This is a genomic window from Microbacterium oleivorans NBRC 103075 (assembly GCF_001552475.1).
GTDB classification, from domain to species: domain Bacteria; phylum Actinomycetota; class Actinomycetes; order Actinomycetales; family Microbacteriaceae; genus Microbacterium; species Microbacterium oleivorans.
In genome coordinates, this window is the sequence record NZ_BCRG01000002.1 from 224,244 (window position 1) to 280,038 (window position 55,795).

The following is a 55,795-nucleotide window of genomic DNA, read 5'->3' on the forward strand; positions in this document are numbered from 1 at the left end:
GGGTTCGCGAGCGCCCAGGTCCGGGCTTGTTCGTACGCGTCGACGACGACCTGAGCGACGTCCTTGTGGTCGGTGAGGAATTCTTCGGTCGCGTTGAGGAACCCGTAGGAGTTGAAGTCGACGTTGCGATAGATCAGCTTGTCGCCGGATTCGACCTCGGCGGCCGCCATGATCGGGTCGAGGCCCGCCCAGGCGTCGACCGATCCCCCGTCGAGCGCTGACCGGCCGTCGGCGTGCTGCAGGTTCTGCACGTCGACGTCCTTCACGCTGAGTCCTGCGGTCTCCAGCGCCTGGAGGAGGAAGAAGTACGGGTCGGTGCCACTGGTGGCGGCGACCTTCTTGCCCTTCAGATCGGCGACGGAGGTGATGTCGCTGTCGGGTCCGACCACGATGGCCGACCACTCGGGCTGCGAGAAGACGTCGACGACCTTGATGGGCGAGCCGTTGGCGCGGGCGAGCAGTGCCGCCGAGCCTGCGGTCGATCCGACATCGAGCGCTCCGGCGCGCAGCAGCTCGTTCGCCTTGTTCGATCCCGCGGACTGCGTCCACTCGACGTCGACCTCGTCGCCCAGCGCCTTCTCGATGAGGCCCTGGTCCTTCACGACGAGGCTGAGGGGGTTGTAGGTGGCGAAGTCGATCGACAGCGTGTCGGTCGACCATGTGCCGGCCTCACCTGACGTCGAGCTCGCGTTCTCGCCGGCGAGGCATCCCGTCGCCATGAGCATCACCACGGCACCCACGGCGAGGGCGGGAACGGTGCGGCGGGTGAGGGTGCTCATCGGGTCTCCTGAGGGGTTGAGCGGTGGGTGTCCACGCCGAGTCCATCGAGAAGCTCGGCGCGAAGGTTCGTGAAATCGCGATCGGCGCGGTCACGGGGACGGATGCCGGGAACGTCGATCACGCGTGCGATCGAGGAGTCCTCGGAGTCGGCGTCGATGGCGCGCAGCTGGAGCACGCGATCGGCCAGATACAGCGCCTCTTCGACATCGTGCGTGACGAGCACGACGGTCGTGGGCTCGGCGGAATGGATATCGAGGAGGAGGTCCTGCATACGCAGGCGGGTCAGGGCGTCGAGGGCACCGAAAGGCTCGTCGAGCAGGAGCACCTCCGGACCGCGGGCGAGCGCCCGGGCGAGCGACGCGCGCTGCGCCATCCCTCCGGAGACCTCCCGGGGGCGGAGCGCCGCAGCGCCCGTCAGACCGACCAGTTCGAGGAGTTCCGCGACGCGGGAGGAGACCTCGCCGCGCGAGGTGCCGCGCGGCATCCCGAGGTGAACGTTCTGGGCGATGGAGCGCCACGGAAGCAGGCGCGGCTCCTGGAAAGCGACGGCAGTGCGGTCATCCGTGTCGCGCAACGGCGTGCCGTCGACGGTCACGGACCCGCCGGTCGGGGCATCGAGGCCCGCGAGCAGGCGCAGGAGCGTCGACTTGCCGCAGCCCGACGGTCCGACGACGGCGATGATCTCCCCCGGCCGGAAAGCGAGATCGACGTCGCGGAGGACGGGGACCGGTCCGCTCGCACCCGCGAAGGTCCGGCTGACGCCCGACAGCGAGACGGCGCCACGCGGAGCGGGCGTGCTCCGGGCAGCGTCGGAGACGGTGAGGACGGCGGACATGAGTCCAGCCTTCCGGACCGTGCCGCCTCGCCCACATCGAACGTAACGCGGTGAAATGAAGCGGCGTCACCTGCCGTACCCGGAGGTCAGCGCGCGAGTCGAGCGATCTCCGAGGCAGCCCGCGCGACGTCGTCGTTCACGACGCGGTAGTCGAACTCCCCCTGCGACGCGAGCTCGACACGAGCGGTCTTCAGGCGACGCGCGCGCTCCTCCTCGCCCTCGGTCCCGCGGCCGATCAGGCGGTTCACGAGCTCATCCCAGGTGGGCGGAAGGAGGAAGACGAGCGTCGCGTCGGGCGCGGCGGCACGCACCTGCCGGGCGCCCTGGAGGTCGATCTCGAGAAGGACCGTTCGCCCTTCGGCAAGCGCGGCGTCGATCGGCCGGCGAGGCGTGCCATAGCGGAAGGCGTTGTGCACCGTCGCGTATTCGAGAAGCTCGCCGTCGGCGACCAGGCGGTCGAACTCCGCGTCGTCGACGAAGAAATAGTGCTCTCCCTCGACCTCCCCCGGGCGCGGCGGGCGCGTCGTCGCCGACACGGAGAGCAGGATCTCCGGGTGGTGGTCCTTGATGTGCGCCGCGACGGTGCCCTTGCCCACGGCGGTGGGACCTGCGAGCACGATCAGGCGGCTCCGCGCCTCGCGAGCGCGGGGCTCGGGGAGGCGTCGATCGAGGTAATCCTGCAGGACGGTCCGCTGCCGGATGCCGAGCCCGCCGATCTTCTTCACGGGGGCGATCTGCAGGTCGGCGAGGATGCGGTCGCGCTTGCCCTCCCCGATCGCGGGGATGGCGGTGAGGAACTCGGTCACCCGCATCGCGGCAGCCGCGGACTGCGGCTCGGCCCACGCCCGGCGGAGGAGGTCCTGCGGGCTGATCACCCGGGTCGACACATCGCGCTTCAGGGCGGCGCGCTCGCGGCGAGCGGCGACCGCGCGGCGGGAGGCGGCGGCGCGATCGACCTCGGGAGGGGTACGGGAGTCAGGCATGTCGGGCGTCCTGGAGTTCTGAATTGTGGGTGTCGATGGCGGCGGCGATCCCGTCGGGACCGGCGCCGAGGATGCTGCGGCTCGCGCTGGCGAGCACCTGCGGCGCCAGGGGGCCGAATCGCTCGGAGATGTCGGAGAGGCGCGCTCCCTGTGCTCCGAACCCGGGGGCGAGGAGAGACGCACGCTGCAGCGACGCATCGGTCAGACCGAGGTCGGCGCGCTCCACTGTAGCCCCGATGACGAAGCCCACCGGACCGAAACGGTCGTCGCCGACGACGGCGGACGAGTTGGCGGAGCCCGCGCGCTGGGCGACCCAGTCCGCGACCGTCTGGCCGCGCTCCGCGTCGACAGTCGTGAGCTCGGCGGATTGCAGTCCCGCGGCTTCGGGGTTGCTCGTCGCCGCCAGGACGTAGACGCCCTTGCCCTCGCGGACGGCGGTCGCGATCGTTCCGCGGAGAGAGTCGGGGCCGAGGTACGGGCTGACCGTGACGGCATCCGATTCGAGAGGCGACCCGGCCGAGAGCCACGCCTCTGCGTACCCGTCCATCGTCGTTCCGATGTCGCCGCGCTTGGCGTCGGCGATCACGATCAATCCGGCGGCGCGGGCTGTGCCGATGACCTCCTCGAGGGCGGCGTACCCCGCGGATCCGTAACGTTCGAAGAACGCGACCTGCGGCTTGACGACGCCGACCCGGGTGCGGGCGGCATCCACCACTCGCAATCCGAAGTCACGGACGCCCGCCGCGGACGCCGGGAGCCCCCACGCCTCCAGAAGGGACGCGTGGGGGTCGATCCCGACGCACAGCGGACCGCGAGCGTCGACCGCCCCGGCCAGCCGTGAACCGAATGAGGTCACACCGACGCCTTCCGGTCGGCGGCGTACTCCTGCAGACTCCGGACGGCGAAGCCCTCGCGGAGCACCGGCATCGCCGACACGGCAGCGCCGAGAACCGCCATCGTCGTGAACAGCGCCTTGTCGGCGGCCACGGCGGCGGCGCGGATCTCGTATCCGTCAGCCCGGGCGATCCCGCCCGAGGGGGTGTTCACGACGATGTCGATCTCCCCCGCGTTGATGAGGTCGACGACGTTCTGCTCGCCGGAGGCCTGCGTCTCGGAGTATTTCGAGACCACTTTGACCGTGATGCCGTTACGGGCCAGGATCTCCGCCGTCCCCTCCGTCGCGATGAGCGTGTAGCCAAGCTCCTGGAGCCGGTGGGCGGGCAGGATGACGGCGCGCTTGTCGTCATCCGCGACCGAGAGGAACACGGTGCCCGAGGTGGGCATCCCGCCGTAGGCCGCGGCCTGGCTCTTCGCGAAGGCCGTCGGGAAGTCGCGGTCGATGCCCATGACCTCGCCGGTGGAGCGCATCTCGGGTCCGAGGACGGAGTCGACGGTGCGACCGTCCGCGGTCCGGAACCGCTTGAACGGCAGGACGGCCTCCTTGACGGCGACGGGCGCGTCGAGCGGCACCCGCGAACCGTCCTGCTCGGGAAGGAGCCCCTCCGCGATCAGCTCGGCGATCGACGAGCCCGCCATGATGCGGCTCGCCGCCTTCGCCATCGGGATGCCGAGGGCCTTCGACACGAACGGCACCGTGCGGGAGGCTCGAGGGTTCGCCTCGATGACGTACAGCACGCCGGCCGAGACCGCGAACTGGACGTTCAGCAGGCCGCGGACGCCGACGCCCTCGGCGATCGCGTGCGTCGCGATGCGAACGCGGTCGATCTCGCCGCGGCCCAGCGACATCGGTGGCAGGGTGCACGACGAGTCACCGGAGTGGATGCCGGCTTCTTCGAGGTGCTCCATGACGCCACCGATGTAGAGCTGCTCGCCGTCGAAGAGCGCGTCGACGTCGATCTCCACCGCGTCGTCGAGGAAGCGATCGACGAGAAGCGGAGCGTCGTCGCGGATGATCGCCTGATCGGCGATGCGCACGAAGTAGTCACGCAGGCTCGCAGTGTCGTAGACGATCTCCATGCCCCGACCGCCGAGCACGAAGCTCGGACGGACGAGCACGGGGTAGCCGATCTCCTCGGCGATCGTGATCGCGCCGGCTTCGTCGGTCGCCGTGCCGTGCCGCGGCGCCGTGAGTCCGGCGCGGTCGAGCAGCTGCGAGAACTGCTCGCGCTCCTCCGCGATGTCGATCGCGGCGGGCTTCGTGCCGAGGATCGTGTATCCGGCCGCTTCGATGCCCTTCGCGAGACCCAACGGCGTCTGACCGCCGAGCTGGCAGATGACGCCCACGATCTCACCGGACTGCGCCTCGGCGTGCAGCACCTCGAGGACGTCCTCGAGGGTCAGCGGCTCGAAGTACAGGCGGTCGCTCGTGTCGTAGTCGGTCGAGACCGTCTCGGGGTTGCAATTGACCATGATCGTCTCGTAACCGGCATCCGACAGGGCAAAGGATGCGTGGACGCACGAGTAGTCGAACTCGACACCCTGGCCGATGCGGTTCGGGCCCGAACCGATGATGACCACCTTCCGGCCCTCGCTCGGCATCACCTCGGTCTCGCGGTCGTACGAGGAGTAGTGGTACGGCGTGAGCGCCGGGAACTCCCCCGCGCACGTGTCGACGGTCTTGTAAACGGGACGCATTCCGAAGCCGTGACGGATGCCGCGCACCTCCGCTTCCCCGAGGCCGCGGAGCTCCGCGATCTGGGCGTCGCTGAAACCGTGGTCTTTGGCGATGCGCAGGACGTCCTCCGTGAGGGCGTCGGCCTCGCCGATGTACTCGGCGACCTCATTGATGAGGATCATCTGGTCGAGGAACCAGGGGTCGATGGCGGTCGCCTCGAACGCCTGCTCCAGCGTCGCGCCCTTGCGGAGCGCCTGCTGGAGCACGACGATGCGGCCGTCGGTCGGCGTCTTCGCGATCTCGAGGAGCTCCTCCGCCGAGCGCTCCTCCGGTCCCCAGTGGAAGCTGGATCCGCGCTTCTCGAGGGAACGGAGCGCCTTCTGCAGCGCCGTCGCGTAGTTGCGCCCGATCGCCATGGCCTCGCCGACCGACTTCATGGTCGTCGTGAGCGTCGTGTCGGCGGCGGGGAACTTCTCGAAGTTGAACCGCGGCACCTTGACGACGACGTAGTCGAGCGTCGGTTCGAAGCTCGCCGGGGTCGCCTTCGTGATGTCGTTCTGCACTTCGTCGAGGCGGTAGCCGATCGCGAGCTTCGCGGCGAGCTTGGCGATCGGGAAGCCCGTCGCCTTGGACGCAAGGGCCGACGAGCGCGAGACGCGCGGGTTCATCTCGATCACGATGATGCGACCGGATGCCGGGTCAACCGCGAACTGGATGTTGCACCCGCCGGTGTCGACGCCGACGGCGCGGATGATGTCGATTCCGATGTCGCGGAGCTTCTGGTACTCGCGGTCGGTGAGCGTGAGTGCGGGAGCGACCGTGATCGAGTCGCCTGTGTGCACGCCGACAGGGTCCACGTTCTCGATCGAGCAGACCACGACGACGTTGTCCGCGTTGTCGCGCATGACCTCGAGCTCGTACTCCTTCCACCCGAGGATCGACTCCTCCAGGAGCACTTCGTGCGTCGGCGAGTCCCGGAGTCCTGCGCCGGCGATGCGACGCAGATCCTGCTCGTCGTAGGCGAAGCCGGATCCGAGCCCGCCCATGGTGAACGAGGGGCGGACGACCAGCGGGTAGCCGAGCTCCGCGGCGCCCGCCAAGACCTCGTCCATCGAGGTGCAGATCCGGCTGTCGGCGACGTCGGCGCCGCAGTCGAGCACGAGCTGCTTGAAGATCTGACGGTCTTCGCCCTTGTTGATCGCCTCGAGATTCGCACCGATCAGTTCGACGTCGTACTTCTCCAGAACGCCGTGCTCGTCGAGCTGGATGGCGGCGTTCAGCGCCGTCTGTCCACCGAGGGTCGGGAGGATCGCGTCGGGCCGTTCCTTGGCGATGATCGTCTCGAGGACCTGCCACGTGATCGGCTCGACGTAGGTCGCGTCGGCGAAGTCGGGGTCGGTCATGATCGTGGCCGGGTTCGAGTTCACGAGGATGACGCGGACGCCCTCCTCGCGGAGCACGCGGCACGCCTGGGTGCCGGAGTAGTCGAATTCGCAGGCCTGACCGATGACGATCGGGCCGGATCCGATGACGAGGACGCTCTGGATGTCGTCGCGCTTAGGCATTCTTCTTGCTCTCCTGGGTGGCGATCACGAGGTCGCGGAAGCGGTCGAACAGGTAGTTGGCGTCGTGCGGGCCGGCAGCGGCCTCGGGGTGGTACTGCACGCTGAACGCCGGGAGGTCGAGGGCGCGCAGGCCCTCGACGACGTTGTCGTTGAGGCCGACGTGGCTGACCTCGACGCGGCCGTAACCGCTCGGGCTGTCGATGACGCCTTCGATCGGTGCGTCCACGGCGAACCCGTGATTGTGCGCGGTGATCTCGACGCGACCGGTGGTCTTGTCGAGCACCGGCTGGTTGATGCCACGGTGTCCGAACGGGAGCTTGTAGGTGTCGAACCCGAGCGCGCGGCCGAACAGCTGGTTCCCGAAGCAGATGCCGAAGAAGGGCAGCCCGGCATCCAGGACTTCGCGCAGCAACGCGACGTGTCGATCGGATGCTGCTGGGTCACCGGGCCCGTTCGAGTAGAAGACCGCGGCCGGGTCGATCGCCTGGATATCGACGAACGAGATGCTCTGCGGGAGGACGTGCACCTCGAAGCCGCGCGCCGCGAGGTTGTTCACCGTCGCCTGCTTGACGCCGAGGTCGAGGATCGCGAGGTTGCCGATCTTGTCGCCGACTGCGGGCGTGACTTCGGCACCGGAGACCGAGACATCCGCGGAAAGATTCTGGCCGCTCATCTCCGGCGCTTCGCGAACGATGCGCAGCTGCTCGTCCTCCGCCAGAGTCGCGGCATCCCCCGAGAAGACGCCGCCGCGCATCGAGCCTGCCGACCGCAGCACGCGGGTCACTGCACGCGTGTCGATGCCGCTGATGCCGACGATGCCGTCGCGGACGAGCGCGTCCTCGAGCGAGTGATCTGCTCGCCAGTTCGACACGATCCGCGAAGGGTCGCGGACGACATAGCCCGACACCCAGATCCGTCGGGACTCGGGGTCCTCGGCGTTCATGCCGGTGTTGCCGATGTGGGGCGCCGTCTGGAGGACGATCTGACCCGCGTAGGACGGGTCGGTGATCGTCTCCTGGTAGCCGGTCATGGCCGTCGCGAAGACGACCTCGCCGAGCGTGGTACCGCGCGCACCGTAGGCGTGACCGGGGTGGCGGGAACCGTCTTCGAGAACGAGGACGGCGGGTTCGGGAGCTTGGAATCTCTGAATACTCATGCGTCGCTTCCGGGAATCTGCTGGGGGGCGGGAGAGGTGGGAGTGGCGGGGACGACCGGGCTGATCGCGTCGGCGAGGGAGCGGGCCGAGGCATCCTGCGGTCGGAGGTAGCTGTCGACGATCGTGCCCTCGGGTGTCGTCCAGGCGAGCCGGACGAGACCGTCGCGTTCGACGACCCGGTCGATCGCGACCGTGGCCTGGCCGACCGAGACGAGGGAGCCCGCCGTGAGGAAGATCCGCGGCTGACCCGTGAGGTCGAGGGCGACCCCGCGGTCGGTCACGGTGACGTCGACCCGGGAGCGGAAGGCGAGCCCGCGGATGGCGAGACGCTCGAGGGCATCGTCGTGACGTGTCGTCGCGACGTACAGCCCCTCGGAGCGCATCAGCGTCGTGGCGCCGTCCGGGGCATCGCCCACGGGGACGCTCAGGCCCGCATCCCGCTTCGATCGTCGTCGCCAGGCGACGAGGCCGATCACGATGAGCAGGGCCGCGACCGCGGCCATCACGAGGACGGCGGCCTCGCGGCTCACGAGGTGACCTCGTCGACGACCACGCCGTCCACGACGGTCTGCCGTCCGCGGAAGAAGGTCGCTCGGACCTCGCCCGGCAGGTCGCGGCCGAGGTAGGGCGAGTTGACGCTCCGTCCTCGAAGGTCGTCCGTGCTGAAGGTGCGGACCGGTGCGGCGTCGTAGAGCGCGAGGGATGCCGGAGCTCCGACGGCGATCGGGGTGCCGGCATCCGCCAGTCGGCCGATGCGTGCGGGGGCAGCGGACATGACGCGGGCGATGTCGGACCAGTCGAGCAGGCCGGTCTCGACCATCGCGGCGTGGACGACCCGGAGGGCGGATTCGAGCCCGACCATCCCGTTCGCGGCGGCCTGCCACTCGCACGTCTTGGCCTCCGCGGGGTGCGGTGCATGATCGGTCGCGACGATGTCGATCGTGCCGTCGGCGAGGCCCTCGCGGACGGCACGCACGTCTTCGTCGCGGCGGAGCGGCGGATTCACCTTGAAGCGCGGGTCGTAGCCTCGGACCAGGTCCTCGGTGAGCAGCAGGTGGTGCGGGGTGACCTCGGCGGTGACGTTGATGCCGCGCTTCTTCGCCCACCGGATGAGGTCCACCGAGCCGGCGGTCGACAGGTGGCAGACGTGCAGCCGCGACCCGACGTGCTCGGCGAGCAGCACGTCGCGGGCGATGATCGACTCCTCCGCGACAGCGGGCCAGCCCGAGAGGCCGAGTTCCGCCGAGACGGTGCCCTCGTTCATCTGCGCGCCTTCGGTCAGGCGCGGGTCCTGCGCGTGCTGCGCGACCACGCCGTCGAAGGACTTCACGTACTCGAGAGCACGCCGCATGATGAGCGGGTCGAAGACGCAGAAGCCGTCGTCGCTGAACACGCGGACGCGGGCACGCGACGAGGCCATCGCGCCGAGTTCGGCGAGCCGCTCGCCTTTCTGGCCGACGGTGACGGCGCCGATCGGCTGCACGTGGGCGTAGCCGGCGGCTTCACCCAGCGCGAGCTCCTGCTCGACGACGCCCGCCGTGTCCGCCACGGGCGACGTGTTCGGCATGGCGAAGACGGTGGTGAACCCTCCGGCCGCGGCGGCGCGCGAGCCGGTGAGGATCGTCTCGGATGCCTCGTAACCGGGCTCGCGGAGGTGGGTGTGCAGGTCGACGAGACCCGGCAGCGCGATCAGGCCGTCGGCATTCACCGTGCGGGCGCCGGAGGCGCTCAGCCCCGAGCCGAGTCCGGTGATGACACCGTTCTCGATCAGGATGTCGGCGGCGTCGCCGCCCTGGATCCGCGCTCCGCGGATGAGGATGCTCTCGCTCATCGGGCCTCCTCCTGTGCGTGGTTCGTGGGTCGCTCCCCCGCCAGGAGCAGGTACAGCGCCGCCATGCGGACCGAGACGCCGTTCGCGACCTGTTCGAGCACGGTCGAGCGTGGCGAATCGGCGGCGTCGGCGGAGATCTCCAGACCCCGGTTCATGGGTCCGGGGTGCATGACAATGCTAGCGCTCGGAAGAGCGGCCACTCGCGCGGCATCCAATCCCCAGCGGCGCGAATACTCCCGTTCAGTGGGGAAATAGGCCGCGTTCATCCGCTCCAGCTGGATACGGAGCATCATGACGGCGTCCGGGGCCGTCGCGATCGCCTCGTCGAGGTCGTAGGCGATGGTCACCGGCCATGCCGACACGTCCTGGGGCACGAGTGTGGGCGGGGCCACGAGGGTGACCGTCGCACCGAGCGTCGTCAGCAGCCACACGTTCGAGCGGGCGACACGCGAGTGCAGGATGTCGCCGACGATCGCGACGTGGAGGCCCGCGAGGTCGCGACCCCGACTGTCCTCGCCGAAGAAGCGCTTGCGGATCGTAAAGGCGTCCAGGAGCGCTTGCGTCGGGTGCTCGTGGGTGCCGTCGCCGGCGTTCAGGACCCCTGCGGAGATCCAGCCACTCGTGGCGAGCGTGTGCGGAGCGCCGGAAGCGCCGTGGCGGATGACGACCGCGTCGGCGCCCATGGCCTGCAAGGTCTGCGCGGTGTCCTGCAACGACTCGCCCTTCGAGACCGACGAGCCCTTCGCGGAGAAGTTGATGACGTCAGCGGAGAGACGCTTCGCGGCTGCCTCGAACGAGATGCGGGTGCGGGTCGAATCCTCGAAGAAGAGGTTGACGACCGTCTTGCCTCGGAGCGTGGGCAGCTTCTTGATCTCGCGGGACTGCGTGTCCCGCATGTCCTCGGCTACGTCGAGGATGCGGAGGGCGTCCTCTCGGGCGAGGGTGCGGGTGTCGAGGAGGTGCCTCATGACTCGATCGTCACCTCCTCGGTGCCGTCGACGTCGGCGAGGCGCACGTTGACGCGTTCCTCCCGGGCGCTCGGCAGGTTCTTGCCGACGAAGTCGGGGCGGATCGGCAGCTCGCGATGGCCGCGGTCGACGAGGATCGCGAGTCGCACGACGGCGGGGCGGCCGATGTCCTGCAGCGCGTCGAGTGCCGCGCGGATCGAGCGTCCGGAGAAGAGCACGTCATCGACGAGGACGACGGCCTTGCCGTCGATCCCGCCGGCCGGGATCTCGGTCGGGCGCGGCGTTCGCGTCGGGTTCCGGTGCAGATCGTCGCGGTACATCGTCACATCGAGAGAACCGACCGGGACGTCGGCTCCGGTGAACGACGCGATCAGAGCGCCGATGCGTTCCGCGAGGGTGACACCACGGGTGGGGATCCCGAGGAGCACGAGCCCGTCGGGGCCCTTGTTCGACTCGAGGATCTCGTGAGAGATGCGCGTGAGTGCGCGGGCGATGTCAGCGTCGTGCAAGACGATGCGCGAAGTCATCCGCCGCTCCCTTCTCCGCCTCACAGGACGGTGTTAAAGGTTGCTTGTGTCCGCCCAGTCTAGCGGGGCGAGGCTGTCGGCTGCGGCATCCGTCCGCGCTCGCCCCCGCGCCCGACCTGTCCGTTCCGACGAGAAACGGCATCCCGGTCGAGAATCGACGCGAAGCCGCGTGTCACGGTCGGGATGCCGTTTGTCGGTGCGGGTGCCGGGGTCGCCGCCCCTCGGGTCAGGAGCGCGCGATGCGGCCGAGCACGCCGTGGACGAACGAGCCGGAGTCGTCCGTCGAGAACTCCTTGGCGAGTTCTACGGCCTCGTCGATCGCGACCGCGGTGGGCACCTGATCGTTATGCAGGATCTCCCAGACGCCGATACGGAGGATCGCCCGGTCGAGGGCCGGCATCCGCTCGAGCTTCCAATCGCGGGCATGCGTGACGATCTGCTCGTCGATCTCGCTCTGCGCGTCGATGACGCCGTCCACGATCTCGCGAGCGTACAACCACGACGCCTCGCGGGCCGGTTCGCTCGCCGCCCGCTTCGCCTCGGCGGCGAGCGTCACGGCGAGGTCATCGCCGCGGATGTCGGACTGGTACAGGATGTCGAGGGCGCGCTTGCGCGCCTTGCTCCGTGCGCTCATCGACGAGTCAGCTCACGCGGCCGAGGTAGTCCCCGGTGCGCGTGTCGACCTTGACCTTTGTGCCCTGCTCGACGAACAGCGGGACCTGGATCTCGTGTCCGGTCTCGAGAGTCGCGGGCTTGGTGCCGGCCGACGAGCGATCGCCCTGCAGGCCCGGCTCGGTGTACGTGATCTCGAGGACGACGGAGGCAGGCAGATCGATGTAGAGGGGGTTGCCGTTGTTCAGCGCGATCTGGACCTGCTGGTTTTCGAGCAGGTAGTGCGCGGCATCGCCGACGACGGTGGCGGAGACGTTCAGCTGGTCGTAGTCCGCGATGTCCATGAAGACGAAGTTCTCGCCGTCGTTGTAGAGGTAGGTGAAGTCGCGGCGGTCGACGTTCTCGATCTCGATCTTCGCGCCTGCGTTGTACGTACGGTCGACGGTCTTGCCGGAGACGACGTTCTTCAGCTTCGTGCGGACGAAGGCGCCACCCTTGCCGGGCTTCACGTGCTGGAACTCGATGACGTTCCAGAGCTGTCCGTCGATCGACAGGACGACGCCGTTCTTGATGTCTGCAGTGGATGCCATGAGAGTGCGGTTTTCCGTTCGGTGGAGGCGTGGCCAGAGCGGCCGACGATCGATTCTACGGGATGCCGCGGCATCCGCCCCGGAAACGGTCAGCCCGTGAGCGTCGCGATGAGCTCGCGGGTCGCCTCCGCGTAGCCGGCGACGCCGCGACCGACGACGTGGACGACGGCGACATCGGCGACGTAGGAGTGGTGGCGGAAGGGCTCGCGAGCCATCACATCCGAGATGTGGACCTCGGCGACCGGGAGGGCGACTCCCGACAGCGCGTCACGCAGGGCGACCGACGTGTGTGTCAGGCCGCCGGGATTGATGACGATTCCGGCGCAGTCCGTGCGGGCCGCGTGGATGGCGTCGATGAGGACGCCTTCGTGGTTGCTTTGCACGGGACGCACCTCGTAGCCGGCGGCGGCGGCGGTCCGTGAGACGAGTTCCTCGACATCGCCGAGCGTCTCTCGCCCGTAAACGTCGGGTTCGCGGATGCCGAGAAGGTTCAGGTTCGGCCCGTTGACGAGCAGCAGGCGGCGGGGTGTCGACACGAGAGCACCCTATCCCGGGCGGTGCATCTGGATCTCGCGGCCCACCTCGGTGTCGAGCGCGAGCCCGGTGGCCGAGAATCCGAGCCGACGGTACGCCGCCTGGGCACGGGCGTTGTCGATGTGAACGTCGAGGGTGAGCCCGTTCGCACCCACCGCTTCGGCCCACGCGGATGCCTCGGCCACGAGCGCATCGAGGACGCCCTGCCCGCGGTGGTCGGCGTCGACGAACACGCCCACGAGCTCCGCCCGCGGTGCCGGGACCTCGCGGCCGAAGACGTCGGTCGTCCCGGGCTCGCGGACGAGTACCGTCGCGGAACCGACCCACTGCTCCCCCGCGATCGCGACGAACTGCGCCGCGTTCAGCCCCAGGGCGGAATCCGCCGTGCGGGACTGCCAGTGCGCGTCGTCTCGGGCGAGCTCCTGCTCCCGGGTGGTCAAGAACGCGATCGCGGCCGCGGGATCGCCGACCGCACGGATGCGGAGGTCCCGGACCTCGCGCCACTCGTGCAGGCGTACGCGGCGGACCGCGGCACCCGTCACCCGGCGATCTCCTGGTACGCGGCGAACATCAGCGACTCGTCGGGCGCCTGCATGACAGTGGGCTTGCCGATCGCGTCGAGGACGATGAAGCGGAGCATCCCGGCGCGGGACTTCTTGTCACGCTGCATGACACCGAGCAGGTGCTGCCACCCGTCCATCCGGTACGTCGTCGGAAGGCCCAGGAGGTCCAGGATGCGGCGGTGGCGGGCGACATCCTCATCGGAGAGCCGGCCCGCGAGGCGCGAGAGTTCCGCGACGTACATCATGCCGATCGAGATCGCGGCGCCGTGACGCCAGCGGTACCGCTCCGCATGCTCGATCGCGTGGCCGAGGGTGTGTCCGTAGTTCAGGTATTCGCGGACGCCCGCCTCGCGGAAGTCCTCGCTCACGACGCGCGCCTTCATCTCGATGGCGAGCTCGATGCAGCGGCGGAACTCGTCACTGGTCGGATCTGTCGCCGCCTCGGGGTCGCGCTCGACGATGTCGAGGATCTCGGGGAACCAGATGAATCCGGCCTTCACGACCTCGGCGAAACCGGCCACGATCTCGTTGCGCGGGAGCGTGTCGAGCACATCCAGGTCGCAGATCACCGACCTGGGTGCCCAAAAGGCACCCACGAGGTTCTTGCCCTCGGCGGTGTTGAGCCCGGTCTTGCCGCCGACAGCGGCATCCACCATCCCCAGGACGGTCGTCGGAATCTGCACGATCTGCACGCCACGGAGCCAGGATGCTGCGACGAATCCGGCGAGATCCGTCACCGCTCCCCCGCCGAAACCGATGACGGCGTCGGTGCGGGTGAAGTCGGCCTGTCCCATGACCTGCCAGCAGAAGGCCGCGACCTCGATGCGCTTGGCGTCCTCGGCATCCGGCACCTCGGCGATGAGCACCTCGAGCGAACCGTCCGCGACGAGCAGGTCCCGGAGGTCGGAGGCCTTCGCGCCGAGGCGCGGCGTGTGCACGATGAGCACCTTCTTGACGGTGGGCGCGAGGTGGTCGCGGACGCCCGCCAACACGCCTCTGCCCACGTGGATGTCGTAGGGGGTGGCGCCGGTGACGTTGATGGTGGTGCGGGTCATGAGGTGACTCCCGAGGGGTCGGCGGCGGGCTCGGCCCAGTCCGCGATGGCGGTCACGATGTTCTCGAGCGGGCCCGACGACGTGTCGAAGGTCGCATCGGCGACGGACTCGTAGACGGGGCGCCGTTCGGCGTAGATGCGTTCCCAGCGCTGGATCGGCGTCTCGTCGTCCCCCGCGAGGAGCGGGCGGGATGCCGCTTCGCCGAGTCGACGTGCGACGACCCGCGGTGCAACGGTGAGGAGCGCAACCTGGTGGTTGCGGAGACGCCGCTGCGTCGTCTCGTCGAGGACGGCGCCGCCGCCGAGTGAGACGACGCCGCCGCTGCGGAGAGCCTCGGCGACCGCATCCCGCTCGAGGGATCGAAAGTGAGCCTCGCCGTGCAGAGCGAAGAGGTCGGCGATGGGTCCGTGCTCGCGCACGATCATGGCGTCGGTGTCGCGAAAGGGGCGTCCGATCCGCTTCGCGACGCGCTTGCCGACGCTCGTCTTCCCGGCCCCCATGGGGCCGATGAGCACGATCGCCCGCGGCTCAGGCGAGGTCATGCGCCAGGAGGGCCGCCTCCGACGCAGGAGTCGTCTTCAGCGTCTCGGGGATCGCCGCGAGGAAAGTCTCGACGTTGCGACGGGTCTCGCGGATGCTGTCGCCGCCGAACTTCTCCAGCACGGCGTCGGCCAGCACGATCGCGACCATCGCCTCTGCGACGACACCCGCAGCGGGAACGGCGCAGACGTCGGAGCGCTGATGATGCGCTGCCGCGGTCTCACCGGTCGCGACGTCGACGGTGCGCAACGCGTGCGGGATCGTGGCGATCGGTTTCATGCCGGCACGGACCCGGAGGACCGTTCCGGTGGACATCCCCCCTTCGGTGCCACCCGCGCGGTCGGAGGCGCGGGTGATGCCGTCCGTCGTCACGAAGAGCTCGTCATGGGCGGCGGACCCGCGCCGGCGCGTCGTCTCGAACCCGTCGCCGACCTCGACACCCTTGATCGCCTGGATGCTCATGAGCGCCTGCGCGAGCTTGCCGTCGAGGCGGCGATCCCAGTGGACGTGCGAGCCGAGCCCCGGAGGCAAGCCGTAGGCGAGGACCTCGACGATGCCACCGAGCGTGTCACCGTCCTTCTTCGCCGCGTCGACCTCGGCGACCATCCGCTCGGACGTCGCCGCGTCGAAGCACCGGAGCGGGTCGGCGTCGAGCGCGTCGACGTCGTCGGGGCCGGGAAGCTCGGAACCCTCCGGCACCTGGACAGGTCCGATGGAGAGCGTGTGGCTCACGAGGCGGATGCCGAGCTCGGAGAGGAAGCCCCGCGCAATGGCCCCCAGGGCGACGCGTGCTGCCGTTTCGCGGGCGCTCGCGCGCTCGAGGATCGGACGGGCCTCGTCGAAGTCGTACTTCTGCATGCCGACGAGATCGGCGTGGCCCGGCCGCGGACGCGTGAGGGCGGCGCCTCGACCGCGGGAGCGCTCGCTCAGCTCGGTCGGCTCGGGGTTCATGACCTCGATCCACTTCGGCCACTCGGTGTTGCCGATCCGCAGGGCGATCGGGCTGCCGAGCGAGAGGCCGTGGCGGACACCGCCCGAGAGGTTCAGCTCGTCCTCCTCGAACTTCATCCGCGAGCCGCGGCCGTAGCCGAGCTTGCGGCGGGCCAGGTCGGCGCGGATCGCGTCGAGCGAGACGGGGACGCCGGAGGGCAGGCCCTCCATGATGGCGACGAGTTCGGGGCCGTGGGATTCGCCGGCGGTCAGCACGCGGAGCATTGGTCTAGTCTCCCACGAGCGCACGGCGCATGACCGCCACGACCTCGTCCTCCCGTGGAAGCGGGTCCTCGACGTCGCCTGTCGCGAACGCCCGGATCTGCAGGACAGCCTGATGCAAGAGCATGCCCTCGCCTCCGCGCGCCGACTGACCCACCCGCTCCCAGGCACGCGCGAGGTCGGTCGGCCAATGGCCGTAGACGACGTCCATGAGGACACCGCCGGTTTCCGCGAGTGCATCGGCGGTCCGGGGATCGACCGAGACGCCGCCGGGAAGCGTGGCGATCGTGACATCCACCGTTCGTGGACGATCACCGCTCAGCGGCACCGCGGCGACCCGAACGCCGATGCGCTCGCCCAGCAGGACGAGACCTGCGGCAGCATCCGGTCGCCGAGCAGCCACCTCCACCTCGCGGACGCCGAGCTCCGACAGTGCCACGAGGGCAGCGGATGCCGTCGCCCCCGCGCCGACGATGCGCGCGCGTCCCGCGTCCGCGACGCCCTGCTCGCGGAGCGCGGCGACGATGCCCCCGGCATCCGTGTGGAAGGCCCGCCAACCCGACCCCGATCGGATGAGAGTGTTCGCCGCTCCCGTCACCGTCGCGCGAGCGTCTCGCTCGGAGGCGACGTCGAACGCCGCGTGCTTCAGGGGCATGGTCAGGGAGAGGCCGCGGTGACGCGGGTCCAGCGACGCCAACTCCGTGGCGAAGGTGCTCTCATCGACCCGGCGTCGACCGTACGTCCAATCCCAGCCCAGAAACGCATAGGCCGCCGAGTGCATGGCGGGCGACAGGCTGTGTGCGATCGGGTCGCCCCAGACCTCCAGGGCGGCCGACGCCATCAGCAGCCGCCGTCAGGATTGTCTCGGCACCACTTCTGATACTGCGAGACAGCCTTCTCGTGCTCGGCCAACGTGGCCGAAAAGACGGTCTCGCCGGTGTCGAGGTTGACCGTGACGAAGTACTGCCACGGTCCCTCCGCGGGATTGAGGGCTGCCTTCATGGCAAGCTCGCCGGGGTTGGCGATCGGGGTGATCGGCAATCCCGTCTTCTTGTACGTGTTCCAGCCGTTCTCGTCGGCGAGCTCCTCGGCGCGCGAGCTGGTACCGCCCTCACGGTCGGCGAAGGGGTACTGAGCCGTCGAGTCCATCTGCAGCAGCCCGTTGGTGTCGCTGATCTTCGGGTCCAGGCGGTTCTGGATGACGCGAGACACCTTGTAGAAGTCGTCCTCGCTCCGGGCTTCCTTCTCGATGATCGACGCGATCGTCAGGATCTTCTCGCGCTGATCGACGGGAACCTCGGCCTCGTTGAGCGCCTTCACGGTCCGGTCGACCATGGTCTGGATGACCTGCTTCGCCGTCACGTCAGGGTCGAAGGTGTACGTCGCCGGGAACAGCCAGCCCTCGAGGCTCTGCGCCTTCACGCCGTAGACGCTGGGGTCCTCGACCGCCGCCTCGACGTCCTTCAGCGGCAGCCCGATTCCCTCGGCGATCCGCGGCACCGACTGTGCGACCGTCAGCCCCTCGCGCAGCTGAGCGGTGAACTCCTGCCGGTTCGCAGGGTCGAGGAGCGCCGAAAGCGCCGCCTCGGAAGTCATCTTCTTCTGGAGCGAATAGACGCCGGGCTTGAGGGCATTGGGGTCTTCACCGCTCTCCACGAGATACGAGTAGAACGCGTCGCTGGTCTTCGTGACGCCGGCGTCGAACAGCACACGGGAGATGTCCGCGCCGGTCTGCCCGGACAGGACTGTGACGCTCGTCTCGCCCTCCGCGAGCCCCGCCTCGTAATCCTTGGGTTCCTCCCACCCGAGGACCTTCCGGATCTGGTCCTCGTACGTGTGGAAGACGACGAAGCCTCCGCCGACGAGGCCACCGATGATCGCGATGATGATGACGAAGACACCCCAGGCGGCGACTCGGCTCTTGCGGCGGTCGCGATCGTGCCGACTCGCCGTCGACGGCGCCTTGAGTCCCTTCTCCTCGAAGAGTGCATCGATGGGCGCGGTCGTCGAGGCGACGGTGCGCTCGGGAATCCGAGGCGGCTCCGGCGGGACGGACGCGGCGTCCATCTTCGGCGGCGAGGTCCCCGCCGACTCGGTGTCGCCTGCGGGGCTCGCGGGGCTCTGACGCTGCGCCTCGCGCGCCGCACGACGGGACGAGGGTGCGTCGTTCTCGACGGGAGCGGACGGCTCACCAGAAGAGGCGCCGGGGCGGTCGTCGCGCGACGGGGTCTCGGACATCGGTGGACTCCTGCGTCTCCTACAGCGCCACACCGGACGGGTTGCCGGTGCTCTTCTCGACATCGATCGCCTGCTGGAGGAGAACGACCGCGGCGATCTGGTCGACAATCCTACGAGATGACTTCTGCGAACGCCCGTTCTGACGGAGCACGGCGTTCGCCGACACCGTACTCAGCCGCTCGTCGACCAGGCGGACAGGCACCTCGAGGGCCGCATCGAGCTCCACCGCGAACTCCCGGGCGTCCGCAGTGGAGGCCGTCTCGGAGCCGCCGAGACTGATCGGCAACCCGACGAGTACCTCGATCGCGTCGTACTCACGAGCGATCTCGACGATTCGCGCGACCGAGGTCTCGGCGCGGGGAACGGTCTCGACCGGCACCGCCAGCATCCCGTCCGGATCGCACCGCGCAACACCCACTCGCGCACGCCCGACGTCGATGCCGAGGCGCACCCCGCGGCGGAAGCCCGTCACGCGGTCGCACCCTCCAGCGCCGAGACGATACTCGTCAGCGCCGTCGGCAGAGCCGAGGCATCCGTCCCGCCGCCCTGTGCGACGTCATCGCGACCGCCGCCGCCACCGCCGAGGACACCTGCGGCGGTCTTCGCCAGCAGACCGGCCTTCGCTCCGGCAGCACGGGCAGCGTCGTTCGTGGCGACGATGACGACCGGACGACCGCCCGCCTCTCCGCCGAGGGCGACGACACCCGCGTCGGAACCGAGACGTTCGCGGATCTGAAGAGCCAGCGAGCGGAGATCATCGGCGGAACCCACGGTGCCCACGGACTGGGCGACGACGCGGTACGCGCCAGCGGACACAGCCGCAGCCGCGAGCGCCGGAACGCGCTCACCGAGCGCCTTCGCCTCGAACTGCGCGATCTTCTTCTCCGCGGCCTTCAGGTTCGCCTGCAACTCCGCGATGCGAGCCGGAAGCTGATCACGAGGGATCTTGAGGCCCGAGGTGAGCTGCGACACGATCGCTCGCTCCGCTGCCAGCTCGCGGAACGCGTCTTGGCCGACGAGAGCCTCGACGCGGCGATTGGAGGCGCCGACCGACGATTCCCCGACCAGGTTGATGAGCCCGACCTGCGCACTCGATGAGACGTGCGTCCCGGCGCAGAGTTCGCGCGACCACGGGCCGCCGATGTCGACCATGCGGACGGTGTCGCCATACTTCTCGCCGAAGAGTGCCATCGCACCGGCGGCCTTCGCCTCGTCGAGCGACATGACACGGGTGGTGACCTCGAGGTCGTCACGGACGGCGTTGTTGGCGATCTCTTCGATCTCACTGCGCGTCTCGGGCGACAGCGCCTGTCCCCATGAGAAGTCGAACCGGAGATACCCGGCACGGTTCAGTGAGCCCGCCTGCGTCGCGCTCTTGCCGAGCGTGTCGCGGAGTGCGGCGTGAACGAGGTGGGTCGCGGAGTGCGCCTGCGCGGCCGCGCGGCGGTTGGCGGCATCCACCACGGTCGTCGCGACATGTCCCACGGCGACCTCACCCGTCGTCACCTCGACGGTGTGGCTGATGAGGCCCGGAACGGGCTTCTGCACGTCGAGGACTTCGAGCTCGTACCCCGGGCCGACGATGACGCCCTTGTCGGCGACCTGACCGCCCGACTCCGCGTAGAGGGCGGTCTCGGCGACGATCACTTCCGCGATCTGCCCCTGCGACGCGCGGTCGGCGGGTGCACCGTCAACCAGGATGCCGAGGATCCGCGACTCCGTCTCGAGGTCGGTGTACCCGGTGAAGACCGTCTCTCCGAGCGCACGGAAATCGCGGTAGATGCTCGTGTCGGCCAGCTGGCCCTTCCGAGAGCGGGCATCGGCCTTAGCGCGGTCGCGCTGCTCCTTCATGAGGGTGTCGAAGCCGGCACGATCAACGGTGAGACCCGCCTCTTCGGCGATCTCGAGCGTCAGGTCGATCGGGAAACCGTAGGTGTCGTGGAGGAGGAATGCCTGCGACCCGCTCAGCGCGGTCGACTGCGTCGACTTGGCGGACTCGATGGACGTGTCGAGGATCTCTGAGCCGCTCGCGAGGGTACGGAGGAAAGTCGCCTCTTCGGCCAGTGCGTACTGCGCGAGACGCCCGTAGTCGGTCTCGACGACGGGGTACGACTCCTTCATCGCGTCGCGAGAGACGGCGAACAGCTCGGCGAACGTGGGCCCGTCGACGCCGAGCAGCCGCATCGAACGGATGGCGCGGCGCATGAGCCGACGGAGGATGTACCCGCGGCCGTCGTTCGCCGGCGTCACACCATCGGAAAGCAGCATGAGCGATGACCGGATGTGGTCGGCCACCACGCGGAAGCGGACGTCGTCCTCGTGGTTCTCGCCGTAACGCTTGCCGGAGAGTTCGACCGCCTTGTCGAGCACGGGACGGACCTGGTCGGTCTCGTACATGTTGTCGACGCCCTGCTTGATGAACGCGACACGCTCGAGGCCCATACCGGTGTCGATGTTCTGAGCCGGCAGGTCACCGATGATGTCGAACTCGTACTTCGAGCGCACGTTGGTGATCTCGTACTGCATGAACACGAGGTTCCAGATCTCGACGTACCGATCGTCGTCCGTCGCCGGACCGCCGTCGATCCCGTAGGCGGGGCCGCGGTCGAAGAAGATCTCCGAGCAGGGGCCCGCCGGGCCTGGAAGGCCCGTGGTCCAGTAGTTCGTGTCCTTGCCCAGGCGCTGGATGCGCTCCTCGGGGAGGGTCGAGTGCTCGAGCCAGAGCTGGATCGCCTCGTCATCCTCTTCGTAGACCGTGACCCAGAGGTCCTTCGGGTCGAACCCGAGGCCGCCGTCCTCGTCGGGAGTCGTGAGCAACTCCCACGCGTAACGGATCGCGTCCTTCTTGAAGTAGTCGCCGAACGACCAATTGCCGAGCATCTGGAAGAACGTGCCGTGACGCGGGGTCTTGCCGACCTCTTCGATGTCGTTGGTGCGGATGCACTTCTGGTTGTCCGCCGCGCGCTTGTAGGGGGCGGGCACATCGCCCGAGAGATACGGGATGAAAGGGACCATGCCGGCGACCGTGAACAGGAGAGCCGGATCATCGCTGACGAGGGATGCCGAGGGCACGATCGTGTGCCCCTTCTTCTCGAAGTAGTCCAGGTAACGCCGGGCGATCTCAGCGGTCTTCATCGTGTGTCCTCAACTGCATGCGTGATCAGCCGCGCCCTGTGGGCCTCGGCCGGGAGATGGGGGTGGGTCAGTCGTCGAGCTGCGCGGCCGCGGCATCCTGGGCGTCCGCCACGAGGCCCTCGATCTTGGCCTCCTGGGTCCGGTACGCGTCGGCCATCCGGTCCGTGAACTCGGAGATGCGGAGATCGACCTCGGCGAGGACTTCCTGGCCTCGAGGGTCCTTGTTGATCAGGTGAGCGGCGATGAAACCGCCGGCGATGCCCATCAGGAACCAGAGGACTTTCTTCATGGGGTCCATGTTAGGTGCAAAGCAGAAGGGGCGCCGGGTGAACCCGACGCCCCTTCGAACCGCTCGATCCGAGCGGCGCATGCTGCGCTTAGCGCGCGGCGTAGTACTCGACGACGAGCTGGACTTCACAGGTCACCGGAACCTCGGCGCGCTTGGGGCGACGCTCGAGACGGGCCTGGAGCTTGTCGAGCTCGACCGACAGGTAGCTGGGAACCGGCGGCAGGACCTCGGCGTGACCGCCGGCGGCTGCGACCTGGAACGGCTCGAGAGCCTCGCTCTTGGCCTTGACGTGGATCGTCTGACCCGGCTTCACGCGGAAGGACGGGCGGTCGACGAGCTGGCCGTCGACGAGGATGTGACGGTGCACGACGAGCTGACGCGCCTGTGCGGTCGTGCGGGCGAAGCCCGAACGGAGCACGAGCGAGTCGAGACGCATCTCGAGGAGCTCGACGAGGTTCTCACCGGTCAGCCCCTCCGTGCGGCGGGCCTCGTTGAACGTGTTGCGCATCTGCTTCTCGCGGATGCCGTACTGCTCGCGCAGACGCTGCTTCTCGCGAAGACGGACGGCGTAGTCGCTGTCCTGCTTGCGCTTGGTGCGGCCGTGCTCACCGGGAGCGTAGGGACGCTTCTCGAGGTAGCGGGCGGCCTTGGGGGTCAGTGCGACGCCGAGGGCGCGCGAGAGGCGCACCTTGCGGCGGTCCTGGGACTTCGTTGCCACGAAATCTTCCTTCCATGACGTGGCCATGTCTTTCACGGCTCACGGGCGTATCGCCTTCTCTCGCCCTTGCGGACTGCACGCCGGGGCACGCCGAAAGGTGGGAAAGAGAGAAGAGGATGCCCGAAAACACGGTTTCGAGCCGGTTAAGCCTAACAGACGGGGCGGATCATCCCTGGCCGCGCGGCAGATCCAGCGCGCCGGCCGGGTAGAAGGGCAGGGTGTCTGCGCCGAGATCGGCGAGGCGGTACCACCCGACGGTCGTATCGCCGTCGAGGACGGGCAGTCGGCTGTCGCGTGGAAGCGATTCCAGCTCGGGGCTCCGCACGGCGAACACGTAGGCGATCTCGTGCCCTTGGCGCCCCTCGTTGTCGAAGATGTTCTCGATGACGCCGAGCAGCCCCGCCCCGGTGACGGTGGCTCCCAGTTCCTCGGCGATCTCGCGACGGACCGCAGCCTCGGCACGCTCGCCCGGTTGCACTCCCCCGCCCGGGGCGCGGAGGAACGCGCGTCGGGCGGACGAGGCCGGGTACTCTTCGCCCAGGACGTATCCGTCTTTCACCACGAGTGCGACCGCGATGACACGAATGCGGGGACGCGAACGCAGGCCTGCTGCGTACGACCCGAGTGCCCGGCCGTACATCGGCACCTCGTGGGAGAGCGCATCGAGTGCGGTGCGCAGGGCACGAACGGGTTTGTCGTCGTCGTACAGCGCCAAGGCGCGGAACGCCTCAGCTGCGCGCGCGAGCGGGTCTGTCGGCGAGATCTCCTTCAGAACCGAGATCGCACCTGAGGCATCCCCCACGTTCCGCAGAGAACTCGCCAGCTGGATGATCGCCTGGCTGTCGAACGGCGCGGACAGTCCTGCTGCGAGTGACTCGCGGTAGAGCGGGATTGCGGCTGCCTCCTCGCCCAGAAAGTCCTCCACCGACGCGAGTTCGAACAGCACCCGGGCATCGTCGTCAGCTCGTTCTGCGAGTACCGCCGACATGGCCGATCGCAGCTCGTCCGGCCGGGTGTCGTCGGCGTCTGCCCAGACCATCTCGAGCCGTCGCTCCCAGTCATCGCGCGTTCCGGTCGCGTCACTCACCGAGGAGCTTCCGGATCTTCTCGAGTCGAGCGGAGATGTCACGCTCGACGCCACGCCCCGTGGGCTCGTAGTACCGCCGGCCGCGCAGTTCGTCGGGGAGGTACTGCTGCGTCGCGACGCCGACCTCCAGATCGTGCGGGTAGATGTAGCCCTTGCCGTGGCCGAGACGCTTCGCGCCGGCATAGTGGGCGTCACGCAGGTGCACCGGAACCCGCCCGAAGCCGCCCGCCCGCACGTCCGCGATCGCGGCATTGATCGCGTTGTAGGCGGCGTTCGACTTGGCGGTCGTCGCGAGGTAGGCGGTCGCCTCCGCGAGCGGGATGCGGCCCTCCGGCATCCCGATGAAGGCCACGGCGTCAGCCGCGGCGACGGCGATCTGCAGCGCCTGAGGATCAGCGAGCCCGATGTCCTCCGCCGCAGAGATCACGAGGCGCCGCGCAATGAAGCGCGGATCCTCACCCGCCTCGATCATGCGCGCGAGGTAGTGAATGGCGGCATCCGGGTCAGACCCGCGAATGGATTTGATGAACGCGCTGATGACGTCGTAGTGCTCATCACCCTGTCGGTCGTAACGCAACAACGCTCGATCGACCGCTTGAGCGACGTGCTCGGCCGTGATGACCGGGGCGTCGTCGCCGGGCTCCGCCATGGATGCTGCTGCCTCGAGCGATGTCAGCGCGCGACGCGCGTCACCCGAGGCGAGGTGCACGAGAGCCGCCCTGGCGTCGTCGGAGAGCTCCACAGCACCGGCGAGGCCCCGCGCATCGCTGACCGCGCGGTCCAGCAGCATCCCGAGGTCCTCATCGGTCAAGGGCTGCAGCGTGAGAAGGAGGGAGCGCGACAGCAGCGGGGAGATCACCGAGAACGACGGGTTCTCGGTCGTGGCGGCGATGAGAATGACCCACCCGTTCTCGACGCCGGGCAGCAATGCGTCTTGCTGCGCCTTCGTGAAGCGGTGGATCTCGTCGAGGAAGAGGATCGTGGAGGCACCGTAGAGGTCGCGCTGCGTCATCGCCTCCTGCATCACCTCACGGACGTCCTTCACGCCGGCGGTCACCGCGGAGAGTTCGACGAATCGCCGACCGGACGTGCGAGCGATCGCTTGGGCGAGCGTCGTCTTACCCGTACCGGGCGGCCCCCACAGGATGACGGACACCGCGCCGGTCGTGGCGCGACCGGGGTCCGCGAGTGCGACCAGCGGCGAGCCGGGCTTGAGCAGGTGAGTCTGACCGGCGACCTCGTCGAGGGAGGCGGGACGCATCCTCACGGCCAGAGGCGTCGCTCCACGGAAAAGCGCGTCACTCTGTGCCATTCGTCCAGGCTAATCGCCCGCGCCGACATCCCGGGTTCCCGGAGCTTCGACGGGTTTGTTCCGAGCAGGTCAGCCGAATAATGTGCAGGTGGCTGCGCTCATGCTCAGCCTCGACGGAAGGATCGCCGTGGCAGTGAGCAAAGGCAGGGGGCGCGAGAGCGCACAGGAGCGCGAGCGCGCCCGGGTCTATGAAGCACGTCGCCGCTTCCACGCGTCGGTGATCAGTCGTCGCCGCCGCGACAACGTCATCGCGGGCGTCGCGGGTGGAGCGCTCCTCCTCGCGATCCTGGGCGGCCAGGTGGCTTATTACACCGTCGGCCCCGGCACGCCCGACCCCGCGCCGTCGCCCACACCCGCGCCCAGCGCAGGCCTGACGCCGCCCCTCGCCCCCAGCCCGTCGAGCTCGCCGACACCGACCCCGACCCCGTGACCGCCGCGTACTAGGCTGAGTCACTAATCCGACCCCCATGCGGCGCATGCCGCCGACGAGGTGACCCCCGTGAGTTCCGCCACCCCCGAATCCGCCGAGACCCAGCCCTGGGGCCGAGTCGATGACGACGGCACCGTCTCCGTCCGTGAGGGCGAAGAGTGGCGTGTCGTCGGTCAGTACCCTGACGGCACTCCCGAAGAGGCCCTCGCCTACTTCGAGCGCAAGTACGCCGACCTCGCCTCCGAGGTCACCCTCCTCGAGGTGCGGCACCGTCGCGGTGGCGCGTCGGCATCCGATCTGCGCGGCACCGCCCGCACCATCCGCGAGCGCCTCGACGGGGCCGCTGCCGTGGGCGACCTGGCGTCGCTCGAAGCGCGGGTGACCACGCTCGAGGGTGCTCTGTCCGAAGCGAGCGCCGAGGAGGCGCAGGCGCAGCGCGCAGCAGTGGATGCCGCGGTCGCCGAGCGCGAGGGCATCGTCGCCGAGATCGAGGCGATCGCCGCGAAGGACCCGCGTTCCATCCAGTGGAAGCAGACCACAGCAGACGTCGCGGCTCTCTTCGCCCGCTGGCAGGAGCACCAGAGCACCGGTCCCCGTCTGCCCAAGGCGGTCGGTCAGCAGCTCTGGAAGCGATTCCGTGACGCGCGCGCCGTCATCGACAAGAACCGGCGCGAGTTCTACTCCAGCCTCGACGACCAGCACAAGGCCGCACGCGACGCCAAGACGCGTCTCGTCGAGCGTGCCGAAGCCCTCGCCCCTCAGGGTGAGGACGGCATCACGTCCTACCGGAGCCTCCTCGACCAGTGGAAGTCCGCCGGCCGCGCAGGCAAGAAGGCCGACGACGCCCTCTGGGCACGCTTCAAGGCCGCGGGCGACGTCTTGTACGGGGCGCGCATCGAACGTGAGAGCGCCGATGTCGAGGCCTCCAAGGAGAAGATCGAGGCAAAGCGTGCTCTGCTCGACGAGGCCGCCGGCGTCGCGAAGGAGAAAGACAACGCCAAGGCACGTTCTCTCCTGACGAACATCCAGCGCCGCTGGGATGAGATCGGCCGTGTCTTCCCGCGCGACACCGAGCGTGGGCTCGACGACCAGCTCCGCAAGGTCGAGACGGCCCTGAAGGCACGCGAGGACGAAGACTGGAAGCGCAACAACCCGGAGACCAAGGCACGTCAGAACGACATGACGAGCCAGCTTCAGGACGCGATCACCAAGCTCGAAGACGAACTGACCGCCGCAGAAGCAACGAAGGACAAGGCAGCCATCGCCCAGGCGAAGGACGCGCTCGACGCACGCAAGAGCTGGCTGCGCGCGCTGGGCGGCTGAGTACCCGCACGGCGACCCGCGCGCCGCGTTGTCCACAGAGTGGGCTGAGTCGGCGCGCGGGTGTCTGCCGTGTCGCAGACTGCCCTCATGTGGCCGTTCCTCTACTTCGCCGATGATCGACTGTCGACAGCGGAACTGACCGCCGCCCGATTGGACGGCGATCTGGTCGAGATCGGCGACGCGTTCATGCCCGCGGATGCCGTAGAGACCAGGGAGCTCCGTGCGGCATCGTTTCGATCCGTTGCGGGGCCACATCGAGCCGTCACGCATGTGAGTGCCGCCTGGGTGCACGGCGCGGTTCCCGAGCCGCCCCTCGTTCACAGCCTCCAACGGGCGGGGCGACGCCGCGCGACGTTCCCCGTCGACGCCCGCATCCGGTTCCGCGACGTCGCGCTCCCGGCTGAGGACGTCGCCCTGATCAGCGGTGTCGCCGTGACGACGCCCGTTCGGACGCTCGTCGACCTCGTCCGAGAATCGATCGCGGATGCGTCACCGGGGCACGTCGTCGACGCGATGACCGCCTGGCGACCAGACTTGGTCGAGGCGGCTCTCACGTGGCTCGGACGAGCAGGACCCGTCCACCACAAGCGCGCCGCTGTCGCGGAGTTCCGGCGCCGTCAGGAAGAGGTGACGCGGTAGACGTCGTAGACGGCGTCGATGCGCCGAACCGCATTCAGCACACGGTCGAGGTGGACGGTGTCCCCCATCTCGAAGACGTATCGGCTGAGAGCGAGTCGGTCGTTGGTCGTCTGGACGGATGCCGACAGGATGTTCACGTGGTGCTCACTGAGCACGCGCGTGATGTCGCTGAGCAGCCCCGAACGGTCGAGGGCCTCGACCTGGATGTGCACGAGGAAGACGCTCTTCGAGGTCGGTGCCCATGACACGTCGATGAGCCGGTCGGGCTGATCGCGGAGGGACCCCACGTTCGTGCAATCGTGCCGGTGCACCGACACACCGCTCCCGCGAGTGACGAATCCGACGATCTCGTCTCCGGGGACCGGAGTGCAGCATTTTGCGAGCTTCACGAGGATGTCGGGAGCGCCGCGGACGAGAACGCCCGAATCGCCACCGCGGGGGGCCTTCGAGCGGCCGACGGCAGGGAGGTCGATCGGCCCCGTGGAGGCCTCTTCCTCCTCGGAACGGACGAGAGCCGTGACCTTCTCGATGACGGACTGGGTCGAGACGTGCCCCTCGCCGACGGCAGCATAAAGGGCAGTCACGTCTTCGTAGCGCAGTTGCTGAGCGACCGCCGTGAACGAATCCTGGTTCATCAGACGCTGAAGGGGCAGGTTCTGTCGTCGCATCGCACGGGCGATGGCGTCCTTGCCCTGCTCGACGGCCTCGTCGCGACGTTCCTTCGTGAACCAACCGCGGATCTTGTTGCGCGCTCGAGTGCTCTTGACGAACGCCAGCCAGTCCTGGCTCGGCCCGGCATCCGGATTCTTCGAGGTGAACACCTCGACGACGTCACCGGAGTGAAGTTCTGATTCGAGCGGCACGAGCCTGCCATTGACCTTCGACCCCATCGTGCGGTGGCCGATCTCGGTGTGCACGGCGTAGGCGAAGTCGACCGGGGTCGCACCCGCCGGAAGCCCGACGACGCGTCCCTTCGGCGTGAAGACGTAGACCTCTTTCGCACCGATCTCGAACCGGAGGGAGTCGAGGAACTCACCGGGATCAGCGGTCTCGGCCTGCCAGTCGGAGATGTGCGCGAGCCAAGCCATGTCCTGGTCGATCGACTTCGAGTCGACCTTCCCGCCGGCGACCTGCTCCTTGTACTTCCAGTGCGCCGCCACGCCGTACTCGGCCTGCTGGTGCATCTCGTGGGTGCGGATCTGGATCTCGACGGTCCGGCCACCCGGGCCGATCACGGTCGTGTGGAGCGACTGGTAGAGGTTGAACTTCGGAGTCGCGATGTAGTCCTTGAACCGCCCCGGGATCGGGGTCCACCGCGCGTGTATCGCTCCCAGCACGGCGTAGCAGTCACGCACCGTTCCGACCATGATGCGGATGCCGATGAGGTCGTAGATGTCGTCGAACTCGCGCCCGCGGATGACCATCTTCTGATACACCGAGTACAGCTGCTTCGGCCGGCCCATGACGCGACCACGGATACGCAGATCGCGCAGATCCGACTCCACCGCATCGATGACGGTGTGCACGTACTGCTCGCGCTGCGGGGTGCGCTGCTTCACGAGCGAGTCGATCTCGGCGTAGAGCTTCGGATGCAGCACGGCGAAGGAAAGATCCTCGAGTTCGCTCTTCGCCATCTGGATGCCGAGGCGGTGCGCCAGCGGCGCGTAGATCTCGAGCGTCTCGCGGGCCTTCTTCGCCGCCTTCTCGGGCGGGACGAAGCCCCACGTGCGCGCGTTGTGCAGGCGGTCAGCCAGCTTGATGAGCAGCACGCGGATGTCTTTCGACATCGCGACGATCATCTTGCGGACGGTTTCGGCCTGCGCTGCGTCGCCGTACTTGACCTTGTCGAGTTTCGTGACGCCGTCGACCAGCATCGCGACCTCGTCACCGAAATCTGACGTCAGCTGGTCGAGCGAGTAGTCGGTGTCTTCGACCGTGTCGTGCAGCAGCGCCGCGGCGATCGCACGCGGACCGAGTCCGAGCTCCGCCAGGATCTGGGCGACAGCGAGCGGGTGGGTGATGTACGGCTCACCACTCTGCCGCTTCTGCGACGCATGCGCCTTCGCGGCGGTGCGATACGCACGCTCGACGATCGCGATGTCACCCTTGGGGTGGTGGATCCGCACCGTTCGCATGAGCTCTTCGAGAGCGTCGCGGGAGGGGGCGCGCGAGAAGATGCGCGGGACGAGCCGCCGGAGCGATTGACCGCCCGTCGCGGATCCCGTGGGGGTGACCGCTTCAGCCATGCGATCGCCTCCCCTCAGTGCACACGCGCGCGGAACTGGAGGTCAATCCTACGCCCGCGCGCATCCGGCTCAGACCGCGGTGACAGCGGCCGAACGGGACTCGACGACACGCGTGTCACGCGTCTTGAGGTCGCTTTCGTTCTCGCGCAGGAGCGAGTACAGCGGCGCAGCGACGAACAGGGTCGAGTATGCCGCCACGATCGTTCCCACGAAGATCGACAGCGAGATGTCGGTGAGTGTCTGGGCACCGAGCCAGAGGGCACCGATGAAGAGGATGGCGCCCGTCGGGAGAACGGCGACGACGGTGGTGTTGATCGACCGGACGAGGGTCTGGTTCACCGCGAGGTTCACCGACTCTCCGAAGGTCCGGCCGGATTTCTCCCCGTCCTCGAAGGTGTTCTCGCGGATCTTGTCGAACACGACCGTGGTGTCGTAGAGCGAGTAAGAAAGGATGGTCAGGAAGCCGATGACGGCTGCAGGCGAGATCTCGAAGCCGAACAGCGCGTACACGCCGACGGTCACGACGAGCACGTCGACGAGTCCGATCATCGCCGCGACGGACATCTTCCAGGTGCGGAAATAGAGCGCCAGGATGAGGAAAGTCAGGACCAGGAAGATCGCCAGACCCCACAGGGACTGACGGGTCACACTCTCTCCCCAGCTCGGACCGATGAACGACGAGCTCACGCTGTCGTCTTTTACGCCGTAGGCGTCGACGAGAGCGGCGGTGACGTCACGCGTCTCGATCTCCCCCAGCTGATCGGTCTGGATGCGGAGGCTGTCGTCGCCGACGGTCGTCACGCGGGTCGCGGCATCCGGGACCACCGACTGCACGGCCTGCGTGGCGAGAAGCTGGTCGGGCTTCGTGACGTCGTTGACGGTGAACTGCGAGCCGCCGGTGAACTCGATCGAGAACTGGACAGGACGGATGACGGGAACCAGAGCCGACGCGATCACCAGGATCGCGGCGATGAGGAACCACAGGCGACGGCGACCGACGAACGGGAAGGAGACCTTCCCGGTGTAGAGGTCGTTACCGAAATCACTCATGGAACGCATCAGTCGTTCCCCTCCCCTGCCGAGCGGGTATTGCCGCTCTGCTCCGCGAGCTTGCGCTCTGCGATGGTCTGTCGCCGGACGGCTTCATTGCGTGACCGCGCCGAGCGCTTGTCGGCCTGCGACGTGCCGCCTGCGGCGACGGGTGCGCGGAACTGCGCACGACCGCGGTAGACGGCACCGAGCGCCGTCGGGTCGAGACCCGAGAGCGGATGCCCCCCGCCGAAGAACGAGGTCCGTGCGAGCAACTGCATGACGGGGTGCGTGAACAACACGAAGATCAGCACGTCGATGACCGTGGTGAGACCCAGCGTGAACGCGAAGCCCTTCACCGTCGAGTCGGCGAGGATATACAGGACGACGGCCGCGAGGATGTTGATCGACTTAGAGATGTAGATCGTGCGCTTGGCCCGATCCCAGCCGTCCTCGACGGCTCCCGTGATCGACTTGCCGTCACGGAGTTCGTCTCTGATGCGCTCGAAGTAAACGATGAAGGAGTCGGCAGTGAAGCCGATCGTCACGATGAGGCCGGCCACACCCGCGAGCGAGAGTCGGAACCCCATCCGCCACGCGAGGATGCAGAGGGTGATGTAGGTCAGGACGCCCATGACTGCGAGCGAAGCAATGATGACCGAGCCGAGGGCCCGATAGACCGTCAGCGAATAGATCGCCACCAGGGCGAGACCGATGAGTCCGGCCACGAGACCGATGAGCAACTGCTGCGATCCTAGCGTCGCCGAGATCGAGTTGCTGCTCTGGACCTCGAAGCTCAGCGGAAGAGCTCCGTACTTGAGCTGGTCGGCGAGCGTCTTCGACGTCTCCTGGTCGAAGTTGCCGGTGATCTGCGGCTTGCCGTCCGTGATCACGGCGTTCATCGAGGGAGCGGAGATGACCTCGCCGTCGAGGACGAAGGCGAACTGGTTCTGCGGCGACTGCAGGTTGAACAGTCGCTGGCTGATGTCGCCGAAGGTCTTGGTACCGGCACCGTTGAAGACGATGTTCACGGCCCACTGGCCGTTCTGCGAGTTCAGACCGTTCGTCGCGTCGGAGATCGCGGAGCCGGTGAGCTCGACGGGCCCGAGGAGGTACTTGGCCGACCCATCCGTGTCACAGGTGATAAGCGGCTGGTCCGCGGGCTCCTGAGCCGGATCGTTCGCGGGCTTCGCGCAGTCGTAGGCGAGGAACTTGGCCTGTACCTCTTCCGTCGCCCACGACAGGTCGCTGCCGTTGGTCGGCGCCGGAGTCGGAGTCGCGTTGAGCGACGGACCAGGCGTCGGGTACGGGGTCTGCTTGCCGTCGTCACCGACGAACGTGTTGCTGGGAGCCGCCGTGTAGAGGACGGCCCGCAACTGCATCTGCGCCGAACGGCCGATGCGGTCGCGCGTCTCCTCGTCGGCGATGCCCGGGAGCTGCACCACGATCTGGTTGCCCGCCTGCGTGGTGATGTCGGTCTCGCCGACACCCGAGGCATCCACGCGCTGCCGGATGATCGACACGGCCTGCTGCATCTGGTCCGCGGTGGGCTGAGCGCCCTCCCGCGTCTGCGCCTGCAGGATGATCTGCGTGCCGCCCTGGAGGTCGAGCGCCAGCTCGGGAACCCACGAGCTCTTCTCGAAGAGGATCACACCCGCAGCATTCACCCCGAAGAGCACAGCCGTCAGGGCGAGAAGTCCGATGAGTGCGCGCCAGGCGCGGCGGACGGGAGTGGATGAAGCCACGGAGGGAACTTTCTTCAGGGACCGCCGAAGCGGAAGAGATCAGGCCTTGGGCTTGTCGTCCGCGTCGGGCGCGGCCTCGGCGGGGCGCGAGTCGAGGATCGTCTCGTCGCGGGTCACGATGACGTCATCACCGGCGACCTGCTCGTCCTCGTCGACGACGGGCTCCTCATCCTCGACGATGCGAAGGATCGCCTGGCTGTGCACCTCGACGACCATGCCCGGGGCGAGCTCGACGTGAGCGGCCTTGGAGAGGTCGGTCGGGTCGTACTCGACGATCGTCCCGTAGAGGCCGCCCTGGAGAAGCACCTTCACACCCGGAACCATCTGCTGAGCCTTCTGCTCCTGCTGCTCCTTCATCTTCTTGGTCCGACGACGCGAGCTGACGAACATGAAGACCAGCAGAGCCGCCAGCAGGATCAGGAGACCGTAGTCCGTGAAGAAGTTTCCTCCGGTGGCCTGCTGGGCGTTCTGCTGGGAGAGAAGCAACATGGAGGAGGGTCCGCCTTTCGGGAGGGCACACCGCAGCGATGCGGCGAAGAGGGTGGGAGGCCGGAGCCTTCAAGGATTATAGGTCATCGAGGGTGAGCGCCCCGTCGTGCCGGGGGATCCCCAGGTGGGCGTATGCCTCGGGCGTCGCAACCCGGCCTCGGGGCGTTCGGCCCATGAACCCGATCCGCACGAGGTACGGCTCGACGACGGACTCGATCGTGTCCGCCTCTTCGCCCACGGTCACCGCCAGCGTGTTGAGACCGACGGGACCACCGCGGAAGCGCCGGACGACGGCATCCAACACGGCACGGTCCAGTCGGTCGAGGCCGAGATCGTCGACGTCGTAGAGCTCGAGAGCGGCGGACACATCACTCGTGGACGCCTGGGTCGACGACCCGCCGTGCACGATGACGTAGTCGCGCACCCGTCGCAGCAACCTGTTCGCGATGCGGGGTGTTCCCCGCGACCGCCGTGCGATCTCGGCACGGGATGCCGCCGGCACATCCACGTCGAGCATCACCGCCGAGCGGGCGATGACCTGCTCGAGTTCGCTCGGCTCGTAGTACTCGAGGTGTGCCGTGAATCCGAACCGGTCACGGAGCGGGTTGGGGAGCAGGCCCGACCGGGTCGTGGCGCCGACGAGGGTGAACGGGGCGAGGTCGAGCGGGATGCTGGTGGCCCCCGCGCCCTTGCCGACCATGATGTCGATCCGGAAGTCCTCCATCGCGAGATAGAGCATTTCCTCGGCCGAGCGCGCCATGCGGTGGATCTCGTCGATGAAAAGGACTTCACCCGGCACGAGGCTCGACAAGAGCGCGGCGAGGTCACCGGCGTGCTGGATCGCGGGGCCGCTCGACATCCGCAGCGGCCGCTCGCTCTCGTGCGCGACGATCATCGCGAGGGTCGTCTTGCCGAGTCCGGGCGGACCGGAGAGGAGGATGTGGTCGGCAGGACGCTGTTGGATGCGGGCGGCATCCAACAGCAGCTGCAGCTGCGCGCGGACCTTCATCTGCCCGATGAACTCCGCGAGCGAGCCGGGACGCAGGGCACCCTCGACCGCGAGTTCGGTCTCGTCCTCGGGCAGGCGCTGGTCGCGGGCGTCAGACACCGGTGCGCTCCGCGCGGGACGGGCCGAGCTGGGCGAGGGCGAGCTTGAGGAGAGCCGGCACCGTGGCGCCCGCGGGAGCATCGGCGAGCACCGTCTCGGCGGTGTCGACCGCGACGCGCTCGCTCCACCCGAGGGCGACGAGTGCGGCGGCGACCTGAGCGCCCAGCCCCTGCGGGAGGGGTGCGCCCGAGGCCGCGCGCGTCGGAGCAATGAGCTTGCCGGCCAACTGAACGACGATGAGCTTCGCCGTTTTCGGGCCGATGCCCGACACGCGACGGAACGGAGCATCGTCCTCGTCGGCGACCGCCGTCGCGATCTGGTCGACGGAGAGAGCAGACAGCACGCCGAGCGCGGACTTCGGGCCGACCCCGGAGACGCTCAGGAGCTGCCCGAAAACATCGAGCTCGGAGCGCTCCTCGAAGCCGAACAGCGACATCGCATCCTCGCGGACGATCATCGCCGTGTGGACGAAGACCTCGTCGCCGAGGTGCAGCTGCCTCGCGTGCTGCGCGGTGACGGCGACCGCGTAGCCGACACCGTGCACGTCGATGACGACGGAATCGGGCTCGAGGTGCAGCACGCGCCCGCGGAGGGAGGAGATCATGCGATGAGCCTACGGGAGCGTTCGGAGGTATGTTCGAGCGACACGCATCAGCGTCGCGCCGCCTTCTCGGCGTCCGCCCATGCGCGCTGAGCGGGCGTCAGCGCACCGCCTGTCGCCACCGCAGAACCCCGCCGCCACGCGTGGCAGAGCGCGATAGCGAGAGCGTCCGCCGCATCTGCGGGTTGCGGCAGCGCGTCGAGTCGGAGAACGCGCGCCACCATGGTCTGCACTTGGAGCTTCTCGGCGTTGCCGTACCCGGTGATGGCCGCCTTGACTTCCGACGGGGTGTGCGTCGCGGCGGGCAGCCCGTGCTCCGCCGCCAGGAGAAGCGCGATGCCGCTCGCCTGCGCGGTGCCCATGACCGTGCTGCGGTTCTGCTGCGCGAACACCCGCTCGACGGCCACCACATGCGGGTCGTGCTCGGCGAGAACGAGCCGGATGCCGGCTGCGATTGCAGCGAGCCGCTGCTCGATCGGCGCGTCAGGGGACGATCGGACGACCCCCACATGCACGAGCGACGCGGAGCGATCGGCTCGCACATCGACGACGCCGACACCGCACCGGGTCAGGCCGGGGTCGATGCCGAGAACGCGAAGAGCGGATGCCACTCCCCCACGCTAGGCGGGGGTTGCGGCATCCGCTCGTCGGCGCGCCCGGTGGGGCTTACTCGTCCTGCTCGAGTTCGGCCTGCACGTCCGCGGTCAGGTCGAAGTTGGCGTAGACGTTCTGCACGTCCTCACTGTCCTCGAGCGCGTCGATGAGGCGGAAGATCTTGCGCGCCGTGTCGGCGTCGATCTCGACCTTGAGGTTGGGGACGAACTCGACGTCGGCGGACTCGTACTCGATGCCTGCGTCGGTGAGTGCGGAGCGAACCGAGACGAGATCGGATGCCTCGGTCACGACCTCGAAGCCCTCGGAGTGAGGTTCGATCTCCTCGGCACCGGCCTCGAGGGCCGCGAGCATGACGTCATCCTCGGTCGTGCCCTCGCTGGAGACGACGATGACGCCCTTACGCGCGAAGTTGTAGGCGACCGAGCCCGGGTCGGCGAGGGTGCCGCCGTTACGGGTGAGGGCGGTCCGGACCTCCGCGGCGGCACGGTTCTTGTTGTCCGTCAGACACTCGACCATGAGCGCCACACCGTTCGGGCCGTACGCCTCGTACATGATCGAGGTGTACTCGACCGACTCGCCGCCGATGCCCGCACCGCGCTTGATCGCGCGGTCGATGTTGTCCTTCGGGACCGACGTCTTCTTGGCCTTCAGGACGGCGTCGAACAGCGTCGGGTTGCCCTGCAGGTCGGCACCGCCGAGCTTGGCCGCGACCTCGATGTTCTTGATGAGCTTCGCCCACGACTTCGCGCGACGCGAGTCGATGATGGCCTTCTTGTGCTTGGTGGTTGCCCACTTGGAATGTCCGCTCACGGGACTCCTCTCGGAAAAAGCGCAGGGTCCAGTCTAGGACCGCGGCCACGCCCCTCCGCTACGCGTCGCCGACGCTCGCGAGCAGGAGGGCGTGGAAGCGGGTCTCGTCGTCGAGTTCGGGATGGAACGACAGACCGATCAGCCGACCCTGCCGAACTCCCACCACCGTGCCGTCGGGCAGTCGGGCGATCACTTCTGCTGACGGTCCCACATCATCGACGACAGGCGCCCGGATGAAGGTGGCCCGAACGGGCGGCTCCCCCACGGCGGGTACGTCGAGTTCGGTCTCGAACGATTCGGTCTGCCCGCCGAACGCGTTCCGCCGTACCGTCACGTCGAGTCCGCCGAACGTCTGCTGACCGGCGATGCCGTCGACAAGGCGATCCGCGAGCAGGATGAGGCCGGCACAGGTGCCGAGCACCGGCATCCCCTCGGCGATCGCAGCCTGCAGGGGCTCACGCATGTCGAACGCACGCGCGAGTTTGTCGATGACGCTCGACTCACCGCCGGGGAGGACGAGTCCCGAGACGGCGGCGAGGTCCTCGGGTCGTCGCACCGGACGGACATCGGCGCCGAGGTCCGTGAGCACGCGCGCGTGCTCACGGACGTCACCCTGGAGGGCGAGGACGCCGATCTGCGGCCTCGTCACCAGCCCCGCTCGGCGAGGCGGTGAGGAGCGGCGAGGTCGGACACGTTGATCCCGACCATTGCCTCACCGAGACCGCGCGACACATCCGCGACGACCTTCGGGTCGTCGAAGAACGTGGTCGCCTTCACGATCGCGGCCGCGCGCTCGGCGGGGTTGCCGCTCTTGAAGATTCCCGACCCGACGAACACGCCATCGGCACCGAGCTGCATCATCATGGCCGCGTCGGCGGGAGTGGCGACGCCACCGGCCACGAAGAGGACCACGGGGAGGACACCCGTCTCGGCGACCTCGGCGACGAGGTCGTACGGCGCCTGCAGCTCCTTGGCGGCGACGTAGAGCTGGTCCTTCGAGAGCGCGGACAGCGCGGCGATCTCGCCGCGGATCTTGCGGATGTGCTTCATCGCCTCCGAGACGTCGCCCGTACCGGCCTCGCCCTTGGAGCGGATCATCGCCGCACCCTCAGTGATGCGACGGAGGGCCTCACCGAGGTTCGTTGCGCCGCAGACGAAGGGGACGGTGTAGCCCCACTTGTCGATGTGGTTCACGTAATCGGCGGGCGAGAGGACCTCGGACTCGTCGATGTAGTCGACGCCGAGCTCCTGGAGGATCTGCGCCTCGACGAAATGCCCGATGCGCGCCTTCGCCATCACAGGGATGGACACGGAGGCGATGATGTCGTCGATCAGGTCGGGGTCGCTCATGCGCGCGACCCCGCCCTGCGCACGGATGTCGGCAGGGACGCGCTCGAGCGCCATGACGGCGACGGCTCCCGCGTCCTCGGCGATCTTGGCCTGGTCGGCGGTGACGACGTCCATGATGACGCCGCCCTTGAGCATCTCGGCGAGGCCCCGCTTGACGCGGGCGGATCCGGTTGTGTTCGTTGGCATAGGCCAAAAGTTAGCATGACACGGACATAGACTCGTCGGCATGACGAACGATGTTCTGGCGATCAGCGGCGACACCGCCGCGGAAATCGCGGACAGCATCCGTTCGCTCATCGACCGCGGCGATCTCGCCCCGGGGGCAGCGCTCCCCCCGGTGCGAACGCTGGCTGACACGGTCGGTGTCAACCGCAACACGGTCGTCGCGGCCTACCGACAGCTCGCCGCTGCCGGCGCCGTCGAGACGGCAGGTCGCGCCGGCACGCGCGTCGCACCCCGCTCGGACCCGGCTCAAGAGGGTTTCGCCGCCGACACGGTCCTCCGCGACATCGCCACCGGCAACCCCGACCCCGCTCTCATCCCTGATCCGTCGCACGCACTCTCTAGCCTCGCGGGGCGCCCCGTGCTCTACGGGGAGCCGACGATCGACCCCGACCTCGAGGCATGGGCAGCCACCTGGATCGAGAACGATCTACCCGGGCGGAGCGACCTCCGCCTCACGATCACCGGCGGGGCTGTCGATGCACTCGAGCGCCTCTTCGCCGACGCCCTTACCCGCGACGACGCCGTCGGCCTCGAGGATCCCTGCTTCCTTTCCGCCCTCCGGACCGTCAGGATCGGCGGCTACCGCCCCGTTCCCATCGCGGTCGACGAACACGGGATGACCGTGGCCGGCGTGCAGGCCGCACTCGACGCGGGCGTGCGCGCGATCGTCTGCACGCCACGCGCGCAGAACCCGACCGGTGCGAGCCTGACCGCGGAACGGGCGGCGGAGCTCCGTGACGTGCTGGCGCGGCATCCGTACGTCCTCGTCATCGAGGACGACCACTTCTCGATGCTCTCTCGGGAGCCGTACCACTCGATCATCGGGCCGGATCACCGACGTTGGGCTCTGATCCGCTCGGTTTCGAAGTTCCTGGGGCCGGACATGTGCCTCGCGGTGACCGCGAGCGACCGGGAGACCGCCGAGCGTCTCGCGCGTCGACTGAGCCCGGGTTCCACGTGGGTGAGCCACCTGCTGCAGCGACTCGTGCTCGCGCTCGTCGCGGACTCCGCGGTGGTGGCGGACGTCGAGCGCGCTGCTCGCCACTACCGGTCACGGAATGAGGCTTTCGCAGCGGCGTTGACCGCGCAGGGCATCCCGACCATCGCCGTCGACGGCCTGAGCCTGTGGGTTCGTGTGCCCGCTCCTGCGCGCGCCGTCGCCGAGCAACTCATGCGTCGCGGCTGGCTCGCACGGCCGGGCGACGAGTTCGTCCTCGCCGACGACGATGCCTCCCGCCGCCTGCGCATGACCGTCCATGATCTGTCCGACACCGACATCTTGCGGCTCGCCGCCGATGTCGCCGCCTCGGCGCGAGCAGTCGCGCCCTCACCGGAAGCGAGCACCGCCCCGTGAAGATCCTCTCCATCCAGTCCGCCGTCGCCTATGGGCACGTCGGGAATTCCGCTGCCGTCTTCCCGCTTCAGCGCATCGGCGTCGAGGTCTACCCGGTCTACACGGTGAACTTCTCGAACCACACGGGCTACGGCGCGTGGCGCGGCCCGCTCATCAGCCCGCAGGACGTTGCCGACGTCATCACGGGAATCGAGGAGCGCGGCGCGTTCGGCGAGATCGACGCCGTCCTCTCGGGCTATCAGGGCGGCGAGGGCATCGGCGATGTCATCCTCGACGCTGTCTCCCGCGTGAAAGCCGCCAACCCCTCGGCGATCTACGCCTGCGACCCGGTCATGGGAAACGCGAAGAGCGGATGCTTCGTCGCCCCCGCCATCCCGATCCTCCTGCGCGAGCGCGTGGTTCCCGCCGCAGACCTGATCACCCCGAACCAGTTCGAGCTGGGTTTCCTCACGGGCACCGAGCCGACCGATCTGCAGTCGACGCTCGACTCGGTGGATGCCGCCCGGTCGACGGGCCCGTCGACCGTCCTGGTCACGAGCGTCGAGCGTCCGGATCGCCCCGAGGGAACCATCGAGATGCTGGCCGTCACCGACGGCGGCGCGTGGATCGTGCAGACCCCGCACATCCCGATGAAGGCGAACGGATCCGGTGATGTGACGGCCGCCCTGTTCACGGCCCACTTCCGCGACAGCGGCGATGCCGCAGAAGCACTCGCGAAGACGACCTCGAGCGTCTTCGATCTTCTGCAGAACACCTACGACGCAGGCACCCGGGAGCTGCAGCTCATCGAGTCGCAAGAGGCGTACGCCCACCCGCGGATGCAGTTCGAGGTCACGCAGGTCCGCTGATCCGCCGCAGGAGGGCTGGTCCGTCAGAGGACGGGCCAGCCCTCCTGCACGGCCGTGCGCACGTCACCGAGAAGCTGAGGCAGCGCCTTCGTCTTCGCGATGATCGGAAAGAAGTTCGCGTCGGTCGCCCAACGGGGAACGACATGCTGGTGCAGGTGCTCGGCGACGCCGGCTCCCGCGACGGCACCCTGGTTCATCCCCAGGTTGAAGCCATCGCAGTTCGCGACCCGGCGGAGGACCCGCATCGCCACCTGCGTAAGGGCACCGATCTCGGCGACCTCTTCGGGGGTCGCCTCGTCGTACGTGCCGAAGTGGCGGTACGGGCACACCAGGAGGTGACCGGAGTTGTACGGGAACAGGTTCAGCAGCACGTAGGCCGTCTCGCCGCGTGCGACGATCAGGCCGTCCTCATCGGACTTGTCGGGCGCGGCGCAGAACGGGCAGTCGTGCTTCAACGGCTCGGGACCTGCCTGGATGTACGCCATCCGGTGAGGGGTCCAGAGACGCTGGAACTCGTCCGGGACACCGGCGAGCTCGCCGGCATCCTCCACGCGCGGAGCGCCCCCCGTCATGCCAGGTCCGCTGCGGTGTTGACCAGGAGCCGGTCGGCGATCGCCGAGACGATCTTGTCGATGGCGTCATCGACAGGGATGCCGTTGGTCTGCGAGCCGTCACGGAACCGGAACGACACCGTGCCGCCGGAGCGGTCCTGCTCCCCCGCGATCAGCTGCACGGGAACCTTCTGCGTGGTGTGCGTGCGGATCTTCTTCTGCATGCGGTCGTCGGAGTGGTCGACCTCGGCCCGCACGCCCTTCGCGCGGAGCCGCGCGACGATGTCCGCGAGGTAGTCGCCGTACTGCTCGGCGACGGGGATGCCGACGACCTGCACGGGCGAGAGCCACACCGGGAACGCGCCCGCATAGTGCTCGAGCAGGATCGCGAAGAAGCGCTCGATCGAACCGAACAACGCGCGGTGGATCATGATGGGCCGGTGCTTCTCGCCGTCGGGTCCGGTGTACTCGAGTCCGAAACGCTCCGGAAGGTTCGGGTCGACCTGCACGGTGGACAGCTGCCAGGTGCGGCCGATCGCATCCTTCGTCTTCAGGTCGATCTTCGGACCGTAGAACGCCGCCTCACCGGGAACCTCGGTCAGTTTGAGCCCACTGGCCAGGGCGACGTTGCGGAGCGCGTCGGTCGAGTACTGCCAGAACTCGTCGCTGCCGATCCACTTCTCCTTCTCGTCGTCGCGCATCGAGAGCTCGAGTTCGAAGTCCTCGAGTCCGAAGTCGCGGAGCATGGAGATCACGAACTCGAGAACGCGAGTCGCCTCGGTTTCGAGCTGCTCCGGGGTGACGAACAAGTGGGAGTCATCTTGAGTGAAACCGCGCACGCGGGTGAGCCCGTGCAGCGCTCCGGAGAGCTCGTTGCGGTAGACGGTGCCGTTCTCGGCGAAACGCAGCGGCAGGTCACGGTAGCTGCGCGCACGCTCCTTGTAGATCAGGATGTGCATCGGGCAGTTCATGGGCTTCAGGTAGTAGTCCTGGCCCTGCTTCGTGATGTTGCCATCCGCATCCCGCTCCTCGTCCATGACAATGGGCGGGAACATTCCGTCCTTGTAGGTCACGAGGTGGTTCGACGTGAGGAACAGGTCCTCCTTCGAGATGTGCGGCGTGTACACGTAGGTGTAACCGCCCTCGATGTGTCGACGGCGCGCGTGCTGCTCCATCTCGCCGCGGACGATGCCGCCGCGCGGGTGCCAGACGCTCAGGCCCGAGCCGATCTCCTCCGGGAACGAGAAGAGGTCCAGTTCCTTGCCGAGCTTGCGGTGGTCGCGCTTGGCAGCTTCTTCGAGGCGGTGCTGGTACGCCCGCAGCTCGTCCTTGGATGGCCAGGCGGTGCCGTAGATGCGCTGCAGCTGGGGGTTCTTCTCGCTGCCGCGCCAGTACGCGCCGGCCATGCGGGTGAGGTCCCAGCCGTTGCCGACCATTCGGGTGTTCGGTACGTGGGGTCCGCGGCAGAGGTCCTTCCACGCGGTCTCCCCGTCGCGGGTGACGTTGTCGTAGATGGTCAACTCGCCGGCGCCGACCTCGACCGACGCGCCCTCGGCGGCCTCTTTCGTGCCGCCTTTCAGACCGATGAGTTCGAGCTTGAACGGCTCGTCGGCGAGTTCGGCGCGCGCCTCGTCGTCCGTGACGACACGGCGGACGAACCGCTGGCCTTCGCGGACGATCCGCTCCATCTCCTTCTTGATCGCCTTCAGGTCCTCCGGGGTGAAGGGCTCCTCGACGCCGAAGTCGTAGTAGAAGCCGTCGGTGACGGGAGGGCCGATGCCGAGGTTGGCCTGCGGGCGGATGCGTTGCACCGCCTGGGCGAGGATGTGGGCGGTCGAATGCCGCAGGATGTTCAGTCCGTCGGGGCTCGACACGGTCACGGGCTCGACGCCGTCGACGGTGCCGACCACCGTCGCGAGGTCCTTCAACTCACCGTCGATACGGAGGGCGATGACAGAGCGGTCAGGGAACAGGGCGAAACCATCGGCGGGAAGTTCGACGTCCGCCGGGGCGATCAGATCAGACAAGGGAGGATCTCCAGGAAGTGGCTCGGATCAGGGTAGTCAGCTTCGAGCGCACGACGCGCTCCGCCCGCTCAGGCCCGCGGCGTTCGCGTACCGGCGAGGTGGGAAGACCGGCCGTTCTGCATCCTGCGAGTCTACTGGGCGCCCGACAGGCGCGATGATGGATGCCGTGAAGCTCGCTCTCGCGGGACTCGTCCTGCTCCTGGGGGCGATCGCCGCTCTCGTCACCGGCATCCTGCCCCTCGCCGACCTCGGCGTCGTCGCGGAACGGGTGCTCCCGATCCTCGCCTTCGTGGTCGCGGTGACGATCGTCGCCGAGCTCGCTGCGAAAGCGGGCGTGTTCGATGTCACCGCGTCGTGGCTCGCACGCCTCTCCCGTGGCCGGACGGCACTGCTCTGGGTGCTCGTCATGGTGCTCGCGGTCGTCACGACCGCGTTCCTCTCGCTCGACACGACGGCCGTCCTGTTGACCCCCGTGGTGATCGCCGTGGCGCGTGCCAACGGGCTCCCCCCGCTGCCGTTCGCGCTGACCACCGTCTGGCTCGCGAACACCGCATCGCTCGTGCTCCCGGTGTCGAACCTCACCAACCTGCTCGCGCTCGCACGCATGGAGGGGTCCGCGAACCCGGCATCCTTCCTCCTCCTGCTCGGTCCGTCGGCGGCGATCGCGATCCTCGTCACGGTCGCGCTTCTCTGGGCGTTCCATCGCAGGTCGCTCGTCGGCATGTTCACCGTCGCGGCGCCGCCGCTCGTGAGCGACCGCGCGCAGCTCGTCGTGGCATCCGTCGTGGTCATCGCCCTCCTCCCGCTCCTCGTGAGCGGACTGGAGCCCTGGATCCCCGCGACCGTCGCGGCCGCCGTCCTGCTCGGCCTCTTCGGATGGCGCTCGCCGAAGGCGCTGACGATCCGCCTGGTGCCGTGGTCGCTCCTCGTCTTCGCGGCAGGCCTCTTCTCCGCGGTCGCGGCGCTCGAAGCATGGGGGTCCGGCCAGCTGGCGACAGCCATCGCAGGCGCCGGGTCCCAGCCCCTCGATCTGCTCCGCATGTCGGGCACCGCCCTCGTCACGGCCAACGCGCTCGACAATCTGCCTGCGTACCTGCTCCTCGAGTCGACGGCCGACACGCCTCGGCGCCTAGCCGCTCTCCTGATCGGCGTCAACGCGGGTCCTCTGATCACTCCCTGGGCGTCGCTGGCGACCCTCCTCTGGCATCAGCGCCTCGTGGCCGCAGACGTGCACCTGCCGTGGAGCCGTTTCATCCTCTGGGGTCTCGTCGCGGCACCTCTCGTCGTCGGTGCGGCGACGATCCCTCTCCTCCTCGGGTGAGGACGATCCGCAGGTCTCCGGAGGCGCGTCAGGCGACGGAGAGGTCCACCTGGATCTCGCCCGCGAGTTCCTCCAGCGCCGCCGTCACGGGCGCGGCATCCGCTCCCGCCGGGACGCGGAACGCGACGGTCGCCTCGAAGAGCGTGCCGCCCGCCATGGGCGCCTCGAGCGTGCGACTTCGGAATGTGTCGATACTCAGTGCGTGAGCGGCGATGGCGGCCGTGACATCGCGGACGATGCCAGGACGGTCGTTGCCGAGAACGGTCACCTCCAGCGCGCGTTCGACGGCGACGGAGGCCGGGGCGACGCGGCCGCCGTGCACGGTGACGCGCAGCATCCCGTCGAGTCCTTCGAGGGCGGCGATCAGGTCGGCCTCGCTCTCGTCGTCGATCGAGACGAGCACGATGCCGGCGAAGGCGCCGGCGAGTTCGGCGAGTTCGCTCCGCTCCCAGTTGCCGCCGGCGGCGGACACCTGCTCGGCGAGGGCGTTGACGAGTCCGGGACGGTCGTCGCCGACCACGGTGAGTACGAGGTGGGCCATGGCGGGATCCTATCGTCCGTGCTGCGCGCACGCAGGGCCCTGCCCTGAGCGCGGACGGCTGCGTAGCGTGGCGACCATGAAGGCACTCCAGTACACGAAGATCGGATCCCACCCCGAAGTCGTCGAGATCGAGAAGCCCTCGCCGGGTCCCGGGCAGGTGCTGCTCAAAGTCACCGCCGCCGGCGTCTGCCACTCGGACGAGTTCGTCATGAGCCTCAGCGAGGAGCAGTACACCGCTGCCGGTTACCCCCTGCCGCTCACCCTCGGGCACGAGGGTGCCGGCATCGTCGAGGAACTCGGCGAGGGGGTCGAGCACCTGAGCATCGGTGACGCGGTCGCCGTCTACGGCCCGTGGGGATGCGGACGGTGCCGCAATTGCGCGCAGGGCAAGGAGAACTACTGCACGAACGCACAGGCGGAGGGGATCATGCCTCCGGGTCTCGGCGCCCCCGGCTCGATGGCCGAATACATGATCGTCGACAGCGCGCGACACCTGGTGCCGCTCGGCGACCTGGACCCCGTGCAGAACGTCTCCTTGACGGATGCCGGCCTGACGCCGTACCACGCCATCAAGACGTCCCTCCCGAAGTTGGGTGCCGGGACGACAGCCGTCGTGATCGGCACCGGGGGCCTCGGACACGTCGCGATTCAAATCCTGCGGGCGGTGTCGGCCACGACCGTGATCGCATTGGACGTCAACGACGAGAAGCTCGCGCTGGCGAAGGAGGTCGGCGCCCACCACACCGTCATGAGCGACGGCGGCGCCGTCGACGCGATTCGCCAGCTCACCGACGGCCTGGGCGCGAATGCCGTCTTCGACTTCGTCGGTGCGGATCCGACCATCGCGACGGCGATCGGAGCAGCCGCACTCGACGCGGACATCACGATCGTCGGCATCGGGGGCGGAACGGCTCACGTCGGTTTCGGGACCGTCGCATACGACGCGACGCTCCGCATCCCGTACTGGGGCTCGCGCAGCGAACTGATCGAGGTGCTCGACCTCGCGCGCTCGGGGCAGGTGGGTGTCGAGATCCAGCGCTATTCACTCGACGACGGCCCGAAGGCGTACGAAGCGCTCGCCGCGGGCAACGTCCGCGGCCGCGCCGTCATCGTCCCCTGACGTTTCGGGTCGCGGTCATCCCTCTGTCGCGTCGGTGAAGACCGGCGCGAAGATGATGATCGCGGCCCCCAGAAGTGCCACCCCCGACCCGACGTAGTCCCACGTGGTGGGCCGGAAGCCGTCGACGACGATCCCCCAGGCGAGCGATCCGGCGACGAAGACTCCCCCGTACGCGGCGAGGACCCGCCCGAAGTTCGCATCGGGCTGGAACGCGGCAATGAAGCCATACGCTCCCAGGGCGACGATCCCCAGCAACGCGAACCACCAACCGCGGTTCTCCCGCACCGCCTGCCAGATGAGCCACGCTCCGCCGATCTCGGCGACGGCGGCGATGACGAACAGGACGACGATCCGCGCGGTGGTCATGAGGCCAGTGTGCCAGCGCGAGATAACGGATCCGCGACACATCGGGTGTGTAGACGGCCTAGACAGCCTCGGATGAGAAGATGACGACGGAGACCGCAGCTCCGCGCTTTGTTTCGCCTAGACCTGGGTCGGTTTCCATGGGACTTCTCTCCTACAACGCCACGACGCGATTCGACATCGACGATCGCACGCTCGCACACCTCGAGGCCGTGATCTACGCCAAGCTCCGCCGCGGTGAGTCTTTCCTCTTCACATGGTCCCGCGCTCCGGGAGAGGGCGTGGGGCGAACGACCGTATGGATGAATCGCGCCGCGCGTCTGGCGTTCCGGCGTCGGGTCGACTCCCGCATCGCCATCAATCCGGAATGGGTCGCTCGGTTGATGTCGCTCGCTAATTCGCCCGCCGGCCTCCACGAACTCGCGGAGTCGCAGGACGCGGAAGCTCTCCGCTGACGAAGAGCTCTGCGCGCGCATCATCGCCGAATCCGGTGTGACGGAAATTTCCGCGCAGGGCACACACGCGCCAAACAAAAAACCCCCGGATAACCGGGGGTTTGTCTGTGCGCGATACTGGGATCGAACCAGTGACCTCTTCCGTGTCAGGGAAGCGCGCTACCGCTGCGCCAATCGCGCCTGTAAAGGCTGTTGAGTTGTGAGTGGAGGTGGCGACGGGATTCGAACCCGTGTGGACGGCTTTGCAGGCCGCTGCCTAGCCACTCGGCCACGCCACCGTGTGTGGTTTGACCCACGTGACGTGATCTCCCCGGAGGAAGATCCCCACACTCGAGCGGATGACGAGATTCGAACTCGCGACCCTCACCTTGGCAAGGTGATGCGCTACCACTGCGCTACATCCGCATTTCGTTCCGGATCTCTCCGGCACTCGTTAAACATTAGACGATCCTCGCGCCAGCGCCAAACTGAGACGACCCCGCGCGTGTCTCACGGGCGCGACCTCCTTGGTTCGGCCGCCGCGCCCGGATCCGGTATGCTCAGTCACCGGCCCGAGTGTCATTCGGGCGATTGGCGCAGTTGGTAGCGCGCTTCCTTCACACGGAAGAGGTCGTCGGTTCGAGTCCGGCATCGCCCACCGCAAAGCCCCCGGAAATCCGGGGGCTTTCGTCGTCTGCGGGGTCATCTCGACCAGCCGTACCGAGCCTTCAGCGCCGCTGTCACGCGATCGAACCGAGCGCGGTCGAGTGCGGCACCCTCCCGACGCATCGCCGCCCGGGGCACGCTGTAGAGGTGACCGAGATCGACCCACGAGGGCCGGCCGGCGGTATCCCACTCCCCCGGTCCGAGGGCGAGATGCTCGCCGTCGCGGTCGTGCGGCTTACTCGTGAGTCGCAGGGCGTACAGCCGGTCCCGGCCGTGCTGACCGATGACGAGGACAGGACGATCCTTCCCGCGACCATCCGCTTCGTCGTACGGGACCCACGTCCACACGATCTCCCCCGCGTCGGGGTCGCCGTCGGCCTCCGGTCGGTAGGTCAGACGCAGACCACGGACGTCACCGGGCATCACTCGTTCGGTGGCCGACGAGGTCGGCGTGAGGCGTGACGCCGGCCGCAGCAGGCGGACGAGGGCGGAGATCAGGCGTGAGGACACGCCGTCACCCTAACCCTCGTCCGGCCACGATCAGTCGTTCAGGATGACGTCCGCTTCGGCGAAGAACTCGCTCACCGCGGCATCCACATTCTTCGTTCCGAGCCCGAGCTCCTTGCCCAGGTCCCAGAACTTCTGCTCGAGGGACCCGTAACCGACCACCGCGGGAGGCGGGGCGTCACCGATGCGGTCCGCGACCGAATCGATGTAGTCCGCCACCTGCTGATCGGGGCCCTCGAGCGTGGCACCCTCGAGCTTGCTGCTGGATGCCGGGAATCCGAGCGTCGTGCCGAAGATCTCGCCCGCCTCGGGGCTGTTGACGACGAAGTCGAGGAAGATCGCTGCGGCCTCGGGGTGCTTCGTGCGCGAGGAGATGGCCACCTGGAGCCCGCCCTGCCGATACAGGTCTTTCGCCCCGGCATCCGTCGTCGGCGGGGCGACGATCGCGATCGATGATGCCCCCGAATCGGCGAGGTAACCGCCGAGGAAGTTGCTCCAGCTCATCTCGCTGATCGTGCGCGTCGCGCCGAAGCCGGAGATCGGGCTGATCTCCTCGAGTTGCTGCTGCGGGATCGTCACGCCGTCGCGGAGGTCGGCTCCGGATTGCCAGAAGTCTGCCAGCTCGTCCTTCGTGAAACCGAGTTCGCCCTCCGCCGTGTAGAGCGACTTGCCCTCGGCGCGAAGCTGGAGTTCGAATGCTTGGATGCGCTGCGTGTAGTCCGTCCCGCCGAAGGGCTTGCCTCCCGTCTTCTGCGTCACGTCGGCCAGCCAGTCGTCGAACTCATCGAATGTCGACCCTGCCGCGGGCAACTCCAGCCCGTGCTCCTTCAGGAGGTCCTCGTTCACGAAGTTCGCCCAGAGGCTGAAGCCGGTCGGGAGTGAGTACTGGGTGCCGTCGAGCCGTCCGGTGCCGAGGAGGCTGTCGTCGAACGTGGTGAGATCGATGTGGTCGGCCACATCGTTCAGATCGAGGATGGCGCCGCTTTGGCCGTACTGGCGCAGGTAGCTGTCGGAGAACTGGAAGACGTCGGGCAGGCTGCCGCTGGCAGCCTCGACCTGGCGCTGTTCCCAGTAGCTCGGGAAATCGGTGAAGGTCGTCTTGATCGTGATGTTGGGGTGCTCTTCGTTGAACGCCTCGATGAGCTTCGTGTACCGGGCAGCCCGATCATCATTGCCCCACCATGCGAAATCCAGCGACACCTTCTCGTCGGGGTCGAAGGAGCCGCCTGAGTCGGAGGCACCGGGACTGCACCCGACCAGCGAGACAGTGAAAGCGGCGGCGGCCACCCAGGCGGCGGTCGTACGGATGTGGGACATCGTCGTCCTTTCTCGTCCAGCACTGGACGGAGACAGAGGGGAAAGCGCTTCCCGCTCAACGTAGACCAGCGCCGCGAAGCCTCGCAAGGAGAAAGTGAAACGTGTCACGGACGACGACGGAGGGCGCCGCGGGTGATCCCGCGACGCCCTCCGTCGTGACTGTCGGGTCAGGCCTTGGCGTCCTCCAGGACGTAGCCGGCCTCACCGTGGACGATCGTGTCGATACCGGCGATCTCGTCCTCGTTCTTGACGCGGAAGCCGATCGTCTTCTCGATCGCGAAGCCGATGACGAAGGCGAGCACGAAGGAGTAGATCAGGACCGCGAAGGCGGCGATCGCCTGCACGATCAGCTGCGAGGCATCCCCTCCCATGAACAGGCCAGTGCCGCGAGCGAAGAAGCCCAGATACAGGGTTCCGATGAGACCACCGACGAGGTGGATTCCAACCACGTCGAGGGAGTCATCGAAGCCGAGCTTGTACTTCAGCTCGATGGCGAGGGCGCAGACGGCACCGGTGATGAGGCCGAGGACGATCGCCCAGACCGGGTCGAGCGACCCACAGGCCGGCGTGATCGCGACGAGGCCCGCGACAGCACCGGAGGCGGCCCCGACCGACGTGGGCTTGCCGTCCTTGATCTTCTCGACCAGGAGCCAGGAGAGAAGCGCGGCGGCAGGAGCAGCGATCGTGTTGACGAAGGCAAGAGCCGCCGTGTTGTCCGCCGCGAGCTCGGAGCCGGCGTTGAAACCGAACCAGCCAAACCACAGGAGGCCTGCGCCGAGGAGGACGAACGGCGGGTTGTGCGGGACGTGGACGCCCTTCTGGAATCCGACGCGCTTACCGAGGACGAGCGCCAGGGCGAGGGCGGCAGCACCGGCATTGATGTGGACCGCGGTTCCACCGGCGAAGTCGATCACGCCGACGCCGAAGACATCCTGCAGGCCGTGGGTGATCCAGCCGCCGTACTCGAAGGAACCGTCGTCGGCGAGACCGAAGTTGAAGACCCAGCTGGCGACGGGGAAGTAGACGACCGTGGCCCAGACCCCGGCGAAGATCATCCATGCGCCGAACTTCGCGCGGTCGGCGATGGCGCCGGAGACGAGGGCGACGGTGATGATCGCGAAGGTCGCCTGGAACGCGACGAACGCCAGCGGCGGGTAGGTCGCGTCAGCACCCGGCTCGAGGACGCTCGTCAAACCGACAGCGCTCCAGTCGATCGCCCAGGGCGCGAGGGTGCCGCTGCTTCCCGGGAACGCGATCGCGTAGCCGTACAGCACCCACAGGACGCCGATGAGGCCGAGCGCGCCGAAGGACATCATCATCATGCTGATGACGCTCTTCGCCTTGACGAGGCCGCCGTAGAAGAACGCCAGGCCGGGGGTCATCAGCAGGACTAGTGCGGCCGCGATGAGTATGAATGCGGTGTTGCCTTGATCCATCTCGAAGGGAACCTCTCTGCAGGGACGCAGGTGTAGCGTCGGGTGCCCCCAGTGTCGACGTCCGCGGTTTCGCCCGAAGGCGCGCGCGTGTTTCGCGTCGGTTACGAGGGTGCCGAGGAGGTAAACAACAGGTTTCCCACTCCCCCGAAAACGGAGTGATGCCGCTTACGAGTGGGTGAGAGCGACCAGACGCGACACGGCGCGCAGGTACTTCTTGCGGTAACCGCCCTCGAGCATGTCCGCGCGGAACACCTGATCGACGGGAACCCCGGTCGCGCGGATCGGGATCTGCGCGTCGTACGCGCGATCGACGAACGCCACGAAGCGAAGGGCCGCCGCCTGGTCGTCGAAACCGACGACGTCGCGGAGCCCGATCGTCCCGATTCCTTCGATGAGGCGGATGTAACGGGATGGGTGAACCGACGCGAGGTGACGGATGAACGCTCCGAAGTCGTCATCCGAGACGAGGGTGGATGCCGCGGCATCCGTCATCGCGCTCTCGTACGCGGCATCGTCGAGCACCACCGCGTGACCGTCGACGGCGCGCTGGCGATAGTCCGTGCCGTCGATGCGGATGGTCTGGAAGTGCTCGGCCATCGCCTGGATCTCGCGGAGGAAGTCCTGCGCGGCGAAACGACCTTCACCGAGGGCGTTGGGCGGAGTGTTCGAGGTCGCGGCCAGCTTGGTGCCGGTCGGGACGAGCTCCGCAATGAGGCGCGTCATCACCATCGTGTCACCCGGATCGTCGAGTTCGAACTCGTCGATGCAGAGGAGGTCCGCGCCGCGGAAGAGCTCCACGGTCTTCTGATAACCGAGCGCGCCGACCAGGGCGGTGTACTCGATGAACGAGCCGAAGTACTTCCGACGTGCGGGCATGTCGTGGTAGATCGCCGCGAGGAGGTGCGTCTTGCCCACACCGAATCCGCCGTCGAGGTACACACCGGGCTTGAGAGGGGCCTCACGCTTGCCACGCCGGAAGAACCCACCGCGGGATGCCGGCGCCGACCGCTTCGAGCTGAACACCTCGAGCAGGTCCTTGGCTTCCTGCTGCGACGGGTACGCGTCATCCGTCCGGTACGTCGCGAAGGTGGCGCCGTCGAACTGCGGCGGCGGAACGAGCGCGGCCACCATCTCGGCGCCGCTCACCTTCGGGTCGCGTTCGCTCAGATGAGTGGTTCCGGCGGAGGTGAGGGACACTCCCCCAGCCTAACCGCCGAGACGATGACTCCCTCCCGAGGCTGAGCGGCGTGCGAGGATGGCCGCGTGTGGGTGACAGAGGTGCTGCCGTCGTCCGGTGAGCGTGTGGACGCCGCGAGTCCGGAGGGACGCCGTTGGCTCGCCCACCGCTACGCGCCCGCCGAGGAGAACTGGGTTCGCCTCAACATGATCACGTCCCTGACAGGCTCCGCCGTCGGGCCCGACGGCACCAGCAACACCCTGACGAACCGAGCCGATCGAGCGATCCTGGGAGTCATCCGGGCCGGCGCCGATGCCATCATCGTCGGTGCGGAGACCGTACGCGCCGAGGGCTACCTCCTGCCGCGCCGCTCACGTTTGGCGGTCATCACCGGGTCGGGCAACCTCGCGGGCCACCGCCTCGACCCCGATCCCGACGGACCGGACGATCAGGTCCTTCTCGTCATGCCGCCCGACGTCGAAGCGCCCCCGACATCTCATGGGGTCACCGTCGTCCGCGTCGCGGCTCCCGACGGACGGATGACGGCGACCGGCATCCTGTCCACCCTCACCACGCGTGGCCTCCGCCACATCGTCTGCGAGGGCGGTCCGATGCTGGCGGCGCAGTTCGCCGCCGACGACCTCATCGATGAGTACTGCGTCACGGCGGCACCGCACCTGGTCCCGACAGCGGGACCGTTCCTTCCGCTCCGACGGCCGATCGACACGTGGCCCGCCGGCGTCCTCGTCGATGACGACGGGTTCAGTTACCTGCGGCTTCGACGACGCTGAGTCCCTGGGCGTCGAGCCACTCGCGGACCCGCGAGGTCCACCGCTCCTCGTCGTAGTTCCAGAGCTTGGTGTGCCGAGCTCCGTCGAACACTTCGAGATCGATGAGGTCGGGTCGCAGGTCCCGCAGTGCGCGAGACGCCTCCGAGGGGACGAAGTCATCACCGTCGCTGTGGAGGATCAGGGTCGGGATGACCAGCTCCGTCGCACGAGCCAGGACATCGAGCCTGCCCCAGACGATCGGGTCGGCCGCCCGGTCAGCGGTGACGCCCATGTGCGGGTCAGCGCGCCGAGGGCGGCCCGCGTCAGGGGGCGGGGGATGCGGCTCGCGTCCGCGTGATGTGTGAGGACCTGCCGCCAGTCGACGACCGGCGAATCGAGTACGACGCCCTCGATGAGGTCGCGATGAGCGGAGTTCACTGCGAGTTGCATCGCGATGGCACCGCCCATGGACCAGCCCATCAAGACGATGCGGCGCGCGCCGGCACGGCGGGCGTACCCGATCGCTCGGTCGACGTCGCGCCACTCCGTCCCGCCGAGCGCCGACGTGCCGCCCCTGCTCCGCGGGGCATCGTCGTCGTTCCGGTAGGACGTCAAGATCGACGTGATCCCTGCCGCGTGGAACACCGGCACGGCCCGGAGCGTCTCGGCACGCGTGGTGCCCCGCCCGTGGATGTGCACCGCCCAGATATCCGTGGGCTGATTGGCATCCGTCGGCTGGCCGGCCGGGAAGACCCAGGCCGGGCACGGGCCGAGGGCTGTCGGCACCGACACACGCTCGAACGGGAGGTGCAGCTCGGCGGGGTCGGCGAAATACCATCCGCTGAAGGCCGCGGCAGAATCCAGTCGATCGCTCTCGTCGATCTCGGTCAGCAGCTTGCGGGTGACGGTGTCTCCCCGGGCCGACAGCACCGTGCCGAGCTTGATGTAGCGCTGCGTACCCGTCGTGAAGAGTCCGTACCGCCCCGGCAGAACCGTGTCGTCCGAGCGAGAGAGAGTGATGGTCTGCGCAGCGGTGTCGACGTCGACGATCGTCGTGTCCGGCGTGCGAACGGAGAGTGTCACGACGCGCCGTGCGACACGCCCGGCAAGGAGCGCGAGCAGACCCGTCGCGCTCACGAAAGCGGTCGCGAGGGCGACGATCGTGCTGCGGAGAGCGACCACGGCTCCCGACCGGGCGTCGCGCGGAACGGCGCGCCTGGAAGCCTTCATGGTGCCCTCACTCTAGTCTGTCGCCGTGACCGAACCCCCGTCCGGGACGCCGGAATTCCTCGCCGTCAGCGATGAGCTGCGCGAGCTGCGCTTCCGCGACGACTTCATCGTCCGCGAGATCGCGGCCCCCTCCTCCCTCGCGCCCGACGCGATCGCCTTCGCCGGAGATGTCCGGCCAGAGGAAGACGGGGAGTCGCCCTACGGCACGGGACGGATCGTCATCCTGCACGACGCGTCCGAGCCGGATGCCTGGGGCAGCGCCTGGCGGATCGTCTGCTTTGCGCAGGCACCGCTCGAACCGGAGATCGGTACCGACCCGCTCCTGGCCGACGTAGCCTGGTCGTGGCTGGTCGATGCCCTCGCCGCTCGCGGAGCGACGTTCCATGCGGCATCCGGCACGGCGACCAAGACCCTGTCGAAGGGATTCGGGACGCTGGCAGCGGAAGGCGACGGCGCGCAGATCGAGCTTCGCGCATCGTGGTCTCCCGAAGGAAACCTGACCAGTCACATGGACGCCTGGGGTGAGCTGGTCTGCATGCTGGCCGGTCTTCCCCCGGGCTCGGAGAACATCGCCGTTTTCGGCGGGCAGCGGAGTACACGTGGCTGAATACGAGGTCATCGCCGATCAGGATGCGGCGGCGGCAGCAGCGTCGCGCTTGGCGGCGGGCAAGGGTCCCGTCGCCGTCGATGTGGAGCGAGCATCGGGTTTCCGATATTCGCAGCGTGCGTACCTGATCCAGGTGTACCGACGCGGAAGCGAGGCGTTCCTCTTCGACCCTCCCGCAATCGGTGACCTTTCAGCGCTTCAGGCGGCGATCGGCGACGAGGAATGGGTTCTCCACGCAGCGAGCCAGGATCTCCCCTCGCTCCGAGAAGCCGGACTCGAGCCGCCTCGAATCTTCGACACCGAGCTCGCCGCCCGCCTGCTCGGCCACGAGCGCGTCGGACTCGGAGCCGTCGTCGAGCAGACCCTCGGGATCTCGCTCGCGAAGGCGCACTCGGCCGCAGACTGGTCGACGCGCCCGCTCCCGCAGGGCTGGTTGGAGTACGCCGCTCTCGACGTACTGCACCTCATCGACGTTCGAGATGCACTCGCCGCTGAACTCGAGGAGCAGGGCAAGACCGCGTTCGCCGAGGAGGAGTTCGATGCCGTTCGCACGCGCGCACCAAAGCCGCCGCGCGAGGAACCGTGGCGGCGTCTGAGTGGTCTTCACACGGTGCGGGGGCGTCGCGCGCTCGCTGTCGCGCGAGCGCTGTGGGCCGCTCGTGAGGACTTCGCCCGGGAGGAGGATGTCTCCCCCGGCCGCTTGGTGCCCGACCGCTCACTCGTGGCTGCCGTCATCGCCGATCCGGTCACCAAGCAGGACCTCGCTCGCGTCAAGGACTTCACCGGACGGGCGAGCCGCAGCCAGTTGGACCGCTGGTGGGCGGCGATCGAGGCGGGACGAAACGACCCCGCTCTTCCCCCCGAGCGCGGCACCGGCGACGGGATGCCGCCGCCCCGGGCGTGGGTGGACCGAAACCCCGCGGCGGATGCACGGCTGAAAGCCGCGCGGCCCGTCGTGGAGGCACGTGCGGAGGAACTCCACATGCCGACGGAGAACCTCCTCACGCCCGATCTCCTGCGTCGAGTGGCCTGGAGTCCGCCTGCCGAGATCGACGCGGCATCCGTGGGAGAGGCGCTTCGCGAGCTGGGTGCCCGGTCGTGGCAGGTTGAACAGACTGCACAGGTGATCGCCGCAGCCTTTGTGGATTCCGTGCAGACCCCGGACGAAGCGTCGGAACCTGCTTCGTAGGTTCGAACCAACCGATTTTCGCGGCTCGACCGCCTCCCTAGGCTGGGTGTGAACCCAATCATTGGAGGCAGTGTGGCCGAGCTTTCGGACGTCTATTTCGTCGACGGAATACGCACCCCGTTCGGGCGTGCCGGCGAAAAAGGCATGTATTGGAACACCCGGGCCGACGACCTCGCCGTCAAGGCGACCATCGGCCTGATGGAGCGCAACCCTGGGGTCCCGGCTGAGCGCGTCGATGACGTCGCGATCGCCGCGACCAGCCAGACGGGAGAGCAGGGCCTGACCCTCGGCCGTTCGGTTGCGATCCTCGCAGGTCTCCCGCAGACCGTCCCCGGCTTCGCGATCGACCGCATGTGCGCCGGCGCCATGACGAGCGTCACGACGATGGCCGCATCGATCGGCGTCGGGATGTACGACGTCGCCCTCGCCGGCGGTGTCGAGCACATGGGCCACTATCCGATCGGTGGCAACGCCGACCCGAACCCGCGCTTCGTCGCGGAGAAGATGGTCGACCCGGGCGCGCTGAACATGGGCGTCACGGCCGAGCGCATCTTCGACCGCTACCCCCAGCTCACGAAGGAGCGCTCCGACCGCTTCGGCATGCTCAGCCAGCACAAGGCGC

Annotated in this window: 57 protein-coding genes and 4 tRNA genes (2 of these 61 only partly in view); 13 read left to right on the forward strand and 48 right to left on the reverse strand. The window is 68.2% G+C overall.

Annotation, left to right across the window (positions count from 1 at the left end; all coding sequences use genetic code 11):
• The 25 genes from MO1_RS03670 to MO1_RS03790 all read right to left on the reverse strand — a co-directional run.
• On the reverse strand, positions 1–779 hold the 5' portion of the coding sequence (locus MO1_RS03670; protein WP_060915239.1) for an aliphatic sulfonate ABC transporter substrate-binding protein. Its footprint begins 244 nt before the window's first position; 779 of the gene's 1,023 nt are visible here — the first part of the coding sequence; it begins with the start codon at positions 777–779; its stop codon lies off the left edge, out of view.
• Complete coding sequence (locus MO1_RS03675) at positions 776–1,615, reverse strand: ABC transporter ATP-binding protein (RefSeq protein ID WP_060915240.1); 840 nt, start codon at positions 1,613–1,615, stop codon at positions 776–778. The genes MO1_RS03670 and MO1_RS03675 overlap by 4 nt, the downstream gene beginning before the upstream one ends.
• 86 nt (positions 1,616–1,701) lie before the next feature.
• On the reverse strand, positions 1,702–2,598 hold the full coding sequence (gene gmk, locus MO1_RS03680) for a guanylate kinase (protein WP_036308966.1): 897 nt from the start codon (positions 2,596–2,598) through the stop codon (positions 1,702–1,704).
• Positions 2,591–3,454, reverse strand: a complete 864-nt coding sequence (gene pyrF / locus MO1_RS03685; protein WP_036308965.1) for an orotidine-5'-phosphate decarboxylase — start codon at positions 3,452–3,454, stop codon at positions 2,591–2,593. Before pyrF ends, gmk begins: the two co-directional genes overlap by 8 nt.
• Positions 3,451–6,738: a carbamoyl-phosphate synthase large subunit gene (gene carB, locus MO1_RS03690; protein WP_060915241.1), complete on the reverse strand. Its 3,288-nt coding sequence runs from the start codon at positions 6,736–6,738 to the stop codon at positions 3,451–3,453. Before carB ends, pyrF begins: the two co-directional genes overlap by 4 nt.
• Entirely contained in the window at positions 6,731–7,894 is a 1,164-nt protein-coding gene (gene carA, locus MO1_RS03695; RefSeq protein ID WP_060915242.1) for a glutamine-hydrolyzing carbamoyl-phosphate synthase small subunit, read from the reverse strand. Before carA ends, carB begins: the two co-directional genes overlap by 8 nt.
• Positions 7,891–8,424, reverse strand: coding sequence for a PH-like domain-containing protein (locus MO1_RS03700; protein ID WP_060915243.1), 534 nt, complete (start codon positions 8,422–8,424; stop codon positions 7,891–7,893). Before MO1_RS03700 ends, carA begins: the two co-directional genes overlap by 4 nt.
• Positions 8,421–9,725 carry a dihydroorotase gene (locus MO1_RS03705; protein WP_060915244.1) on the reverse strand — a complete coding sequence of 435 codons (1,305 nt, stop codon included), beginning with the start codon at positions 9,723–9,725 and terminating at the stop codon, positions 8,421–8,423. The genes MO1_RS03700 and MO1_RS03705 overlap by 4 nt, the downstream gene beginning before the upstream one ends.
• Positions 9,722–10,693, reverse strand: a complete 972-nt coding sequence (locus MO1_RS03710; protein ID WP_036308958.1) for an aspartate carbamoyltransferase catalytic subunit — start codon at positions 10,691–10,693, stop codon at positions 9,722–9,724. The genes MO1_RS03705 and MO1_RS03710 overlap by 4 nt, the downstream gene beginning before the upstream one ends.
• Positions 10,690–11,220 (reverse strand): bifunctional pyr operon transcriptional regulator/uracil phosphoribosyltransferase PyrR, encoded by a 531-nt coding sequence (gene pyrR / locus MO1_RS03715; RefSeq protein WP_060915245.1) that lies wholly within the window; start codon positions 11,218–11,220, stop codon positions 10,690–10,692. The genes MO1_RS03710 and pyrR overlap by 4 nt, the downstream gene beginning before the upstream one ends.
• Before the next feature lie 226 nt (positions 11,221–11,446).
• Complete coding sequence (gene nusB, locus MO1_RS03720; RefSeq protein ID WP_036308954.1) at positions 11,447–11,854, reverse strand: transcription antitermination factor NusB; 408 nt, start codon at positions 11,852–11,854, stop codon at positions 11,447–11,449.
• A gap of 7 nt (positions 11,855–11,861) precedes the next feature.
• The gene (gene efp / locus MO1_RS03725) at positions 11,862–12,422 is read right to left on the reverse strand and encodes an elongation factor P (protein WP_036308953.1); all 561 of its coding nucleotides are present in this window, start codon (positions 12,420–12,422) and stop codon (positions 11,862–11,864) included.
• A gap of 89 nt (positions 12,423–12,511) precedes the next feature.
• Complete coding sequence (gene aroQ / locus MO1_RS03730) at positions 12,512–12,958, reverse strand: type II 3-dehydroquinate dehydratase (protein WP_036308951.1); 447 nt, start codon at positions 12,956–12,958, stop codon at positions 12,512–12,514.
• A gap of 9 nt (positions 12,959–12,967) precedes the next feature.
• On the reverse strand, positions 12,968–13,498 hold the full coding sequence (locus tag MO1_RS03735; RefSeq protein ID WP_036308950.1) for a GNAT family N-acetyltransferase: 531 nt from the start codon (positions 13,496–13,498) through the stop codon (positions 12,968–12,970).
• Positions 13,495–14,574, reverse strand: coding sequence for a 3-dehydroquinate synthase (gene aroB / locus MO1_RS03740; RefSeq protein WP_036308948.1), 1,080 nt, complete (start codon positions 14,572–14,574; stop codon positions 13,495–13,497). The genes MO1_RS03735 and aroB overlap by 4 nt, the downstream gene beginning before the upstream one ends.
• Entirely contained in the window at positions 14,571–15,116 is a 546-nt protein-coding gene (locus MO1_RS03745; protein ID WP_036308947.1) for a shikimate kinase, read from the reverse strand. The genes aroB and MO1_RS03745 overlap by 4 nt, the downstream gene beginning before the upstream one ends.
• A complete protein-coding gene (gene aroC / locus MO1_RS03750; RefSeq protein WP_036308946.1) occupies positions 15,103–16,329 on the reverse strand; it encodes a chorismate synthase in 1,227 nt (408 codons plus the stop codon). Before aroC ends, MO1_RS03745 begins: the two co-directional genes overlap by 14 nt.
• A gap of 4 nt (positions 16,330–16,333) precedes the next feature.
• Positions 16,334–17,167 carry a shikimate dehydrogenase family protein gene (locus tag MO1_RS03755; protein WP_036308945.1) on the reverse strand — a complete coding sequence of 278 codons (834 nt, stop codon included), beginning with the start codon at positions 17,165–17,167 and terminating at the stop codon, positions 16,334–16,336.
• A complete protein-coding gene (mltG, locus tag MO1_RS03760; protein ID WP_060915246.1) occupies positions 17,167–18,564 on the reverse strand; it encodes an endolytic transglycosylase MltG in 1,398 nt (465 codons plus the stop codon). Before mltG ends, MO1_RS03755 begins: the two co-directional genes overlap by 1 nt.
• A 19-nt stretch (positions 18,565–18,583) precedes the next feature.
• On the reverse strand, positions 18,584–19,036 hold the full coding sequence (gene ruvX, locus MO1_RS03765; RefSeq protein WP_036308943.1) for a Holliday junction resolvase RuvX: 453 nt from the start codon (positions 19,034–19,036) through the stop codon (positions 18,584–18,586).
• Positions 19,033–21,699 (reverse strand): alanine--tRNA ligase, encoded by a 2,667-nt coding sequence (gene alaS, locus MO1_RS03770; protein WP_060915247.1) that lies wholly within the window; start codon positions 21,697–21,699, stop codon positions 19,033–19,035. Before alaS ends, ruvX begins: the two co-directional genes overlap by 4 nt.
• A 67-nt stretch (positions 21,700–21,766) precedes the next feature.
• On the reverse strand, positions 21,767–21,988 hold the full coding sequence (locus MO1_RS03775; protein WP_036308936.1) for a hypothetical protein: 222 nt from the start codon (positions 21,986–21,988) through the stop codon (positions 21,767–21,769).
• A gap of 88 nt (positions 21,989–22,076) precedes the next feature.
• A complete protein-coding gene (rpsD, locus tag MO1_RS03780; protein ID WP_370670633.1) occupies positions 22,077–22,733 on the reverse strand; it encodes a 30S ribosomal protein S4 in 657 nt (218 codons plus the stop codon).
• A gap of 139 nt (positions 22,734–22,872) precedes the next feature.
• A complete protein-coding gene (locus MO1_RS14415; protein ID WP_255209213.1) occupies positions 22,873–23,793 on the reverse strand; it encodes a tetratricopeptide repeat protein in 921 nt (306 codons plus the stop codon).
• On the reverse strand, positions 23,786–25,105 hold the full coding sequence (locus tag MO1_RS03790) for a replication-associated recombination protein A (protein ID WP_082724359.1): 1,320 nt from the start codon (positions 25,103–25,105) through the stop codon (positions 23,786–23,788). Before MO1_RS03790 ends, MO1_RS14415 begins: the two co-directional genes overlap by 8 nt.
• Positions 25,106–25,193: 88 nt before the next feature.
• On the opposite strand from MO1_RS03790, the gene MO1_RS14940 reads away from it, so the two are divergent.
• From MO1_RS14940 to MO1_RS03805, 3 genes are all read left to right on the forward strand, one after another.
• Positions 25,194–25,535, forward strand: a complete 342-nt coding sequence (locus MO1_RS14940; protein WP_268920867.1) for a dioxygenase — start codon at positions 25,194–25,196, stop codon at positions 25,533–25,535.
• Positions 25,536–25,604: 69 nt separating this feature from the next.
• The gene (locus MO1_RS03800; protein WP_060915249.1) at positions 25,605–26,858 is read left to right on the forward strand and encodes a DUF349 domain-containing protein; all 1,254 of its coding nucleotides are present in this window, start codon (positions 25,605–25,607) and stop codon (positions 26,856–26,858) included.
• Between the two features lie 69 nt (positions 26,859–26,927).
• On the forward strand, positions 26,928–27,497 hold the full coding sequence (locus MO1_RS03805; protein ID WP_255209214.1) for a type IV toxin-antitoxin system AbiEi family antitoxin: 570 nt from the start codon (positions 26,928–26,930) through the stop codon (positions 27,495–27,497).
• On the opposite strand, the gene MO1_RS03810 is transcribed toward MO1_RS03805, so the two are convergent.
• The 10 genes from MO1_RS03810 to pdxS all read right to left on the reverse strand — a co-directional run bounded on the left by MO1_RS03810 (position 27,476) and on the right by pdxS (position 37,676).
• Positions 27,476–29,743, reverse strand: a complete 2,268-nt coding sequence (locus MO1_RS03810; RefSeq protein WP_060915250.1) for a RelA/SpoT family protein — start codon at positions 29,741–29,743, stop codon at positions 27,476–27,478. The genes MO1_RS03805 and MO1_RS03810 overlap by 22 nt on opposite strands.
• 69 nt (positions 29,744–29,812) lie before the next feature.
• Entirely contained in the window at positions 29,813–30,802 is a 990-nt protein-coding gene (secF, locus tag MO1_RS03815) for a protein translocase subunit SecF (RefSeq protein WP_036308931.1), read from the reverse strand.
• The gene (gene secD, locus MO1_RS03820; RefSeq protein ID WP_036308930.1) at positions 30,802–32,517 is read right to left on the reverse strand and encodes a protein translocase subunit SecD; all 1,716 of its coding nucleotides are present in this window, start codon (positions 32,515–32,517) and stop codon (positions 30,802–30,804) included. Before secD ends, secF begins: the two co-directional genes overlap by 1 nt.
• A gap of 39 nt (positions 32,518–32,556) precedes the next feature.
• Positions 32,557–33,006: a preprotein translocase subunit YajC gene (locus MO1_RS03825; protein ID WP_060915251.1), complete on the reverse strand. Its 450-nt coding sequence runs from the start codon at positions 33,004–33,006 to the stop codon at positions 32,557–32,559.
• A 76-nt stretch (positions 33,007–33,082) separates the two neighbouring features.
• The gene (ruvB, locus tag MO1_RS03830) at positions 33,083–34,114 is read right to left on the reverse strand and encodes a Holliday junction branch migration DNA helicase RuvB (RefSeq protein ID WP_036308922.1); all 1,032 of its coding nucleotides are present in this window, start codon (positions 34,112–34,114) and stop codon (positions 33,083–33,085) included.
• The gene (ruvA, locus tag MO1_RS03835; RefSeq protein WP_060915252.1) at positions 34,107–34,718 is read right to left on the reverse strand and encodes a Holliday junction branch migration protein RuvA; all 612 of its coding nucleotides are present in this window, start codon (positions 34,716–34,718) and stop codon (positions 34,107–34,109) included. The genes ruvB and ruvA overlap by 8 nt, the downstream gene beginning before the upstream one ends.
• Positions 34,719–34,765: 47 nt before the next feature.
• Positions 34,766–35,326 carry a crossover junction endodeoxyribonuclease RuvC gene (ruvC, locus tag MO1_RS03840; RefSeq protein ID WP_036308919.1) on the reverse strand — a complete coding sequence of 187 codons (561 nt, stop codon included), beginning with the start codon at positions 35,324–35,326 and terminating at the stop codon, positions 34,766–34,768.
• A gap of 55 nt (positions 35,327–35,381) precedes the next feature.
• Positions 35,382–36,140 (reverse strand): YebC/PmpR family DNA-binding transcriptional regulator, encoded by a 759-nt coding sequence (locus MO1_RS03845; protein WP_036308918.1) that lies wholly within the window; start codon positions 36,138–36,140, stop codon positions 35,382–35,384.
• Positions 36,141–36,198: 58 nt separating this feature from the next.
• The gene (gene pdxT / locus MO1_RS03850; RefSeq protein WP_036308916.1) at positions 36,199–36,789 is read right to left on the reverse strand and encodes a pyridoxal 5'-phosphate synthase glutaminase subunit PdxT; all 591 of its coding nucleotides are present in this window, start codon (positions 36,787–36,789) and stop codon (positions 36,199–36,201) included.
• The gene (gene pdxS, locus MO1_RS03855) at positions 36,786–37,676 is read right to left on the reverse strand and encodes a pyridoxal 5'-phosphate synthase lyase subunit PdxS (RefSeq protein ID WP_036308915.1); all 891 of its coding nucleotides are present in this window, start codon (positions 37,674–37,676) and stop codon (positions 36,786–36,788) included. Before pdxS ends, pdxT begins: the two co-directional genes overlap by 4 nt.
• A 40-nt stretch (positions 37,677–37,716) precedes the next feature.
• Here pdxS and MO1_RS03860 point away from each other — a divergent pair, with 40 nt between their 5' ends.
• Together MO1_RS03860 and pdxY are read left to right on the forward strand one after the other, a co-directional pair.
• Positions 37,717–39,069 carry an aminotransferase class I/II-fold pyridoxal phosphate-dependent enzyme gene (locus MO1_RS03860; protein WP_036308913.1) on the forward strand — a complete coding sequence of 451 codons (1,353 nt, stop codon included), beginning with the start codon at positions 37,717–37,719 and terminating at the stop codon, positions 39,067–39,069.
• Positions 39,066–39,917, forward strand: coding sequence for a pyridoxal kinase PdxY (gene pdxY, locus MO1_RS03865; RefSeq protein WP_036308911.1), 852 nt, complete (start codon positions 39,066–39,068; stop codon positions 39,915–39,917). The genes MO1_RS03860 and pdxY overlap by 4 nt, the downstream gene beginning before the upstream one ends.
• 23 nt (positions 39,918–39,940) lie before the next feature.
• On the opposite strand, the gene MO1_RS03870 is transcribed toward pdxY, so the two are convergent.
• Together MO1_RS03870 and thrS are read right to left on the reverse strand one after the other, a co-directional pair.
• Positions 39,941–40,489, reverse strand: a complete 549-nt coding sequence (locus MO1_RS03870; protein ID WP_036308909.1) for an HIT family protein — start codon at positions 40,487–40,489, stop codon at positions 39,941–39,943.
• Positions 40,486–42,495, reverse strand: coding sequence for a threonine--tRNA ligase (thrS, locus tag MO1_RS03875; protein WP_060915253.1), 2,010 nt, complete (start codon positions 42,493–42,495; stop codon positions 40,486–40,488). Before thrS ends, MO1_RS03870 begins: the two co-directional genes overlap by 4 nt.
• Before the next feature lie 154 nt (positions 42,496–42,649).
• Between thrS and MO1_RS03880 the strand changes: the two genes are divergently transcribed.
• Entirely contained in the window at positions 42,650–43,816 is a 1,167-nt protein-coding gene (locus tag MO1_RS03880; RefSeq protein ID WP_060915254.1) for an ArsB/NhaD family transporter, read from the forward strand.
• Positions 43,817–43,844: 28 nt separating this feature from the next.
• Here the strand turns inward: MO1_RS03880 and MO1_RS03885 are convergent, their stop codons facing one another.
• Positions 43,845–44,357 (reverse strand): glycine cleavage system transcriptional repressor, encoded by a 513-nt coding sequence (locus MO1_RS03885; RefSeq protein ID WP_060915255.1) that lies wholly within the window; start codon positions 44,355–44,357, stop codon positions 43,845–43,847.
• A gap of 76 nt (positions 44,358–44,433) precedes the next feature.
• Between MO1_RS03885 and MO1_RS03890 the strand changes: the two genes are divergently transcribed.
• Positions 44,434–45,477 carry an NAD(P)-dependent alcohol dehydrogenase gene (locus MO1_RS03890; RefSeq protein WP_036309455.1) on the forward strand — a complete coding sequence of 348 codons (1,044 nt, stop codon included), beginning with the start codon at positions 44,434–44,436 and terminating at the stop codon, positions 45,475–45,477.
• A 15-nt stretch (positions 45,478–45,492) separates the two neighbouring features.
• On the opposite strand, the gene MO1_RS03895 is transcribed toward MO1_RS03890, so the two are convergent.
• Positions 45,493–45,843 carry a YnfA family protein gene (locus MO1_RS03895; protein ID WP_036308904.1) on the reverse strand — a complete coding sequence of 117 codons (351 nt, stop codon included), beginning with the start codon at positions 45,841–45,843 and terminating at the stop codon, positions 45,493–45,495.
• 137 nt (positions 45,844–45,980) lie between these two features.
• Between MO1_RS03895 and MO1_RS03900 the strand changes: the two genes are divergently transcribed.
• A complete protein-coding gene (locus tag MO1_RS03900; protein WP_036308903.1) occupies positions 45,981–46,295 on the forward strand; it encodes a DUF7882 family protein in 315 nt (104 codons plus the stop codon).
• A gap of 108 nt (positions 46,296–46,403) precedes the next feature.
• Here MO1_RS03900 and MO1_RS03905 read toward each other — a convergent pair.
• From MO1_RS03905 to MO1_RS03915, 3 genes are all read right to left on the reverse strand, one after another.
• A tRNA-Val gene (locus MO1_RS03905) sits at positions 46,404–46,475 on the reverse strand.
• Between the two features lie 24 nt (positions 46,476–46,499).
• Positions 46,500–46,573: transfer RNA gene (locus tag MO1_RS03910), tRNA-Cys, on the reverse strand.
• A gap of 55 nt (positions 46,574–46,628) precedes the next feature.
• Positions 46,629–46,700, reverse strand: a tRNA-Gly gene (locus MO1_RS03915).
• 159 nt (positions 46,701–46,859) lie between these two features.
• Between MO1_RS03915 and MO1_RS03920 the strand changes: the two genes are divergently transcribed.
• A tRNA-Val gene (locus MO1_RS03920) sits at positions 46,860–46,932 on the forward strand.
• 44 nt (positions 46,933–46,976) lie between these two features.
• On the opposite strand, the gene MO1_RS03925 is transcribed toward MO1_RS03920, so the two are convergent.
• The 4 genes from MO1_RS03925 to zapE all read right to left on the reverse strand — a co-directional run bounded on the left by MO1_RS03925 (position 46,977) and on the right by zapE (position 51,397).
• Entirely contained in the window at positions 46,977–47,450 is a 474-nt protein-coding gene (locus tag MO1_RS03925; protein WP_060915256.1) for a type II toxin-antitoxin system PemK/MazF family toxin, read from the reverse strand.
• 30 nt (positions 47,451–47,480) lie between these two features.
• On the reverse strand, positions 47,481–48,764 hold the full coding sequence (locus MO1_RS03930; protein ID WP_036308900.1) for an ABC transporter substrate-binding protein: 1,284 nt from the start codon (positions 48,762–48,764) through the stop codon (positions 47,481–47,483).
• 167 nt (positions 48,765–48,931) lie between these two features.
• On the reverse strand, positions 48,932–50,200 hold the full coding sequence (locus MO1_RS03935; protein ID WP_036308899.1) for an ammonium transporter: 1,269 nt from the start codon (positions 50,198–50,200) through the stop codon (positions 48,932–48,934).
• Between the two features lie 165 nt (positions 50,201–50,365).
• Positions 50,366–51,397 carry a cell division protein ZapE gene (zapE, locus tag MO1_RS03940; protein WP_060915257.1) on the reverse strand — a complete coding sequence of 344 codons (1,032 nt, stop codon included), beginning with the start codon at positions 51,395–51,397 and terminating at the stop codon, positions 50,366–50,368.
• A 66-nt stretch (positions 51,398–51,463) separates the two neighbouring features.
• Between zapE and MO1_RS03945 the strand changes: the two genes are divergently transcribed.
• Positions 51,464–52,168 (forward strand): dihydrofolate reductase family protein, encoded by a 705-nt coding sequence (locus MO1_RS03945; protein ID WP_235186029.1) that lies wholly within the window; start codon positions 51,464–51,466, stop codon positions 52,166–52,168.
• Here MO1_RS03945 and MO1_RS14845 read toward each other — a convergent pair.
• Both MO1_RS14845 and MO1_RS03950 read right to left on the reverse strand, forming a co-directional pair.
• Positions 52,140–52,439, reverse strand: coding sequence for an alpha/beta hydrolase family protein (locus MO1_RS14845; protein WP_255209215.1), 300 nt, complete (start codon positions 52,437–52,439; stop codon positions 52,140–52,142). The genes MO1_RS03945 and MO1_RS14845 overlap by 29 nt on opposite strands.
• On the reverse strand, positions 52,346–53,377 hold the full coding sequence (locus tag MO1_RS03950; RefSeq protein WP_255209216.1) for an alpha/beta hydrolase family protein: 1,032 nt from the start codon (positions 53,375–53,377) through the stop codon (positions 52,346–52,348). The genes MO1_RS14845 and MO1_RS03950 overlap by 94 nt, the downstream gene beginning before the upstream one ends.
• Positions 53,378–53,402: 25 nt before the next feature.
• Between MO1_RS03950 and MO1_RS03955 the strand changes: the two genes are divergently transcribed.
• From MO1_RS03955 to MO1_RS03965, 3 genes are all read left to right on the forward strand, one after another.
• Positions 53,403–53,984 carry a DUF3000 domain-containing protein gene (locus MO1_RS03955; protein WP_036308893.1) on the forward strand — a complete coding sequence of 194 codons (582 nt, stop codon included), beginning with the start codon at positions 53,403–53,405 and terminating at the stop codon, positions 53,982–53,984.
• Positions 53,977–55,173, forward strand: a complete 1,197-nt coding sequence (locus tag MO1_RS03960) for a ribonuclease D (RefSeq protein WP_060915258.1) — start codon at positions 53,977–53,979, stop codon at positions 55,171–55,173. Before MO1_RS03955 ends, MO1_RS03960 begins: the two co-directional genes overlap by 8 nt.
• A gap of 72 nt (positions 55,174–55,245) precedes the next feature.
• Positions 55,246–55,795, forward strand: the beginning of a protein-coding gene (locus MO1_RS03965; RefSeq protein ID WP_060915259.1) for a thiolase family protein. It continues 656 nt past the right edge of the window; the window shows 550 of its 1,206 coding nt (coding positions 1–550); the start codon lies at positions 55,246–55,248; the stop codon falls past the right edge of the window.

What these genes read in the sequence shown, in the direction of transcription:
- MO1_RS03675 (WP_060915240.1), bottom strand. Translation starts at nt 1,615, where the DNA reads ATGTCCGCCGTCCTCACCGTCTCCGACGCTGCCCGGAGCACGCCCGCT.
- gmk (WP_036308966.1), bottom strand. Translation starts at nt 2,598, where the DNA reads ATGCCTGACTCCCGTACCCCTCCCGAGGTCGATCGCGCCGCCGCCTCC.
- carB (WP_060915241.1), bottom strand. Translation starts at nt 6,738, where the DNA reads ATGCCTAAGCGCGACGACATCCAGAGCGTCCTCGTCATCGGATCCGGC.
- carA (WP_060915242.1), bottom strand. Translation starts at nt 7,894, where the DNA reads ATGAGTATTCAGAGATTCCAAGCTCCCGAACCCGCCGTCCTCGTTCTC.
- MO1_RS03705 (WP_060915244.1), bottom strand. Translation starts at nt 9,725, where the DNA reads ATGAGCGAGAGCATCCTCATCCGCGGAGCGCGGATCCAGGGCGGCGAC.
- MO1_RS03710 (WP_036308958.1), bottom strand. Translation starts at nt 10,693, where the DNA reads ATGAGGCACCTCCTCGACACCCGCACCCTCGCCCGAGAGGACGCCCTC.
- pyrR (WP_060915245.1), bottom strand. Translation starts at nt 11,220, where the DNA reads ATGACTTCGCGCATCGTCTTGCACGACGCTGACATCGCCCGCGCACTC.
- nusB (WP_036308954.1), bottom strand. Translation starts at nt 11,854, where the DNA reads ATGAGCGCACGGAGCAAGGCGCGCAAGCGCGCCCTCGACATCCTGTAC.
- efp (WP_036308953.1), bottom strand. Translation starts at nt 12,422, where the DNA reads ATGGCATCCACTGCAGACATCAAGAACGGCGTCGTCCTGTCGATCGAC.
- aroB (WP_036308948.1), bottom strand. Translation starts at nt 14,574, where the DNA reads ATGACCCGCACCACCATCAACGTCACCGGCGCCACCCCCTACGACATC.
- MO1_RS03745 (WP_036308947.1), bottom strand. Translation starts at nt 15,116, where the DNA reads ATGACCTCGCCTGAGCCGCGGGCGATCGTGCTCATCGGCCCCATGGGG.
- aroC (WP_036308946.1), bottom strand. Translation starts at nt 16,329, where the DNA reads ATGCTCCGCGTGCTGACCGCCGGCGAATCCCACGGCCCCGAACTCGTC.
- MO1_RS03755 (WP_036308945.1), bottom strand. Translation starts at nt 17,167, where the DNA reads ATGGCGTCGGCCGCCCTGGAGGTCTGGGGCGACCCGATCGCACACAGC.
- mltG (WP_060915246.1), bottom strand. Translation starts at nt 18,564, where the DNA reads ATGTCCGAGACCCCGTCGCGCGACGACCGCCCCGGCGCCTCTTCTGGT.
- alaS (WP_060915247.1), bottom strand. Translation starts at nt 21,699, where the DNA reads ATGAAGACCGCTGAGATCGCCCGGCGTTACCTGGACTACTTCGAGAAG.
- MO1_RS03775 (WP_036308936.1), bottom strand. Translation starts at nt 21,988, where the DNA reads ATGAAGAAAGTCCTCTGGTTCCTGATGGGCATCGCCGGCGGTTTCATC.
- rpsD (WP_370670633.1), bottom strand. Translation starts at nt 22,733, where the DNA reads ATGGCCACGTCATGGAAGGAAGATTTCGTGGCAACGAAGTCCCAGGAC.
- MO1_RS03790 (WP_082724359.1), bottom strand. Translation starts at nt 25,105, where the DNA reads ATGGCACAGAGTGACGCGCTTTTCCGTGGAGCGACGCCTCTGGCCGTG.
- MO1_RS03810 (WP_060915250.1), bottom strand. Translation starts at nt 29,743, where the DNA reads ATGGCTGAAGCGGTCACCCCCACGGGATCCGCGACGGGCGGTCAATCG.
- secF (WP_036308931.1), bottom strand. Translation starts at nt 30,802, where the DNA reads ATGCGTTCCATGAGTGATTTCGGTAACGACCTCTACACCGGGAAGGTC.
- MO1_RS03825 (WP_060915251.1), bottom strand. Translation starts at nt 33,006, where the DNA reads ATGTTGCTTCTCTCCCAGCAGAACGCCCAGCAGGCCACCGGAGGAAAC.
- ruvA (WP_060915252.1), bottom strand. Translation starts at nt 34,718, where the DNA reads ATGATCTCCTCCCTCCGCGGGCGCGTGCTGCACCTCGAGCCCGATTCC.
- pdxS (WP_036308915.1), bottom strand. Translation starts at nt 37,676, where the DNA reads ATGCCAACGAACACAACCGGATCCGCCCGCGTCAAGCGGGGCCTCGCC.
- MO1_RS03860 (WP_036308913.1), top strand. Translation starts at nt 37,717, where the DNA reads ATGACGAACGATGTTCTGGCGATCAGCGGCGACACCGCCGCGGAAATC.
- MO1_RS03870 (WP_036308909.1), bottom strand. Translation starts at nt 40,489, where the DNA reads ATGACGGGGGGCGCTCCGCGCGTGGAGGATGCCGGCGAGCTCGCCGGT.
- MO1_RS03880 (WP_060915254.1), top strand. Translation starts at nt 42,650, where the DNA reads ATGATGGATGCCGTGAAGCTCGCTCTCGCGGGACTCGTCCTGCTCCTG.
- MO1_RS03885 (WP_060915255.1), bottom strand. Translation starts at nt 44,357, where the DNA reads ATGGCCCACCTCGTACTCACCGTGGTCGGCGACGACCGTCCCGGACTC.
- MO1_RS03890 (WP_036309455.1), top strand. Translation starts at nt 44,434, where the DNA reads ATGAAGGCACTCCAGTACACGAAGATCGGATCCCACCCCGAAGTCGTC.
- MO1_RS03895 (WP_036308904.1), bottom strand. Translation starts at nt 45,843, where the DNA reads ATGACCACCGCGCGGATCGTCGTCCTGTTCGTCATCGCCGCCGTCGCC.
- MO1_RS03900 (WP_036308903.1), top strand. Translation starts at nt 45,981, where the DNA reads ATGGGACTTCTCTCCTACAACGCCACGACGCGATTCGACATCGACGAT.
- MO1_RS03930 (WP_036308900.1), bottom strand. Translation starts at nt 48,764, where the DNA reads ATGTCCCACATCCGTACGACCGCCGCCTGGGTGGCCGCCGCCGCTTTC.
- MO1_RS03935 (WP_036308899.1), bottom strand. Translation starts at nt 50,200, where the DNA reads ATGGATCAAGGCAACACCGCATTCATACTCATCGCGGCCGCACTAGTC.
- MO1_RS14845 (WP_255209215.1), bottom strand. Translation starts at nt 52,439, where the DNA reads ATGGGCGTCACCGCTGACCGGGCGGCCGACCCGATCGTCTGGGGCAGG.
- MO1_RS03950 (WP_255209216.1), bottom strand. Translation starts at nt 53,377, where the DNA reads ATGAAGGCTTCCAGGCGCGCCGTTCCGCGCGACGCCCGGTCGGGAGCC.